Origin of the sequence: Mesorhizobium sp. M8A.F.Ca.ET.208.01.1.1 (assembly GCF_004791315.1) — a bacterium.
In the GTDB taxonomy this organism is placed as follows: domain Bacteria; phylum Pseudomonadota; class Alphaproteobacteria; order Rhizobiales; family Rhizobiaceae; genus Mesorhizobium.
The window spans coordinates 1-44,229 of record NZ_SRUT01000018.1; the positions used below are offsets into that span (position 1 = coordinate 1).

At 60.5% G+C, this 44,229-nt stretch carries 49 protein-coding genes and 2 pseudogenes; 19 read left to right on the forward strand and 32 right to left on the reverse strand.

What is annotated here, in order from left to right; translation table 11 throughout:
- A pseudogene (locus tag EN851_RS33650) lies at window positions 1-295 on the reverse strand (5-aminolevulinate synthase); the annotation flags it as partial.
- 136 nt (window positions 296-431) lie between these two features.
- On the reverse strand, window positions 432-1,256 hold the full coding sequence (locus EN851_RS33655) for a universal stress protein (RefSeq protein WP_127275550.1): 825 nt from the start codon (window positions 1,254-1,256) through the stop codon (window positions 432-434).
- 214 nt (window positions 1,257-1,470) lie between these two features.
- Between EN851_RS33655 and EN851_RS33660 the strand changes: the two genes are divergently transcribed.
- Window positions 1,471-1,854: a phasin family protein gene (locus EN851_RS33660; protein WP_127873514.1), complete on the forward strand. Its 384-nt coding sequence runs from the start codon at window positions 1,471-1,473 to the stop codon at window positions 1,852-1,854.
- Between the two features lie 76 nt (window positions 1,855-1,930).
- On the forward strand, window positions 1,931-2,221 hold the full coding sequence (locus tag EN851_RS33665) for a cytochrome c (protein WP_135931016.1): 291 nt from the start codon (window positions 1,931-1,933) through the stop codon (window positions 2,219-2,221).
- A 99-nt stretch (window positions 2,222-2,320) separates the two neighbouring features.
- On the opposite strand, the gene EN851_RS33670 is transcribed toward EN851_RS33665, so the two are convergent.
- Complete coding sequence (locus tag EN851_RS33670) at window positions 2,321-2,560, reverse strand: lipoyl domain-containing protein (protein ID WP_127873516.1); 240 nt, start codon at window positions 2,558-2,560, stop codon at window positions 2,321-2,323.
- A gap of 34 nt (window positions 2,561-2,594) precedes the next feature.
- Here EN851_RS33670 and EN851_RS33675 point away from each other — a divergent pair, with 34 nt between their 5' ends.
- Window positions 2,595-2,849: a hypothetical protein gene (locus EN851_RS33675; RefSeq protein ID WP_127275554.1), complete on the forward strand. Its 255-nt coding sequence runs from the start codon at window positions 2,595-2,597 to the stop codon at window positions 2,847-2,849.
- Window positions 2,850-2,853: 4 nt separating this feature from the next.
- The gene (locus EN851_RS33680; RefSeq protein WP_127275579.1) at window positions 2,854-3,078 is read left to right on the forward strand and encodes a hypothetical protein; all 225 of its coding nucleotides are present in this window, start codon (window positions 2,854-2,856) and stop codon (window positions 3,076-3,078) included.
- Here the strand turns inward: EN851_RS33680 and fixJ are convergent.
- Together fixJ and EN851_RS33690 are read right to left on the reverse strand one after the other, a co-directional pair.
- Window positions 3,075-3,689 carry a response regulator FixJ gene (fixJ, locus tag EN851_RS33685; RefSeq protein ID WP_135884075.1) on the reverse strand — a complete coding sequence of 205 codons (615 nt, stop codon included), beginning with the start codon at window positions 3,687-3,689 and terminating at the stop codon, window positions 3,075-3,077. The two genes, EN851_RS33680 and fixJ, sit on opposite strands and share 4 nt — an antisense overlap.
- Window positions 3,676-5,232, reverse strand: coding sequence for a PAS domain S-box protein (locus EN851_RS33690; protein WP_135930997.1), 1,557 nt, complete (start codon window positions 5,230-5,232; stop codon window positions 3,676-3,678). Before EN851_RS33690 ends, fixJ begins: the two co-directional genes overlap by 14 nt.
- Window positions 5,233-5,419: 187 nt before the next feature.
- Between EN851_RS33690 and EN851_RS33695 the strand changes: the two genes are divergently transcribed.
- From EN851_RS33695 to EN851_RS33710, 4 genes are all read left to right on the forward strand, one after another.
- The gene (locus EN851_RS33695; protein WP_189522001.1) at window positions 5,420-6,229 is read left to right on the forward strand and encodes a universal stress protein; all 810 of its coding nucleotides are present in this window, start codon (window positions 5,420-5,422) and stop codon (window positions 6,227-6,229) included.
- Complete coding sequence (gene mgtA, locus EN851_RS33700; protein WP_245520870.1) at window positions 6,229-8,847, forward strand: magnesium-translocating P-type ATPase; 2,619 nt, start codon at window positions 6,229-6,231, stop codon at window positions 8,845-8,847. Before EN851_RS33695 ends, mgtA begins: the two co-directional genes overlap by 1 nt.
- Window positions 8,848-8,960: 113 nt before the next feature.
- On the forward strand, window positions 8,961-9,230 hold the full coding sequence (locus tag EN851_RS33705; RefSeq protein ID WP_127275558.1) for a DUF6455 family protein: 270 nt from the start codon (window positions 8,961-8,963) through the stop codon (window positions 9,228-9,230).
- Between the two features lie 107 nt (window positions 9,231-9,337).
- Window positions 9,338-9,886, forward strand: a complete 549-nt coding sequence (locus tag EN851_RS33710; protein WP_135931000.1) for a hypothetical protein — start codon at window positions 9,338-9,340, stop codon at window positions 9,884-9,886.
- A 76-nt stretch (window positions 9,887-9,962) separates the two neighbouring features.
- Here EN851_RS33710 and EN851_RS33715 read toward each other — a convergent pair whose 3' ends face one another.
- The 3 genes from EN851_RS33715 to EN851_RS33725 form a co-directional block, all read right to left on the reverse strand.
- A complete protein-coding gene (locus EN851_RS33715) occupies window positions 9,963-10,661 on the reverse strand; it encodes a CBS domain-containing protein (protein WP_135861755.1) in 699 nt (232 codons plus the stop codon).
- 135 nt (window positions 10,662-10,796) lie between these two features.
- Window positions 10,797-11,336: a DUF2231 domain-containing protein gene (locus EN851_RS33720; protein WP_135931001.1), complete on the reverse strand. Its 540-nt coding sequence runs from the start codon at window positions 11,334-11,336 to the stop codon at window positions 10,797-10,799.
- 43 nt (window positions 11,337-11,379) lie between these two features.
- The gene (locus EN851_RS33725) at window positions 11,380-11,613 is read right to left on the reverse strand and encodes a hypothetical protein (protein ID WP_127275561.1); all 234 of its coding nucleotides are present in this window, start codon (window positions 11,611-11,613) and stop codon (window positions 11,380-11,382) included.
- Between the two features lie 185 nt (window positions 11,614-11,798).
- On the opposite strand from EN851_RS33725, the gene EN851_RS33730 reads away from it, so the two are divergent.
- Genes EN851_RS33730 through EN851_RS33740 form a run of 3 tightly spaced genes read left to right on the forward strand, consistent with a single transcriptional unit; the run spans window position 11,799 to window position 14,076 of the window.
- Complete coding sequence (locus EN851_RS33730) at window positions 11,799-12,068, forward strand: hypothetical protein (protein ID WP_245464237.1); 270 nt, start codon at window positions 11,799-11,801, stop codon at window positions 12,066-12,068.
- A complete protein-coding gene (locus tag EN851_RS33735) occupies window positions 12,068-12,733 on the forward strand; it encodes a response regulator transcription factor (RefSeq protein WP_127275563.1) in 666 nt (221 codons plus the stop codon). Before EN851_RS33730 ends, EN851_RS33735 begins: the two co-directional genes overlap by 1 nt.
- Complete coding sequence (locus EN851_RS33740; protein ID WP_135931002.1) at window positions 12,733-14,076, forward strand: HAMP domain-containing sensor histidine kinase; 1,344 nt, start codon at window positions 12,733-12,735, stop codon at window positions 14,074-14,076. The genes EN851_RS33735 and EN851_RS33740 overlap by 1 nt, the downstream gene beginning before the upstream one ends.
- A 7-nt stretch (window positions 14,077-14,083) precedes the next feature.
- On the opposite strand, the gene EN851_RS33745 is transcribed toward EN851_RS33740, so the two are convergent.
- From EN851_RS33745 to EN851_RS33755, 3 genes are read right to left on the reverse strand one after another with little or no spacing between them, the layout of a single operon-like run.
- Complete coding sequence (locus EN851_RS33745) at window positions 14,084-15,595, reverse strand: RnfABCDGE type electron transport complex subunit D (RefSeq protein ID WP_135931003.1); 1,512 nt, start codon at window positions 15,593-15,595, stop codon at window positions 14,084-14,086.
- On the reverse strand, window positions 15,592-16,314 hold the full coding sequence (locus EN851_RS33750) for an FAD:protein FMN transferase (RefSeq protein WP_245520871.1): 723 nt from the start codon (window positions 16,312-16,314) through the stop codon (window positions 15,592-15,594). The genes EN851_RS33745 and EN851_RS33750 overlap by 4 nt, the downstream gene beginning before the upstream one ends.
- 25 nt (window positions 16,315-16,339) lie before the next feature.
- Window positions 16,340-17,101, reverse strand: coding sequence for an FMN-binding protein (locus EN851_RS33755; protein WP_127275567.1), 762 nt, complete (start codon window positions 17,099-17,101; stop codon window positions 16,340-16,342).
- 379 nt (window positions 17,102-17,480) lie between these two features.
- Between EN851_RS33755 and EN851_RS33765 the strand changes: the two genes are divergently transcribed.
- Both EN851_RS33765 and EN851_RS33770 read left to right on the forward strand, forming a co-directional pair.
- Window positions 17,481-18,176: a VIT family protein gene (locus tag EN851_RS33765; RefSeq protein ID WP_127873525.1), complete on the forward strand. Its 696-nt coding sequence runs from the start codon at window positions 17,481-17,483 to the stop codon at window positions 18,174-18,176.
- A gap of 169 nt (window positions 18,177-18,345) precedes the next feature.
- On the forward strand, window positions 18,346-18,561 hold the full coding sequence (locus EN851_RS33770) for a DUF1858 domain-containing protein (RefSeq protein ID WP_135884085.1): 216 nt from the start codon (window positions 18,346-18,348) through the stop codon (window positions 18,559-18,561).
- A gap of 3 nt (window positions 18,562-18,564) precedes the next feature.
- On the opposite strand, the gene EN851_RS33775 is transcribed toward EN851_RS33770, so the two are convergent.
- The gene (locus EN851_RS33775) at window positions 18,565-19,266 is read right to left on the reverse strand and encodes a Crp/Fnr family transcriptional regulator (RefSeq protein ID WP_135931005.1); all 702 of its coding nucleotides are present in this window, start codon (window positions 19,264-19,266) and stop codon (window positions 18,565-18,567) included.
- Window positions 19,267-19,417: 151 nt separating this feature from the next.
- Here EN851_RS33775 and EN851_RS33780 point away from each other — a divergent pair, with 151 nt between their 5' ends.
- Window positions 19,418-19,855: a pseudoazurin gene (locus tag EN851_RS33780; protein ID WP_127275571.1), complete on the forward strand. Its 438-nt coding sequence runs from the start codon at window positions 19,418-19,420 to the stop codon at window positions 19,853-19,855.
- A gap of 99 nt (window positions 19,856-19,954) precedes the next feature.
- The gene (locus EN851_RS33785) at window positions 19,955-21,130 is read left to right on the forward strand and encodes an NnrS family protein (protein ID WP_135931006.1); all 1,176 of its coding nucleotides are present in this window, start codon (window positions 19,955-19,957) and stop codon (window positions 21,128-21,130) included.
- Window positions 21,131-21,187: 57 nt separating this feature from the next.
- Here EN851_RS33785 and EN851_RS33790 read toward each other — a convergent pair whose 3' ends face one another.
- From EN851_RS33790 to ccoN, 10 genes are all read right to left on the reverse strand, one after another.
- Window positions 21,188-22,057, reverse strand: a complete 870-nt coding sequence (locus EN851_RS33790) for an SUMF1/EgtB/PvdO family nonheme iron enzyme (protein WP_135931007.1) — start codon at window positions 22,055-22,057, stop codon at window positions 21,188-21,190.
- 53 nt (window positions 22,058-22,110) lie between these two features.
- A complete protein-coding gene (gene nirK, locus EN851_RS33795; RefSeq protein ID WP_127275574.1) occupies window positions 22,111-23,217 on the reverse strand; it encodes a copper-containing nitrite reductase in 1,107 nt (368 codons plus the stop codon).
- A gap of 206 nt (window positions 23,218-23,423) precedes the next feature.
- Entirely contained in the window at window positions 23,424-23,579 is a 156-nt protein-coding gene (ccoS, locus tag EN851_RS33800; protein ID WP_127275575.1) for a cbb3-type cytochrome oxidase assembly protein CcoS, read from the reverse strand.
- Window positions 23,576-25,864 (reverse strand): cation-translocating P-type ATPase, encoded by a 2,289-nt coding sequence (locus tag EN851_RS33805; protein ID WP_135884090.1) that lies wholly within the window; start codon window positions 25,862-25,864, stop codon window positions 23,576-23,578. The genes ccoS and EN851_RS33805 overlap by 4 nt, the downstream gene beginning before the upstream one ends.
- Window positions 25,861-26,358 carry a FixH family protein gene (locus EN851_RS33810; protein ID WP_127275577.1) on the reverse strand — a complete coding sequence of 166 codons (498 nt, stop codon included), beginning with the start codon at window positions 26,356-26,358 and terminating at the stop codon, window positions 25,861-25,863. The genes EN851_RS33805 and EN851_RS33810 overlap by 4 nt, the downstream gene beginning before the upstream one ends.
- Complete coding sequence (gene ccoG / locus EN851_RS33815) at window positions 26,355-27,914, reverse strand: cytochrome c oxidase accessory protein CcoG (RefSeq protein WP_135931008.1); 1,560 nt, start codon at window positions 27,912-27,914, stop codon at window positions 26,355-26,357. Before ccoG ends, EN851_RS33810 begins: the two co-directional genes overlap by 4 nt.
- 178 nt (window positions 27,915-28,092) lie before the next feature.
- Window positions 28,093-28,956, reverse strand: a complete 864-nt coding sequence (gene ccoP / locus EN851_RS33820; RefSeq protein WP_135931009.1) for a cytochrome-c oxidase, cbb3-type subunit III — start codon at window positions 28,954-28,956, stop codon at window positions 28,093-28,095.
- Between the two features lie 2 nt (window positions 28,957-28,958).
- Window positions 28,959-29,108, reverse strand: coding sequence for a cbb3-type cytochrome c oxidase subunit 3 (locus EN851_RS33825; protein WP_127275983.1), 150 nt, complete (start codon window positions 29,106-29,108; stop codon window positions 28,959-28,961).
- Window positions 29,109-29,120: 12 nt separating this feature from the next.
- Window positions 29,121-29,852 carry a cytochrome-c oxidase, cbb3-type subunit II gene (gene ccoO / locus EN851_RS33830; protein WP_135931010.1) on the reverse strand — a complete coding sequence of 244 codons (732 nt, stop codon included), beginning with the start codon at window positions 29,850-29,852 and terminating at the stop codon, window positions 29,121-29,123.
- Between the two features lie 11 nt (window positions 29,853-29,863).
- Complete coding sequence (gene ccoN, locus EN851_RS33835; RefSeq protein WP_127275981.1) at window positions 29,864-31,474, reverse strand: cytochrome-c oxidase, cbb3-type subunit I; 1,611 nt, start codon at window positions 31,472-31,474, stop codon at window positions 29,864-29,866.
- A gap of 249 nt (window positions 31,475-31,723) precedes the next feature.
- Here ccoN and EN851_RS33840 point away from each other — a divergent pair, with 249 nt between their 5' ends.
- Entirely contained in the window at window positions 31,724-32,134 is a 411-nt protein-coding gene (locus tag EN851_RS33840) for a hemerythrin domain-containing protein (protein WP_127275988.1), read from the forward strand.
- Between the two features lie 2 nt (window positions 32,135-32,136).
- On the opposite strand, the gene EN851_RS33845 is transcribed toward EN851_RS33840, so the two are convergent.
- Window positions 32,137-32,865 (reverse strand): Crp/Fnr family transcriptional regulator, encoded by a 729-nt coding sequence (locus EN851_RS33845; RefSeq protein ID WP_127275980.1) that lies wholly within the window; start codon window positions 32,863-32,865, stop codon window positions 32,137-32,139.
- A gap of 162 nt (window positions 32,866-33,027) precedes the next feature.
- On the opposite strand from EN851_RS33845, the gene hemN reads away from it, so the two are divergent.
- Entirely contained in the window at window positions 33,028-34,377 is a 1,350-nt protein-coding gene (gene hemN, locus EN851_RS33850; protein WP_127873535.1) for an oxygen-independent coproporphyrinogen III oxidase, read from the forward strand.
- Window positions 34,378-34,480: 103 nt separating this feature from the next.
- On the opposite strand, the gene EN851_RS33855 is transcribed toward hemN, so the two are convergent.
- From EN851_RS33855 to EN851_RS37480, 7 genes and pseudogenes are all read right to left on the reverse strand, one after another.
- Window positions 34,481-34,816 carry a DUF779 domain-containing protein gene (locus EN851_RS33855; protein WP_127275978.1) on the reverse strand — a complete coding sequence of 112 codons (336 nt, stop codon included), beginning with the start codon at window positions 34,814-34,816 and terminating at the stop codon, window positions 34,481-34,483.
- 62 nt (window positions 34,817-34,878) lie between these two features.
- Complete coding sequence (gene adh, locus EN851_RS33860) at window positions 34,879-36,396, reverse strand: aldehyde dehydrogenase (protein WP_127873536.1); 1,518 nt, start codon at window positions 36,394-36,396, stop codon at window positions 34,879-34,881.
- Window positions 36,397-36,540: 144 nt separating this feature from the next.
- Window positions 36,541-37,509, reverse strand: a complete 969-nt coding sequence (locus tag EN851_RS33865; RefSeq protein WP_127275976.1) for a helix-turn-helix domain-containing protein — start codon at window positions 37,507-37,509, stop codon at window positions 36,541-36,543.
- Window positions 37,510-37,717: 208 nt separating this feature from the next.
- Window positions 37,718-38,149: a potassium channel family protein gene (locus EN851_RS33870; protein WP_135931011.1), complete on the reverse strand. Its 432-nt coding sequence runs from the start codon at window positions 38,147-38,149 to the stop codon at window positions 37,718-37,720.
- Between the two features lie 128 nt (window positions 38,150-38,277).
- A pseudogene (locus tag EN851_RS33875) lies at window positions 38,278-40,361 on the reverse strand (mechanosensitive ion channel family protein); the annotation flags it as partial.
- 126 nt (window positions 40,362-40,487) lie between these two features.
- A complete protein-coding gene (locus tag EN851_RS37475) occupies window positions 40,488-40,955 on the reverse strand; it encodes a DUF1214 domain-containing protein (RefSeq protein WP_245464257.1) in 468 nt (155 codons plus the stop codon).
- The gene (locus EN851_RS37480) at window positions 40,865-41,257 is read right to left on the reverse strand and encodes a hypothetical protein (RefSeq protein WP_245520873.1); all 393 of its coding nucleotides are present in this window, start codon (window positions 41,255-41,257) and stop codon (window positions 40,865-40,867) included. Before EN851_RS37480 ends, EN851_RS37475 begins: the two co-directional genes overlap by 91 nt.
- Window positions 41,258-41,307: 50 nt before the next feature.
- Between EN851_RS37480 and EN851_RS33885 the strand changes: the two genes are divergently transcribed.
- Together EN851_RS33885 and EN851_RS37485 are read left to right on the forward strand one after the other, a co-directional pair.
- Window positions 41,308-41,934, forward strand: coding sequence for an alpha/beta hydrolase (locus EN851_RS33885; RefSeq protein ID WP_245520874.1), 627 nt, complete (start codon window positions 41,308-41,310; stop codon window positions 41,932-41,934).
- Between the two features lie 50 nt (window positions 41,935-41,984).
- On the forward strand, window positions 41,985-42,257 hold the full coding sequence (locus tag EN851_RS37485; RefSeq protein ID WP_245520875.1) for a hypothetical protein: 273 nt from the start codon (window positions 41,985-41,987) through the stop codon (window positions 42,255-42,257).
- Between the two features lie 328 nt (window positions 42,258-42,585).
- On the opposite strand, the gene EN851_RS33895 is transcribed toward EN851_RS37485, so the two are convergent.
- Together EN851_RS33895 and EN851_RS33900 are read right to left on the reverse strand one after the other, a co-directional pair.
- Window positions 42,586-42,795, reverse strand: coding sequence for a hypothetical protein (locus tag EN851_RS33895; protein ID WP_135931014.1), 210 nt, complete (start codon window positions 42,793-42,795; stop codon window positions 42,586-42,588).
- Window positions 42,796-42,841: 46 nt separating this feature from the next.
- Window positions 42,842-44,005: a porin gene (locus tag EN851_RS33900; protein WP_135931015.1), complete on the reverse strand. Its 1,164-nt coding sequence runs from the start codon at window positions 44,003-44,005 to the stop codon at window positions 42,842-42,844.
- Between the last annotated feature and the right edge of the window lie 224 nt (window positions 44,006-44,229).

Here is a 44,229-nt window from a genome sequence, read left to right on the forward strand (position 1 = left end):
GCTCATGCTCGAGTTCGACCAGCGGGTTGGACGTGCCGGAAATGTTGCGGGTGCCGCCGGCGCCAGAGCCCATCTTGCCGGCCGCGCTCTGGAACGCGGCGATGACGTCGGCGTGCTGGCCCATGCCGAGATAGTCGTTGGAGCACCAGACGGTGATTTCCTCGGCGCGGCCGTTGGAACGCCAGATGGCGCGCGGAAACTTGCCCGCGATGCGCTCGAGGTCGGCGAAGACGCGGTAGCGACGCTCGGCATGGAGCTGGTCGATCGCGTCCTCGAAGAACCGCTGGTAGTTCATGTCCGAATTTCCTTATTTGCTCGCGGTTGCGCTGCGGGCATCAGCTACACCGAACTTGGCAAGGTTAGACGTAACCGTTTGCGGGAGCGGAAGACCTTGATTTATGTCAAAACCACGATTTGGAGGTGTCACCTCCTCAGTTCGATATGAACCGATGCAATGATCCGCTGCGCAGCACAGAACGCGTCACGCCGCCAAAGGTCCTCTCCAGTACCCGGCTATGACCGTAGCCACCGAGAACGATGAGATCGGCCGCAATATCCTGTCCGATCTGGAGGAGGATTTCCGCCGGTTCGGAGCGGCACGCATCCAAGATTTCGGATCGCGCCTTCACACCGTGGCGCGTCAGAAAGAGTTCGACATCCGCTGCATTTTCCCTGGGTCCAGTATTCCCATTGTCCACGGTGGCGATCACGACATCCCTGGCGGTGATCAGGAAAGGCATAGCGTCGACGACGGCACGTCGCGCTTCCCGCGTGTCATTCCACGCAATCAGGATGCTTTCGGCTCTTATCGGCGCAAGGGGTTCCGATGCCACGAGTATCGGACGGCCCGCCGCAAGGATGAGACTTGCCGGATCAAGCACACGATGACGGTCGACCACCAGATCGGCCGTCGGCGGGCCAGCGAGGATCAAGTCGGCGGCACGCGCATTGAGTGCAAGTTGGCGCGTGGGATTGCCTACCTCTCCGCGCCACGAGGCACGATTGCTGCCGTTGACGATGCTCAGGAATTCCTCCCTCAGGCAGTCGAGGCGACCTTCTATCTCCTCTACCTGGCGCCACAACGCCTTGGTCGCGGCCTGGTCATCAGTGCTGGTTGGGAGGACAAAATGCGGCTCGGCGGCGCAGAAGCCGATCAGGTCGGCCTCGATCCGTTGAGCAAGATCCCACGCCATCGCGATGCGTGGCGCTGCGATTGCGTCCACGTCCAGTTGAACCATGATCGTCTTGAAAGCCATCGCGTCATTCCATCTGCGGTTGACGCGACTTGGCCATCAAATAGAGGCAAGCACCTTGATGCGGGTCAAACCGCAACGAGACCGGTTGGTGCCGGGGCGCTCGTACAGTCCGCAAGGTCAGAGGGTTGATCCTGATCAAGGACACGGCGACGAATGGCGTCAACGTTGCGCTGTGGAGATTATGTTCGCATGCCTCAGGATGGAGTAGTCGATAATGCACACTCAGCCCGAGCCATCCTCATTCGGCACACAATTGTTGCCGATTGCGGGAAATGGCCAGACGTTCTTCCTTGCTGCCGCGTCTCTTCAAGTCCACGCCTTCAAGGCGATGATGCGCTATAACGTCGAAACGCTGGCATTTCTGAAGCATCGTTGCGAACAGGACATCAAGCTGGCCGACGATCTCATCACCTGTCCGGAGTTCAATGACGCTTTCGACATCTTCTCTGCTTTTCTGCAGAATGCGACATCGCAATACGTCAGCGAAGCCGGCAAGGTCGCCGCACTGACCTCCAGGCTTGCTTCGGAAACGGCCAAACGGGTCCGCGAGGAAGCCAGAACCGCGATCGAGGACGCAGCGGCGAAGACAGTCGCGTAGATCGGCAATGCAGAGGTCGTCAGACATGAACAGCTTTTGTGGGCATCGTCGTCTGCCGGCTTCCGTCCTTGCACTGATGCTGCTCGGATATGTGCACCCAGCCCGTGCCGATAGCCTAACGGATCACGGGAAGGCGTTGGTGGAAGTCAATTGCGCCCGCTGCCACGCCATTGAAAAAACCGACAAGAGCAGTCATCCCGACGCCCCGGCGTTTCGCACCTTGTCAAAGCGCTATCCGATCACCGATCTCGAGGAAGCCCTCGCCGAGGGGATTTCGACGGGCCATCCGGACATGCCTGAGTGGATCGCCAGCCCCGACCAGATCGATGCAATAATCGCTTACATCAACACCTTGCAGAAACCGTGATCGGAGCTGCGGACGCAGCTGGCGACCAAGCCTGATGCTCTCCTTGAGGCTACAAGTGAGGAATGAGCGCAATCAACCCGGTGAGGCGTCCTCACCGGGCTAAGACTCCAGCGTTGCCAGAATCGAGCCTGGTTCGATGACGGTATTCGCGGTGGCGACAATCGTCGCGCGGCCGCCTGCCGGCGCTACAATCTCGTGCAGCGCGTCTTCAACGCGAACTTCGGCTATTCGCTCGCCGGCCTTGATTGTGTCGCCGCTCGTAATGAACCAGCGCTCCAGGATGCCTTCCGGCAACATGCTGGAGGCCCACAGGGCTTCATCGGCCTTGATATAGTGCATCCCAATTCTCCCTATACCGCCTGATGATATGCGCTTGCGCAGCACGGTCCTTGATCCCGATCAATCGGCGTCCAGCGTCGCGATGGGCGCCGGATCAGGTATCAGCGCTGCGTTGGCAATCAATTGGGCTGCCCGCGCCATGCATGTGATTGGCACCGATGACGATATGGCGTCTGCCGCAGCAGCTATTAGCCAGATCAGCTCGACGCCCGGCAACGCGCATGCCTATTCGGCGATTCCAGAAAATGATGCAGATCAATGCGCAACGCACCGTTTGCGAAGATTTTGATGCGATGTGGAAACCAATCCTAAGCGCTCCGTTTGGTCGCGATCTCGAACTCGCCGTCTTCGACGAAGACGGCGAGCACGCGCTTGTGTTTGCCTGCAGAAGGGTGACGGAGGGTTGGAAGAATGCTGCCAGCGGTGCCCGTGTCGACATCCGGCCGACCCACTGGCGCGATTGGGACTTGGAGCGGGCCCAGGTCGGAATTCGCAAACCTCTTGAAAACTCTTCCTAGGGTCGGGATTCCACGATCAGCGCCATGCGCACAAGATGTGACAAGCTGCTTGCGCCCATTTTGCTCATGACATTGGCGCGATGGATTTCGACCGTGCGCGGGCTGATGCCCAGATCGTAGGCGATCGTCTTGTTAGGCAGACCCGAAACAAGTCCATCCAGCACCTGCCGCTCGCGCTCTGACAAGGCCGACAGACGCGTGCGGATATCCGCAGACTGGGGATGCGTCGCGTTTGCTTGGTTCCGATTGGCCAGCGCGGAGCGAATCGCTTCGATCAGCATTTCGTCGTCGAACGGCTTCTCGATGAAATCGGCAGCGCCTTCCTTCATTGCCTGAACGGCAAGCGCCACATCGGCATGGCCCGTCATGACAATGACGGGAATTGTATGCCCGCCCGCCCTGAGTTGCCGCAGGAACTCAATACCGTCTATGCCCGGCATGCGTACGTCGGTGACAATGCAGCCCTCGAGGTTGCCTTTTGCCGTCGAAAGAAATGCCGTGGCCGATTCGTGCAGGCGTACCGCGAAGTCCGCTGTGGCCAGAAGAAAACCGAGCGACTTGCGGACGTCGACATCGTCGTCGACCACGTGCACCAGATCACTGTCGGCCATTTGTGACCTCTTCCTTCTCTACGATGCGCAAGGTGAACCGGAAAGCGGTTCCGCCGGCCGGCGTTACCTCGGCCCATATATGGCCACCGTGCGATTCAACGATGGTACGGCAAATGGAAAGGCCAACACCCATGCCTTGCTTCTTGGTCGTTACGAACGGCTGGAAGAGCTGGGCCGAGACCTCCGGCGCGAGACCCGGACCTGTATCGATTACGCTTACCTCGGCCATCCCATCATCCCGGGCAACGGTTGTGACTTTCAATTCGCGTCGCGTCGCGTCCTGCATAGCCTCCACCGCGTTGCGCATCAGGTTGAGCAGAACCTGCTGAATCTGGATGCGATCGGTCAAGACCAGTTCGGCGGCAGGGTCAAGCTTGTAGCTGACAAGGAGATTTATCTCCCTCGCGCCGACCAGGGCCAGGGACGCGGCTTCCTCGATGAGAACCGGCAGTCGTTCGACCTGGCGCTCGCTTTCGCCCCTGGCCACAAAATCCCTCAGATGACGGATGACGTCGCCTGCTCGCAATGCCTGCTCAGCTGCCTTTTCGACAGCATCCCGAAGCATAGGCGCATTCTGGTCCTGGCTTTTCTCGAGCAGTCGACGACTGCCTTTGAGGTAGTTCGTGATCGCCGTCAGTGGCTGGTTGATCTCATGAGCAAGCGTCGAAGCCATTTCGCCGAGTGCTGTAAACCGCGCCATGTGCAGCAGTTCCTGCTGCTGCTCCTGGATTCTTGCTTCTGCCCGGTGGCGTTCGGTGAGGTCGCGGCAGAAGCCGGTAAAGAAACGTCCGGTCCCCGGATGCATCTCGCCGACGGAAAGCTCCATTGGGAATGTCGTGCCATCCTTGCGCGCGCCGGTAACGGTGCGGCCGAGTCCGATGATCCGGTGCTCTCCCGTCGTCAGATAGCGAAGCAGATAGGCATCATGCTCGTCGCGGTAGGGCGAGGGCATCAGCATTCTCACGTTTTGACCAATGACGTCGCTTGACTGATAGCCGAACAGCGTTTCGGCAGCGGTGCTGAAGGACTGGATCCGGCCCTGTTCGTCAATGACGACCATTGCGTCCGGCACTGTTGCCAGGATGGATCGCAAATGGTCCTCGCGCAGCCGAAGTGCGGCGTTTGCAAAGGAGAGTTCGCTGACATCCGTGCCTTCAATGAAGATCGCGGTGATACGGCCATCGTCAGCCTTGATCGGCTGATAGACAAAATCAAGGATGCGCTCTTCGACCGGGCCGTCGGCTGTGTTGCGAAGGCCAACCTTCACCCCGTGGCCCCTATAGGGCTCGCCGGTCGTGTAGACTTGGTCCAGATGGTCGAAAAACTCATATCCTTCGAGCTCGGGAAAGGCATCCTGCACGGACTTTCCGATCACTTGCCTGTTGCCGATCAATTGCTGGTAGGCGGCATTGGTCAGTTCGAAAACGTGACCTGGCTCGCGCATGAGCGCTATAAATCCCGGAGCCTGATCGAACATTCGCGACAGCAGTGATTTGAGTGTCGTCCCGCCGGGCGACAAACTGAGCGCTTCGTCTTTGATCACCTGAGGTTCCTGAGTTCGAGACGGTGCTACCGGGGCTAATTATCACTTCTCGCCGCTCACGCAAAACGGATCGAGCCGACGTTTTCGTGCGCAGGCGCAGTTGGCGATCTTTGACGCGCGTCAAGGCATTGGACGCTGGCGAATGCAATTCATCACGCATTCCATAGTTCAGCGAAAGGCGTCCGCAATGTCTTACAAGTCAATCATCGTCAACCTCGCCATCGATGCGCCTCCTGCACCTATTGTAAAGGTGGGGGTCGAACTCGCGGAACGGTTCGGAGCCTGTCTTATCGGCTTGGCGGCAGCCGATGTTCCGCCCTTGGTCGCGACCGGCCAAGGCATGGTCTACGAAGGCGAGATCATGCAGATCCAGCGAACAGAAATCGAAAAGCGGCTTGCCGAACTGCGTGCCGAGTTCGAGAGGCTGGTTCCTGCTTCGATCTTTAGCGAATGGGGCCAAGCCGTTTGCAGCCCGACCCGGTTCCTCAGCGTTTCGGCCAGAGCAGCCGACCTTATCGTTACCGGCCAGGCAGGAGACAATGTGTTTCGCGCCGTGGATGTCGGCAGTCTGACACTGGGCGCCGGGCGTCCGGTTCTGGTCGCCGCAACCAACGTCGAGCACGTCCTTGCAAAAACTGTTCTCGTAGCGTGGAAGGACACTAGGGAGGCTCGGCGAGCGATGACTGACGCATTGCCTTTCCTGGCCAAAGCCAGCGAAGTCGTGATTGCCACGATCGACACCGAGCGCGACGAAAGCATTCGCGACAGCCTCGCCGATGTCGCGGTCTTTCTCGAGCACCATGGCATCAAGGCGCGAACCGAGCTGATCGCCGGTAAGGCTGATGGCGACCGGTTGCTGACATTCGCACGCTCGATCCATGCGGATCTCATCGTCTCGGGCGCCTATGGCCATAGCCGCTTGCGGGAATGGGCGTTCGGCGGCGTCACCCGCACGCTGATCGAAGAGAGCGGCATCAACCGCTTCATGTCGTATTGATGATAGGCGAAGCTGGCCAGCAATCCGTCTCGCCAGAGGACGGTGCCTATTGGTCGATCGAGACCAATGACCTCTTGTTAGGTCTTGAGACCTCAGTCTCGGGGCTTGCTTCGTCCGAAGCGGCATCGAGGCTCGCAAAATTCGGCCGAAACACACCCGCGTCGACGTCAGGCGCGTCGGCCCTGGCAGTGTTTGCCCGCCAGTTCCGCAGCCCGCTGGTCCTGATCCTCATTTTCGCGGCCTGCGTATCAGCCTTCGTCGGGGAGGGCCAGGAGGCTGCGATCATCGGCGCGATCGTGCTGGCAAGCTGCGTCCTGAGCTTCACCCAAGAGTACGGTGCGTCGCTGGCGACCGAAGCACTGAAACAGCGCATTTCGCGCAAGGCTATTGTGTTGCGCGACGGCGCCGAGTGCTCGGTCGCCGCCGAAGATATCGTGCCGGGCGACGTGATCCGGCTTTCGGCCGGAAACCTCATTCCCGCGGACGGTATCATTCTGGACGCGCGCGATTTCAATGTCAGCGAGGCTGTACTGACCGGCGAAACCTTTCCCGTCGTGAAGGCACCGGGGCGGTCGGCGCCCGAGGCCTCCATAGCACAGCGCAGCAATGCCGTTTTCACGGGCACGTCGGTCCGCAGCGGCACTGCAACCGTGCTTGCGGCAGCGACCGGCGCCAGCACTGAATTCGCATCGATCGCCGCCGCCCTGGAGCGACAAATCCCCGAAACAGGGTTTGCCCGGGGTATCAGGCTGTTTGGCTATCTGATGACCGAGATCATGCTGGCAATCGTCATCCTGGTGTTCTTCGCCAATCTGCTGCTGCATCGACCGCTGATTGAATCGCTGCTGTTTTCGCTGGCACTGGCGGTTGGTCTTACGCCCGAACTTCTCCCGGCCATCATCAGCGTGACGCTGGCTCGAGGGGCTCGCGCGATGGCAGCCAATGGCGTCATCGTGCGCCGTCTCGATGCCATCGAGAATCTGGGCAGCATGGATTTGCTGTGCACCGACAAGACGGGGACGCTGACGGAAGGCGTTATCCACCTGGATGGATGGCTCGATGTCGACGGCAATCCGTCAACCGATATCCTGCTCTGGGCACGTCTCAACGCGACCCTGCAGACCGGACTGAAGAACCCGCTGGACGAAGCAATCGCCGGTGCGCCGGGCGAAGGCGCATTATTGGCGGCCTTCACGAAAGTCGACGAAATCCCCTATGATTTCATTCGCAAGCGGCTATCCGTTGTGGTCCGGACCAAGGACGCCCAGAACCTTCTGATTACCAAAGGTGCCGTACAAAATGTCCTCGAAACCTGCAGCTTCGCCCGAACAGCCACCGGGCTGGAACCCCTCGATGAAACGCACCGTGCGGCAATCGACGAAAAATTCCGGCGCTGGAGCGCGGACGGCTACCGCGTTCTGGGCCTGGCAATCCGTCAGTTCGAGAGCCAGAAAACGTTCAGCAGGAAAGACGAGATCGATCTCGCCTTCGCTGGCTTCCTGCTTTTCCTCGACCCTCCAAAGAAGGGCGTCAAGGAGACGCTTGCCGAGTTCGCCCACCGCGGCATCGCGGTAAAGGTCATTTCTGGCGACAACCGTTACGTTGCCGCGCATCTCGCCCAGGCGATCGGCTTGCGCGCCGACAGGATCATGACCGGCGAGGAGCTTTCGAAATTGACGAAGAGCGCGCTCTTCGCGGGCGTGCAGCACACCGACCTCTTCGTCGAGATCGACCCCAACCAGAAGGAGCGCATCGTTCAGGCCTTGCGGAGCAGGAGCCATGTCGTTGGTTACCTTGGCGACGGCATCAATGATGCGCCTGCCCTTCATGAGGCAGACATAGGCATCTCGGTCGACACCGCTGTCGATGTCGCGCGCGAGGCGGCCGATATCATCCTTCTCAAGCAGGACCTCGGCGTATTGGTGCGCGGCGTCGACGATGGCCGCAAGACCTTCGCGAATACGATGAAGTACATTTCAATCACCACCAGCGCCAATTTCGGCAACATGATCAGCATGGCTGTCGCCTCGCTGTTCCTGCCTTTCCTTCCGCTTCTTGCCAAGCAGATCCTGCTCAACAATTTCCTCTCTGACGTTCCTTCACTCGCCATTGCAAGCGACAACGTCGATCCCGACCAACTGCGCCGGCCTCGCCACTGGGATATCCGTTTTGTGCGGCGGTTCATGATCAGCTTTGGCCTGGTCAGTTCGCTGTTCGACTTCGCGACCTTCGTTTTCCTTCTGTTTTTTGCGCACGCCACGGAGGCCGCATTCCAGACCGCCTGGTTTGTCGAGTCGTTGCTGACGGAGCTTGCCATCGTGCTCATCGTGCGCACGCACAGGGCTTTCTGGGCGAGCCGTCCAAGCCCGTTGCTTGCCTGGCTTACATTGGCCGTCGGGATTATGGCGATCATGATCCCCTATCTGCCGTTTGCAGCCTGGTTCGGCTTCGTGCCCTTGCCTCTGCCCGTACTTGTCGCGCTTGTCGCGATTACCGCACTCTACCTATGCGCCTCGGAGGCGACCAAGCGCTGGTTCTTCGGACAAGAGAGCCGGGCCCGCAAGAAGTTGCTTGCCGGTCAGCGGTCCTTTCTCGATCGCCTTGTGGCCAAGGTTTAGCGCCATGCTCCCTGTTTGGGGCTCAGGGATCGGCAACGATACCGCCTGTTGATCGAGATCAACGCCCCCTGCCGCCAACATGCCATGATGGCCAGCAGGCAGGAGTGATTACCATGACCTTTCTCGATTACCTGATTTCAGTTGATGCCAGAACCACCTTGATGGACCGCATGATGCGGAAGCTCGGCGTCGACAGACAGTTGAAAGTCGTAGCCGACCATGCCGCCGTCACCAGCAGGGCAGTGGATCGCTGCCGTTCCTGCGGACATCAGGATGAATGCTCGGTCTGGCTCGACGAACATCAGCAAGCCAATAACCCGCCAGACTATTGCCGCAACGGCGACCTGATCGCTCGACTGCAGCATGCGGCCGGCCAACGCTAGTCATTCGAGTACTCAGCCTGGACGATGTCGTGCTGCCCGTGTTTTGACAGAGTCAACGCAAACCGAGTCTTGCAGTTGACAGGTTTGCATTCCACGGGACCAGGCAGTTGGACACCCTATTTTTTCTGGAGGCATTCCTGCTCTTTGTCGCACCAGGGCCAACCAACGCTCTTTTGCTGACAGGGTCGGTCAAGCGGGAGAAAGCGGTCAAGCTCTTGGCCGCTCAGGCATGCGGATACGGGATCGCATCCGCGTGCTGGTTTTCACTGCGTCCCTTCGTGTCGCCTGACGCCATTCAAATACTCAGGCTGGTAGCGGCCGGGTGGCTCGTCATTCTTGGCCTGCGTCTTACGGCAAGCGCCCGGATCAACGCTGCCAAAAGCGGCGACGCCATTTCTGTTGCGGTGACCAGTGCTCTCAATCCGAAGGCCTTCATCTATTGCCTGGCTATCGTGCCGATGAACATCGAACCGCGCGAACTGGGGATCTTCTGGATTGCGCTTCTGGTGATGACAGCTGCCAGCGGATCGGTGTGGCTTTTGCTGGGGCGGCGCTTCTGCGGAGGCAAAACACTGGCAGAAAAAGTTGCGGGCGCCGCACTTCTTGCCTTTGCCCTGTTACTCCTTCGACCATTGATTCCCCTGGTCGCGCCCTAAGCGCGGCGAAGCCTTGGGCAAGGACCAGCAACACAGAGAGGCAATGGTGCCTCGCTGCGGACCAATGTCAGCTCCGCTACGAAACAAGGACGACCGACACGGGATCGGCGCAGAAGAGATTGTCCTTGACAGCATTGACGCCGGCGACGTTTTCGGCGGCGACTGTCGCTGCCTGGCGCTCGCGTTCGTCGAAGATGGCGCCGCTCAGTGTCACCACACCCTTGTCCACCGTCACGTTGATCAAATCGTTGCCGGCCCATCTCTGCCTCGCAAGCTCGGTAGCGATGTTCTGCCGAATCTGTTCGTCATCGATGACCGTAGCGGCTCCATCCGGAAGGACGCCGAGCAATGCCCGCAGAAGATCAGAGCGGGTGATGATGCCAACGACTTTCCCAGCTTCGACGACCGGAATGCGTTTGACATGGTGACGCGTCATGAGCTCGACGACTTTCGCGAGTGATGCTGCAGGGGATGCCGTCACGACATCTTGCGACATCACCTCTTCAACCCGTCGACCATTGGCGCGGACATATTCGTCGGCGGCCTTTCCGGGGCTGACGAGAAACTCCAGCCAGCGCGAGCGCTTGCGCTCCGTGCCCAGTTCCCCGCGTCGCAGGAAATCGCCCTCGCTGACGATCCCCACCAGCCTGCCGTCGTTTCGAATGACGGGGAGGCCGCTGACCTTTTTGGAGAGCATCAACCCGGCAGCCTCGGCGATCGATGCGGACGGGTCTATGCCGACGACTGGCCTGCTCATTATGGCTTCGGCTTGCATGGTCGTTCTCCGGAGTTTTTCCAACCTCCGGCTTCTTAGATTGCACATGCACGAAGCGCCTTGATCTGAATCATTTTTCGGTCGAGGCAAATGGTCATCCAAAATTGCAACCTTGAATGACTGGGCGCGAACCGGTCAACCAGCGACCGCGGTCTTGGCGACGTTGACACCAAGTTCGTAGACAAGCAGCCCACCATAGTAGGCTGTCGCAGTGACCAGGAATGCACCGCAAATTTCGATCAAAGGAATGGCGATCGTTACAGCCCGCATGTCACGGTTCCGCATCCAAAGCGCGAACCGCACAAGTCCCCAGACCAGGAAGGCAAAGGCAGTGATACCTCCCAGGCTTTCGTGGATCTCCGCGATATCGCTGCTGAAGCCGGCCGCTTCGGCATGATCCAGGGCAAGACCTCCAAAGAACCAGGTCCCAATGGCGAACACTCCGGCAGACAGGGCTACGAAAGTAGAGATCGTACCGGCGCCAGATCTCTTGGTAACGGCGCTGCCGCCAACCAGCGCCACAAGGTCGATAGCCACAAGCATGTAGATCAGAACAATAGGGAAATGAACAAGAATTGGGTGGATATGTTGAATAGGGATCACGAAAACTCTCCAGAAATTGGCAAGGAGCTTGGAAAATTTGCCGACTTTGCAGCGAGCCTTGGCCCACGACATTGGCAACCGTCATATGCGGTGGCGGCCACGCGCCGTGGGAGACCTAGTCGTTTTCGTCGGCCTCATCGCCTTGTTGGTCGTCACACGCATCGTCGCCACCCTTGATGGCTTTCGGGGTGGAGGCGTCCTGCATCGGGATGGCCTGCAGATCGATCGGACCGGATGGGACAACAGACGATGACGCCCCACATGATCCTTCGTCCGATTCAGCGGCCGCCGGCAGCGCGAAGATCGTGAGGCTTGCAAGTGCTGCAAGGACAAGCATGGAATTGCGCATGGTCTCGTATCCTTCTTGGCGCGGCCATGATTGGACGCGATGATGCCCTGATATGGTCCCCTTGCTTGCTGTGGGCTGAGGATAACTGACAGCAAATTGAAAGCTGCAACGTGCGACATGCCTTGCCGATGAAAAGACAATGGAAGCGTTTGGCGGTGCTGGTTCTCGCGGGACTTGTCTTGGCCATGCCTCTCGCTGCCCGTGCCGACGAGGACGATGACGGCGACCATGACCGGGCGCGGGATTTGTACGAACGCGGCGAAATCAAGGGCCTTGCCAATATACTGGACGTTGTCCGCACCAAAGCTCCCGGCGATGTTGTTGCGGTCGATCTCATCCGCAAGGCCGACAGATGGGTCTACCGTTTTCAGGTCGTGGGTGCCGATGGCCGGCGAAAGACCGTCGACGTCGACGCCGGTGCCGGTGTCATCATGCGCGATGGGGAGGGTGACTGATGAAGATCCTCCTGGCCGAAGACGAGCCCCGTATCGCTGCCGATATCGCGACCGCCCTCAAAGCATCGGGAATGGCGGTCGATATCGTAAAGGATGGTGAAGCTGCCTGGTTCGCAGGCGATGTCGAGAATTATGACGCCGCGATTCTGGATCTCGGCTTGCCCAAGCTCGATGGTCTTACGGTCTTGAAACGTTGGCGGGCGAATGCGCGCAGGTTCCCGGTTCTCATCCTGACCGCAAGAGGCATGTGGACCGAACGCGTCGACGGCATCAATTCCGGTGCCGACGACTATCTTCCCAAACCTTTTGAAATGGAAGAACTGCTCGCCCGGTTACGGGCAATCCTGCGTCGCTCGGCCGGGCAGGCGGCACCCGTGTTGAGGTCCGGGCCGTTGCTCTTGGACACACGCCAGATGCGCATTTCGCTTCGCGGCATTCCCGTTGCGCTGTCGCCGCTGGAATACCGGCTCCTGGCGTTTCTGATGCACCACGCCGGCCGGGTGGTGGCGCCGACCGAACTTGCCGAGCATTTGTACGATTCAGGCAACGACCGCGATCCGAACACGATCGAGGTGATCGTCGCGCGCCTGCGTCGCAAGCTCGGGAGCGACGTCATCGAAACGAGGCGCGGATTCGGGTATCTGATGCCCGACGATTCCCGCTGATGGGCAACTCGATCCGGTTCAGGCTCTGGTTGGCGGCAACGATCTCGATCCTGGTTGCTCTTGCCATCGCCGGCGTTGGATTGCGCTATCTGTTCGAACTTAACGTCGAGCGGCGCGTTGTCAGCGAGCTGACAGTCGACCTGAACGATCTTATTGGCGCGACCAATTTTGCCGCCGATGGCCGTCTTTCGGTCCAGGCGACCTTGGCCGACCCACGTTTCTCCATTCCCTTTTCCGGCCACTACTGGCAGGTGCAGGATGCCGGATCCGGCAACCTTGTCCGCTCGCGTTCACTATGGGACGCGACGCTTGCCTTGCCTGATCGCGCAACCAACGGCGAATTCAGGGAGATCAAGGAATTCAAGGGGCCACAAGGGGAGCTCACCATCGCCGTCGAGCGCACGATCATCGACGCCAGTGGGCGATCGTTTCGCGCCGTCGTGGCGGAAGACCATCAAACGGTGAAGGAATCCGTCGATGGGTATGTCCGCGACCTTGCGCCAGCCCTTGTTCTGCTCGCCATTGCCCTCATGGCCGCCTTCTTCATCCAGATCACCGTCGGTCTTGCGCCTCTGGAGACCTTGCGGGTTTCGGTCAGAAACGTGATTGCGCAGCGATCAGCACGGCTCGATGTGGTGGCGCCGAGCGAGGTGCAGCCGCTCGCGGACGAAATCAATCGTCTTCTCGATGCCCAGGAGAAGGCGCTTGCGCGAGCCCGCTCGCGCGCCACCGATTTGGCGCATGGCCTCAAGACACCGCTGCAAGTGCTGTCGGCCGACATCCGGGCCTTGCGCAAGAAAGGCGAGACGGTTCTGGCTGACGAGATTGAAAAGAGCGCCGGAGCGATCCGGCGCCATGTCGAGCGGGAGCTCGCGCGAGCGCGCCTCGCCCCCGGCGTTTCCGGCAAGGCATCCTGCCTTGTGTCGGACGTCGCGGCTGGCGTCATTGCCGTCGTCAAACGGACACCAAGCGGCAAGCAGCTTTCTTTCAAGCTGGATATCGCGGAAGATTTGACGGCCCCAATCGACGAAGGCGACTTGTCAGAAGTTCTCGGCAATCTGGTCGAGAATGCCGCGCGCTATGCAAAATCCTCAGTCCGTGTCGGTGCATCCACTGCCTGGGACGAGGTGACCGTCAGTGTTGCTGATGATGGCCCAGGTATACCGGATGCCGATCGGGAGTCCGCGATGTCACGTGGTGTCCAGCTCGACAGCAAAGGAGGCAGCAGCGGTCTTGGCCTGGCCATCGTTTCCGACATCGTCGAAGCCTATGGCGGACGCCTTGCCATGGCTAACGCCGATCCGGGCCTTGTGGTGACCATTTCCTTGCCGCGACACAGTTGAGCCTGCTTCAGGCAAAACCCGGGAAATAGTCGACCTTTATCTTCGAGCGGCGAACGCCCATGGCCAGCAGTTTCTGGCGCAGCGCCTTGACCATCGCTTGCGGGCCGGAAATGTAGAAAGTGCGCTCGAGGTAGTCGGGTATGGCCAGACGGATCAGGCGCTCGTCGATATATCCGGGATATTGCCCGCGCTCGCCACCGTGCGCCACAGCGTGGATCGTCTTGATGCCAAGCTCCTGCCTGGCCGCGCCAAGCACGTCGCGATAAGCGATGTCCTGCTGTCTCTCTGTTGCGTAGAGGATGACGATCGGTCGCCACTCCTTGCGGTCGATGAGATATTGCAGCATCGAGCGGAACGGCGTGATGCCGATGCCTCCGGCCAGGAACGCGATCTTGGTTTCACGCCGGGCGGGCAGCGTGAAATTGCCGGCCAGTTGCGCGGCATGGATCGTGCTGCCTGGCTTCATGGTCATCAGCTCGCGCTTGAAGGCACTTGATTGCGGATAGAACTTGACGCCGAGGCGGACTGTTTCCTCCGTCGGCGCCGAGGCGACTGTGAAATAGCGGCGGTTGCCGCGATTGTCGGCACGATCGAGGCCAAGCGTCCATTCGAGGTACTGGCCGGCCTCGAATGCGAGCTTCCGTGGCGACCGGAAGACGAAGTCAAAACTGTCGACGGCCGATTGCTCAATGCGTTCCAAGGTCAGCACGAAGCGTGCCTTGGGGCCAGCCGCATAGGCAAACACGTTGCCGGCAAGCAGCGCCAGTTCCGGCGTGAAATAGAACGAGCCGATATGGATGTTGGGAGCAAACAGAAAGCCGACAATGGCGGCAAAGGCGATACGCGGCCAACGCATCGTCGGCGCGGTCAGCGGCTCGGTCAGCATCACGAAGGCAAAGAACAGCAACGGCGATGAACCCAGTGTCTCTGCAAGCGCGGTCCAGTATTGCGATGGGTCCGTGGTTGCCAGAATGGTCGCCAGCGCCACGACAACGAAGGTCGAGACAAGGTCAAGCCGGCGCAGTTTCCGGACAATGAGCATGCCGCCGACGAGCACGATCGGAAGCAATGGCAGATTGCCGCCCACCCACCAGGTGGCTGGCTGGTCGAGCAGCAGCGCGGACAGCGCCACGCCCAGCGCAGCCGGGTTGAAAAGGTGCTTCCGGCCGATGGCGAGAATGAATTTGGATGAAATCGCCCAGACGGATGTGAATACCACTGCCGCAATCCCCTTGATGTCCGTGACCGCAACCGGATCGAGGATAAGCGTCAGGATGAGTGCGGTGATGTAGACGGACTCGTTGTTGGCCGGAACTGCGAAGACATGCGCAAAAACCTTGTTGGTGATCCAGCAGGCGGCCAGCGCAAGCGTTGTGGTGAAGGCAAGCGCAATCGGATCGTGTGGCACCAGCTTGACGAAGCCGAGCACGAACGCTGCGCCGACCAGCGTCATCAGATAGTAGAGGACCAGCCTGTACATGGTCAGGTGATCGAGAAATCGGTCGATGGTCTTGATCATGGCAGGCAAAGGGCTCCGAACCCGGTTGTCGGCGTGGCGCGGCCATTGGCGTCGACGAGATAGCCTTCCAGGCCAGGCGTCTGCTCGATGAAGACAATGCCGTCACGTCCCATGGCGAAGGCCGCGGTGGCGAAACGATCGGCTTCGAGCACATCGGCGCCGATCACGGTCAGGCTGACGATGTCCTGTATCTGACTGCCAATTCCATGCGGATTGTAGATGTGTTGACCGCGGACATAGGTGCCGGAGGTTGCGACGCCGCGACCGCGGGGATAGACGATCTTTATGATCTCGTCCGCATTGAAGGGATTGCGGATGCCGACGCTCCAGTCATGGCCCGATGCATTCTTGCCGCAGGACTGGATATCGCCTCCCGCCTCGATGAAGAAATCGCTGATGCCGGCTCGCTGAACAATCTCCGCTGCATTGCGAATGGCCCAGCCCTTCACGATGCCGGAAGGATCGAGCGACCCGTCGGGCTTGCGAATATCGAAGTATCCGTCCGTCTCGTCTTTCGTCTGTCGGGCGAGAGCGAACACTTCCATCATCTCGCCGCTCCAGTCGACGACCGGAACGTCGCCTCGGTTGATGGCCGTGATTTCACTGTCGGCCCGGTAGGTGCTGAAGCGCCGGTCGATGTGCTCGAAATAGCCGAAGACGGCTTCGATCAGTTCAGCATTCGACGCGCCGCCGAGGTCGACGGTAATGGGCATGCCCATCAGAATTCGCGTGTCGCGCATGGACCTACGACGACGCTTTCTTCAGCGCGCCGCGCAGCGACTGGATGAAAGCCCTGCTGGTTAGCGTCGCGCCCGAAATAATATCGACATCGGCGCTCTGGGCGCTGATCGCTTCGTCGCGCAGCATGGGGAGCGCCTGCCTGTTGATGTTGACGGAGGTGCGGCGGTCGGAGGGATATTTCAGCACTTTCAGCGCCGTCAGTTGCCCGCCCTGTACGAGGGCCTGAATCTGGATGATGCCGTAATAGGCATCGGCCGTCGGGCCGGTGTAGACGCCGTCGGCATAGCTCTTTGCGGCGAGCTTCATGCCCACCCGGACGACCCGTGCTGGTGCATCCGGATATGCCGGCCTCGGCTGCGGGACTGGTATGTAGACGGCGGGCGTAACGGCGAAGGAAGGCGCTGACGAGGCAGGATCGGCGACAGACGGCGCCACTGGCGTTGGGGACGGTTGTGGCGCCACCGGAACCACTGTCGGCTTGACTGGATCATTGGGGCGTTCGGCAGGCGTTCCTATGCCAGCTGTCGTTTCCCCGGAAATCGGGAACCTTGTTCTAAACCGGAGATCGAGGGGCGCCGGCGAGGTGCGAAGCAGCTGCAAAGCCGCAGCGGATGCGGGTTCTTTTGGCTGCACGGAAGGCGCTTCGGCTGCGTCGGCCGGCAGCGCCTCGCCGAGCATATCGTTTGCCGAATCCTTGCCGGCCTGATCCCAGACATAAACGCCCGAGGCGGCGATCACCAAAAGTGACAGGGCAATCTCTTTCATCGGAAGTGCTTCCACATTGAACCTTGCAAACGCGACCCGTCTGGTCCGCTTCGGAGGCAATATCCCACAACCAAGCTGACAACTGGCTGTCAGCCGAGGTCGAACTGCGAGGGGACAGTGAAAGCTTGTCTTATGACTTTCGTTGCCGAAGGGTCGAGAATGGACCGCCGGGAGAGGGTGTCAGCCGGTAGATTGGCTTGTCCTAGATCAAGATTGCCGCATGAGCGGCGATGTAGGAAGGTTCTCTCAAACCAGGTAAACTGCCTATGATTGTTGCCAACAAGCCAGCCGGATACACCGGAACCCAGATATTGCTGCATTGGACAATTGCGGCGCTGGTCAGGATGCTGCGACCTGAACGGCGGGGCGCCGTGATATCATGAGCCGGCTGCACAATGAAAACCATCTTGTATCCCGCGTCGGCTGGTTGCGCGCTGCCGTGCTCGGCGCCAATGACGGCATCGTGTCGACGGCAAGCCTGATCGTTGGCGTGGCGGCAGCCGATGCCGCGGCCTCCAATGTTCTGGTGGCCGGCGTCGCCGGACTGGTCGCCGGTGCGATGTCGATGGCGGCAGGCGAGTATGTCTCGGTCAGTTCGCAGTCCGACACCGAACGAGCCGACCTTGCGCGTGAGAGAGAGGAACTGGCGACACAACCAGATTTCGAGCGGCAGGAACTTGCAGAGATCTATGTCAGACGAGGCGTCGAGCCGACCCTTGCCTCGCAGGTCGCCGACCAATTGATGGCGAAGGATGGGCTCGGCGCCCACGCTCGCGACGAACTCGGCATCTCCGAAGTCACCACGGCCAGACCAATCCAGGCCGCGCTGACCTCGGCGGCAGCATTTTCGGTTGGCGCGGCCATGCCTTTGGCGATGGTGCTTGTTTCGCCGGCCGCTTGGCTTGCCGCAACGGTGTCTGTTGCCTCACTCCTGTTCCTGGCGGTCCTGGGCGCCATCGGAGCCAAAGCCGGCGGAGCCAATGTGCTGAAAGCAACGGTTCGCGTCACCTTTTGGGGCGCGGCGGCAATGGCGCTGACCGCAGGTATCGGCGCGCTCGTCGGTACTGCCATATGACGGCGCGGCAGCCATATCCGCTCCGATGGCTGCGAGTACTTTTTCGTCACGCAAGATAGTATTGCCTCAAGACGTTTCAGCGCTGGTTCCATGAAGTTGCGAAAGCGCAACGAAGCCGTCCCCTGAGCGAACTATGACGAGGGCTTCGCAAATCGCGGAGGACTGCGTCGTGAAGAAACCCAGGTCTATCACTCCCAATACGGTGGTTGACGAGATGATGAGGAAATGGCCGGCAAGCGTGGCCGTGCTGCTCAGCTACAGGATGCTTTGTGTCGGCTGTCCGATCGGCACGTTCCACACCGTGGCCGAGGCGTGCCATGAGCACTGCGTGGATGAGGCGCGTTTCCTGGCCGATCTGGACGCGACTATCCGGGGCGAACGGTGATCGTCAGTGTTTGCCCGGGTTCTCGGCGAGAACCACAAGGCGATGGGCATCCTTGACCGTGACTTTCTGGCGGCCGCTGGCGATTATTCCGATGTCTTCCCACCTGCTGAGCATCCGGCTGACGGTGTGCAGCGTCGTGCCTGTCATCTCGGCGATGTCCTGTCTCGAAATCGGGAAGTCGATTTCGATACCGCTTTCGGTCTTTCGGCCGGTCTGGTTTGCCAGCCGCAACAAGGCATGCGCGATCCTTTGCTCGACCTGTTCGGTCGACATCTCCACCACCCGCGTCTGGGTCTCCTGCAGCCGGGTACCGACGGTTCTGTAGGTGGTTGCCCCAAATGCCGGGAATCGTCGCGCCATCTCCGCCCACAGAGCGTTGGGCCACGTCAGTACCACGCAGTCGACGGCCGCGAGGGCGCTGGCGGGATAGGTCGTTCGGCCGAGCGCCGCGGCGACACCAAAGATTTCGCCTTCACTGATGTATCTGGCAATGACCTGTTGTCCGTCCGGCGTAGTGCGAACGACGCGGATATGGCCAGAAATCAGCACAAAAAACGAATGAGCCTCTGTCTCCTGCTCGAAGATCGTGGATTCCTTGGCATAGCGTGACGACCGTGCGCTTCGCAGGATTTCGCTTTGTTCTTCCGCAGTCATCCCCTGGAAGAGCGGCAGCTGCGATATCAGAGATCGGTCCAGAGCAGCCAAACGTATCTCCTCACGACCCCAAGACACCGCGCCAGCACAGTGCCAACCATTCTTATCGCGAGTTTGCGCCAGCGCAAATTGTTCGCGGGGGCATCAGGCTAAATGAGAGGGAACGGCGCAACGCCGCGAACATGAGACAAAGGACAATTCGATGAAACGCACTATCTTCGCCGCCGCAATCTCCCTTCTCGCGCTCGCTGGCGGCGCAAGCGCCGAAGAGCACGTCGTGCAGATGCTCAACAAGGGCGAAAAGGGCGCAATGGTTTTCCAGCCGGCTTTCGTCAAGGCCGCACCCGGCGACACCGTCAAGTTCGTGCCGACCGACAAGAGCCACGACGCCGAGTCGATCAAGGGCATGATCCCGGATGGCGCCGAGCCTTTCAAGGGCAAGCCCAGTGAGGAAATCACCGTCACGCTGACCAAGGAGGGTGTCTATGGCGTCAAATGCGCGCCCCACTACGGCATGGGCATGGTCGCGATGATCGTCGTCGGCAAGCCGGTCAATCTCGATACCGCGAAAGCGGTCAAACATCCTGGCAAGGCAAAGACGGTGTTCGCGGATCTGTTCACCCAGATTCCCGCCAACTGATCGGCATGAGATAGCCTGCCTGCCACAAACGGGCGGGCATGGGCCGGACGGACCGAGGGCGGCGGTTCATCCGGCCCTGTTCATTTCAGGATGTAGGTCATGGCAATTCCACGTCTGCGGGACTATTCCGGTCCGGCTTTTCTCTCCTATGGGTTCAGACCCTTCTTCTTTCTCGGGTCGCTTTATGCGGGGCTCTCCATTCTGCTCTGGCTGCCGATGTATGCGGGCGGCCTCGAAGCCCATAGTGTGTTTGTTCCGGTCGACTGGCATGTCCACGAGATGCTGTTCGGCTATCTGCCGGCGATCGTGACCGGGTTTCTGCTGACAGCCATCCCCAACTGGACCGGCCGGCTTCCCGTGCAAGGACTGCCGCTGCTGGCGCTGGTCGTCCTATGGCTTGCCGGCCGCGCCGCTGTCTTCTTCTCGGCAGACATTGGCTGGGAAGCAGCAGCTATGGTCGATGGCTCATTTCTGCTTGCGGTGGCTGCCGCGGCAGCCCGCGAAATCGTCGCGGGACGCAACTGGCGAAACCTCAAGGTGCTGCTGCCGCTCGTCGTGCTGGCGTCCGCGAACGGCGCGTTCCACATCGAGGCCCATGTTGAGGGCGTGTCGGACATCAGCCGAAGACTCGGCATGGCTGCCGCGATCCTGCTCATCTCGCTGATCGGCGGGCGAATTATTCCGAGCTTCACACGCAACTGGCTCGTGCGCGAAAATCCCGGCAGGCTGCCGGCGCCATTTGACCGATTCGACATCGCTTCGATAACCATCTCGGCCATCGCATTGGCAACATGGACGTTCGCCCCCGACAGCGCCACCTCAGGAACGCTCATGGCCATTGCCGCAACCTGCCAGGCGTGGCGTTTGTCGCGCTGGGCTGGCGAGCGCACCTTGCCGGATCCGCTGGTGCTCATGCTCCATCTTGCATACGCCTTTGTGCCGATCGGTCTCGCCTTGGTTTCGGCGGCGATTTTCTTTCCTGTTATCGTGCCGGCCGCTGCAGGGCTCCACGCGCTTGGAGCTGGTGCGGTCGGCGCCATGACGCTTGCTGTCATGACCCGCGCGACGCTCGGGCACACCGGCCGAGAGCTGAAGGCTGGAAAAGGCGCCTTGTTTATCTTCGTAGCCATCCTTCTCGCGGGATTATTGAGAATTCTGGCCGCCTTCGTCCCCTATGGCGCGGTAATCGACATGGCGGGCGTCGCATGGGTCGCGGCATTTGCCGGCTTCATCCTGGTCTGCGGGATGGCATTGATGACGCCCAAGGCGCGGTGAGGCGGCAGAGCAGGCGACCCCCAAGACGAGAACGGAGCGGAGCTATTCCTGATTTTGTCAGCCGAAGCTGAGGTGGGCGAGGATACGGCCCACCCACCCCCGATGGTCCAAGACCAACCTGAACCCCAGATTGTCGGGAGGCAAACCAACGGCGCAACCTCCGCTTTTCCCGTCGCTGACGAAATTCGACATATAGGCTCTGTGCAGGCCTTCCAGGACGTGAACCCCGCAATTGTTGACCGAGCTCGCAACATCGCTGCCGTCTTCGGCGAGCGTCGTGCGGACATAGCAGGTTGAAGTCCACTCCCAGACGTTGCCGGAAAAGTCGGCAAGACCGCGCGAATTCAGTCCGAAAGAGCCGCGGCTCCTGGGCAACGGGTCGGGTTTGCGATTGAGTTCGACCTCCGCCTGATAGCTGGCCAGCCAACGCCTGGCGGGGTTGTTGGCATCGTTTTCGACACCCTCGAATTCGCCAGCGAACCGCTCGGCTGCCGCAAGGGCCCATTCTTCGTCGGATGGCAACCGCCACTGACTGCCGGTTGCTTCAGTATACCACCGGGCGTAGGCAACGGCGTCGAGGTAACTCACGCCGGTTGCGGGTGCGTCACGCGGGACTGAGCGGGTTTCCTCCGCCGGCCGACAGGCGCCGGCCGACACACAAGCTGCGTAATCGGCCGCGCTGACTTGGTACGCCATGACCTCCAGGGGGCCTTCCAGGTGCCGCTCAACCTTGGGATTGGCCTGAGGGCGTCCGTCCTTAAGATACTCGCCCGGCATCGGATAGACGATCGAATGGGGATCAATGCTGACCGTCCTGGCAACGGCGTCGGGCGGCCGATGACCGCCGGCTGCCTGCATCGAGAGCCCAACCGGCAAGGCTAAGGCTGCCACAGCGATCGGAACGAGCTTCATTATGAGAGGCGACATGTGTTTTCTCCATGCCCGGAGAGCGTCTCTGTCCGGGCATATCGGAGTGCCATTCAATTGGTGGCGATGGGTTTGGGCGCTTCGACCTGCGTCATCAGGTCGTCATCCCACTCGCCCTCGACCTTGAAATGAGCGGTGGCTCCAAGTTCGACGGCCTCGATCAGGTTGTGGTTGACGTAGGCGTAGACGCCCGGTTGCAGGAAGGTGTAGAGCGCCGAGCCGGCAGAACCGCCACGGATGAACCATGTCTCGAGATCCTTGGACGGCGGGTTGGCGAATTTGCCCTGTTCCCAGACGTAATCGCCGTGGCCGCCGATCAGGTGCGGCCGCGTATCGCGGTTGGCCTGTGAATGGACGATAAGCACCGTTTCGCCGACCTTCGACTTCATGGCGTTGTCGCCGGTCAGGGATCCGACCTTGCCGTTGAACACCACATGCGTCGGAACGAGACCGCGCATGACCTTGACGGTGTCGTCGTAGCCGTCGCCGGCGGATTCGTAGCTCTTGAAATTGCCCTTCTCGTCGCGCGGAATATAGAAATCACTCTCGCCGATGTAGAAGATCTTGTCGTACTTGACCGGTTCGCCCTTGTCGTTCCTGAGCCCGTCACGCGGCAGCACCATGATGGCGCCGTTCATGCCGGAAACGACATGCCATGGGATCATCGCGCCCCCAGGTGCGCAGTGATAGACAAACGTTCCCGTCCGCGTCGCCTTGAAGCGAAGGGTCACCTGTTCACCGGGATTGATCAAGGTCAAGCCGCCGCCACCCAGCGCGCCGGTAGCCGCGTGGAAATCGATATTGTGGGCTAGCGAGTTGGTATCGGGATTGATGAGCGTCAGCTCGATATAGTCGTCCTGATGCACGACCATCAGTGGGCCAGGGATCGAGCCGTTGTAGGTCATCGCATTGAGCTTCGTGCCTTCGGCATCGATGACGACAGGCTTTTCCTCGATCGTCATGGTAAATTCGACGATCTTCGGACCGCCCTTGGCGATCTGATCATGCGGATGCACGAACGGTGGTGCTACGAGCGTGATCTTCTCGCGGGGCAGCCCGCGAATCTCTGCCTTTGTAACCGTGGCCGACAATGCGGGCAGTGCTGCAACAGCAACAGCGCCAAGCGCGGCTCCAAAGAGGGCTTCGCGTCGCGTAATCATGTCAATCTCCTGTCTCTCGACCGTTGCGGATGAGCAGAAGGTACATGACCTGACGCTAGCCCTCTTTGCGCTGGCTCAAACTGTGTTGTTAATCGCAGGAACAACAGCTCGGGATACAGAGGTCTTGTGGGTCACGATTTGACATGTGAAAGTCCGGTGTCGCGGTTTTCAGTAACGGTGCGCTGCCACCAGCGTCTTTCTGAATATCAGTCGCCGCTTTTGTCTTCCAGATCAATCAGGATTCGCTCGGCGGCTCCGTCGAGATCTTCGTATTGGCCACTCTTCAATGCCCACAGGAATCCCCCCAAGCCAAGCGCACCAAGAAAGAGAGCGACGGGTATGAGGTAGGTGAGAGTGGTCATGACGATCGGACCAGGTTGTTGAAGTTGGACACCCTGTTGCGGCGAACATCCTTGGCCGTTGAGAACGGTTGCGACGATCGCAGGCGTAGAGCATTGCCAATGACAAGCAGCGATGAGGCGGACATGGCGATCGCCGCGATCAGGGGCGTAACGTGCCCGAGGATCGCTATCGGTACTGCGACCGCATTGTAGACGATCGCGATGACGATGTTCTGCCGGATCAGGCGTCCTGCCTGGCGCGAGACGTCCAACGCCAGCGGGACGGCCATAAGGCTCTCGCGCAGGAAGACGAAGTCCGCAGCGTTGCGGCCAATATCAGCGGCGGTCGCCGGTGCAATCGATACATGCGCAGCGCTTAGTGCCGGCGTGTCGTTGAGACCGTCGCCAACCATCAGAACCCTGTGTCCGTCTTTCGCCAAGGTCTCGATGCGTTCGACCTTGCCGGATGGCAGCAGGCAGGGGACAAAGTCTTCGACACCAAGCACCTTCGCAACGTCGGCGCAGGCTGCCGCTGTATCCCCTGACAGCATTTCGACAGATACCCCGGCGTCGTGTAACCGATCGATGGCTGGTGTGGCATCGGCGCGAAGCACATCGTCGAAAATGAAGGATGCGACAATCATCCCATTCTTTGTCAGGACCGTTCCACCGTATCCGTGTTTGCCTTCGCCGCCAGTTCGAGCCTTCCAGCCGGCCCATCCGCGTCGGCCCAGGCGCCATGTGCTCCCGGCTGCAGTGGCCTCGATTCCGAACCCAGGATGCTCGGTGACGGCCTCGAATTTGAACCGGCCGCCCAGAGTGGCAAAGCCGGCTATGGCCTTTGAGAATGGATGGCGCGAATGCGTGGCCAGGTCGGCCGCCAGGGCCAGCATATCTGGGCTGACCGATGGCGCGTTGACGAGTCGGGGCTGGCCGAGCGTCAGCGTGCCGGTCTTGTCGAACACAGCCGTGTCGATTGTTGCCAGGCGCTCCATGGCCGAGCCGTCCCTGACCATGATGCCGTTCTCGAACAGGCGCCGCGCGGCGACCACCTGAACGATCGGCACTGCCAGGCCAAGCGCGCAGGGGCACGTGATGATGAGAACAGCGATAGCGATCGTCATGGCCCGGTGCCAGTCGCCGGTCGCCGCCACCCAGCCAAGGAATGTCAAGAAGGCGGTGAGATGCACTACAGGGGCGTAGAGCGCCGAGACGCGGTCGGCGATGCGGCGATAGTGCGCGCGGCCGCCCTCCGCGGCCTCCATCAGCCGCACCATCTCCGCCAGGAACGAATCCCTTGCGGCGGCAGTGGCTTCGATGGTCAGCGGGCCGGTGATATTGAGCACGCCGGCCTGCACGGCTTCACCGGGCCCTACGTTTTTTGGCGTGCTTTCGCCTGAAGCCAGCGAGCAGTCGAGATCCGACGCTCCCTGGATGATCTTGCCGTCGACGGGGATTCTTTCGCCAGCTGCGATCAACAACCGCATGCCCGGTTCGATCTCGCCGACTGGTAGATAGTCGCGCGCACCATCGCCGCGAACCACCATGGCGCCACGCGAGGCCAGCTGCGACAGGCCTTTCACCGCGGTGCGGGCACGTTCCCGCATTACGTGATCCAGCGTGCGGCCGATCAACAGGAAAAACAGCAGCGATACCGAAGCATCGAAATAGGCGTGCTCGCCATGGTTGATCGTCTCATAGAGGCTCATCGCGTAGGCAAGTGAAACACCGACCGCGATCGGAACGTCCATGTTCATGCGGCCATGGCGCAGCGCATTCCAGGCCGATCGGAAAAAGATACCGCCGGCGAAGGCGAGCGCCGGAATGGCGATCAGCGCGGAGACCCAGTGAAACAGGTCGCGGGTGGCCCCTTCGGCGCCTGACCAGACCGAGACCGACAACAGCATGATGTTTCCGGCCGCGAAGCCGGCAACGGCGACGGCGCGGATCAGTTCGGCAAGCGTTCTGTCTCTCCTATCAGCGTCGGCTTCGAACAGGTGCGCCTCGTAGCCTAGCCTGCCAAGCGCGGCGACGAAGGGTGGCACCTCGTCCCCACGCCACCGTATCGCGACGCGTTTCGTCGAAAGGTTGACACGCGAGCCTTCGACATTGCCGAGCTTTCCCAGCGCCGTCTCGATCGTCTGGATGCAGGCGGCGCAATGAACCGTCGGCACTGAAAGATCGGTCTGCCGAAGATTGTCGCCAAGCGAGCGGCTGGCGAGCCGGATCTCCTGGCTGGATGGCAGCGTCGATGCGGAGCTGCCCAGGTCCAGCGCCATTTCGGCGCCCGGTGCACAACAACTCATTGCAGCGTTCCATGGGAAATCATGATTCGACGGACGTCTCGGTACGGCCTGTCCAGGCCGGCATCGGCGTCGACCTCGACGATCCAGACGCCGTCCTTTGGCATATGCTGCGCCGCGAATTCCTGGCCTGAAGCAAGGGCCAGCGTGACCGACTTGTCCTCCTTCTCGTATGCGGGATGACGAAACAGCATCTTCACGCCGTGCAGAGGAACTGGCTTGCCGGCTGCGTCGGCGATGCTGTAGCGGACTTCGCCCCATGCGATGGTTAGCTTGCCTGTCCAGCCGAGTGCCGCTTGCGCGCGGCCCTCCTGCGCCTGCTTGTTGAATTGCTGGCTCGCAACATAGGTATTTTCGACGACGAGGCCGGTCCAACTGGTGTTGGCAAGCGTTGCCATGGTCAGGTTGACCGCGATCACCACCCCGAAAAAGGCGAGGACAATGACCAGCATGTGCCGGCCCGTGAATTCCCGAGGCTTCTGGGCATTGGCGGTCATCTGGCGGCCTCTGGAGCGTTGAAAGTGGCGGTGTATTCGTTGGACTCGAAGCTGGCCTTGTCCTCGACGCGGAATTTGAAGGTCTGCGCCGGGGCGCGGATCTGGTCCGCCGGCTGGCGGACGAAGACCTTCAGCATTTTCAGGCGGTCGGGTTCGACCGGAATGGCGAAGGAGCGGCCTGCCGGGATGTCTTCGCCGACCACGCTCATGTCAGCTCCATACAAGCCTTGAATCGTGACGACGATCGTCCTCGGCTCGGGGATCATGTTGAGCAGTTTGACGGTATAGCCATTGCGGATAGACCCGTCGGAAAGCGTGACGAACTGAGGATTGCGATCATGCAGCACGTTTAGTTCGAGCCGATCGCGCGTCAGCAGGGAATAGAGCAGGCCAAGGCCGATCAGCGACCACAAGCCCATGTAGACATAGGTGCGCGGCCGAAAGATCTTGCGAATGTGAAAATGCGCTACCTTGTCGGAGAAACCGCCGCCAGCGGTCCTGACGAGCGATGGATTGACTGGGCTGGAGCCGCCTGCTGTCGCCAGCATCATATTGGCGTTGTAGTCGGACAGCGTCGCATAAGCGATCAGCCCATGCTCCCTGCCGAGCTTGTCCATGACACCGTCGCAGGCGTCGATGCAAAGCGCGCAGGTGATGCATTCGAGCTGCTGGCCATCGCGAATGTCGATCCCCATCGGGCAGACCGCGACACAGGCGTTGCAGTCGACACAGTCACCTGCGGGCTGGCCAACCGCCAGCACTTTCTTGGCGTGACGCGAACGCGGTTCGCCGCGCCAGTCGTTGTAGGTGACGGTGAGAGAATTTTCGTCAAGCATGGCCGCCTGAATGCGCGGCCATGGGCACATATAGGTGCAGACCTGTTCACGCATCAGGCCGCCGAACGTGTAGGTGGTTGCCGTCAGCACGGCGATGGTGATGTAGGCCACGGGTGCGGCGCTGCCGGTCCAGAGCTGGCCGAGCAGTGTCGGTGCGTCAGCAAAGTAAAAAATCCAGGCGCCTCCAGTCGCCGCGCCGATGACCAGCCAGATCGCATGCTTTGATACGCGCAGCACCAGTTTGCGGGCGGTCCAGGGACCCGTATCGAGCTTCATGCGGGCATTGCGGTCGCCTTCTATCGCGCGTTCGACGACGAGGAACAGATCGACCCACACCGTCTGAGGGCACGCATAGCCACACCAGGCACGGCCGACAGTCGAGGTGATCAGGAAAAGACCGACGCCGGCCATGACCAGGAGGCCCGCCACATAGAAGAATTCCTGCGGCCATATCTCGATGAAGAACAAGTAGAAGCGCCGATTGGCGACATCGAGCAGCACCGCCTGGTCGGGTGCAAACGGACCACGGTCCCAACGCAGCCACGGCGTCAGATAGTAGATGCCAAGCGTGATCGCCATCACCAGCCATTTGAAGCGGCGAAAGCTGCCTGAGGCGCGCTTTGGAAAGATCTTCTTGCGCGGCGCATAAAGAGGCTGACGGATCTTGGCGGAATTGACCGCCTCGGCTTCCAACCGCTCTACCTGCGTATTGTCCAGCAACGACTTTTCTCCGCTCTACACGCAGACGGCGATTTGAATGCGCCGGGCAACAATGCCGCCCGGTGGACCTGCCCGCGTTGATGCAAGTCAATCTTGGCGTTGCGGAAAAGAGTCGAGGCCCGGCTGGGCCGGGCCTCGTCGCCTGGAAGGTGAAGGGTCGAGAACAGGTCCCCGCTTCCTATTCCCCACCGCCAAGCGAATGGATGTAGACGGCCAGTTCCTTGACCTTGGTTTCGCCAAGACGCGCTCCCCAGGCTGGCATGACGCCCTGCTTGGGTGCGCGAACCTGGTCGGCGATTGCCGTCTCGCCTGAGCCATAGAGCCAGATCGCGTCGGTCAGGTCGGGGGCGCCGAGCTCCTTGTTGCCTTTCGCGTTGTCACCATGACAGGCAACGCAGTTTTCTGCGAAGACCTTGGCCCCGGGCTGGATCAGACTAGCATCGTGGACCTTGCCGGACAGGCTGGCGACGTAGGCGCTGACCTGTGCGATCTGGTCGGCGGTTATGATGTCGGCAAAGGCCGGCATTTCCGACAAGCGCGTGTCCGGATCGGACGCGAAGCGGATACCATGCGTGATCGTCTGCTGGATCTGCTCAGCCTTGCCGCCCCAAAGCCAGTCGTCGTCGTTGAGATTGGGAAAGCCCTTGGAGCCCTGGGCACCCGAGCCGTGACATTGCACGCAATTGACCTTGAATGCGGCGCCACCTGCAGCGACTGCGAATTCGCGCAAGGCATCGTCCGCGGCTATCTCCGAGACGCTCTTGGATTGCACCGCCGCGACATATTTGCCTTTGGCGGCTTCAGCCGTGGTCAGCTCGTTCTTGACCTCGCCGCGGCTGGAATAGCCGAGCACACCCTTCGTCGCCGAGTGCAGCAGTGGCCATGCCGGATAGGCGATCGTGTAGCCGATCGCCCAGACGATGGTGAGGTAGAAAGTCATGACCCACCAGCGCGGAAGCGGATTGTTCAGCTCCCTGATGCCGTCCCATTCGTGGCCCGTGGTTGAGACGCCAGAGATTTCGTCGATGTGCTCGTCGCTCATGATTACTCGTCCTCAAGGGGAATCCGGGCAGCCTCGTCGGCCAGCTTGCGACTGCCAGGGCGGAGGGAGAAGACAATTGCCCCGACAAAGAAAAGCGCCATGGCGACCAGGCCCCAACTGTCAGCAAACTCCCGCATCAAATTGTATTGCATGGATAACTCTCCTCAACGGTAGCCGGCGGCTTCGTCGTAATTCTTGAAATCGACCAATGTGCCGAGCATCTGCAGATACGCAACGAGGGCATCCATTTCGGTCACCTTTTGCGGATTGCCGTCGAAGTCGCCGACCTTGGCTTTGGGATATCTTTTCTGAAGGCCGGAGGTGTCGGCATTCGGGTCGGCCTGCGCCATCAGATCGGCGTTGGCGTTGGCGATCATGTCATCGCTATAGGGGACACCGACACGCCTGTTGGCGATCAGGTGCGTAGAGAAATCCTTCACCTCGATCTGCGCGTCCTTCAGGAAGGCATAGCTCGGCATGACCGATTCCGGCACCACCGAGCGTGGGTCGGCAAGGTGCGCGACGTGCCAGGCATTCGAATAACGGTCACCAACCCGGGCGAGATCTGGCCCGGTGCGTTTGGATCCCCACTGGAAGGGGTGGTCGTACATCGACTCCGCAGCCAGGCTGTAGTGGCCGTAACGCTCGACCTCGTCGCGAAACGGCCTGATCATCTGGCTGTGGCAGAGGTAGCAACCTTCGCGCACGTAGATGTTGCGCCCGACAAGTTCGAGCGGCGAATAGGGGCGCATGCCTTCCACCTTCTCGATCGTGTTGTCGAGGTAGAAGAGCGGCGCGATCTCGACGATGCCGCCGACGGTCACCACAAGAAGCGAGCCAACGAGAAGAAGCGTGGCGTTCTTCTCGATGAGTGCGTGTCTGTCCATCAGGCTCATTCTCTGGCTCCTTATTCGGCAGGCTGCAGGGAGGGTGCGGAGCCCGGCATCGGCTCTTCCGCGCGCTTGTATCCAAGGATGGTCATGGTGATGTTCCAGGCCATGATCAGGGCGCCGGAGAGGTACATGGCCCCGCCGATGGCACGCATGACATAGTATGGGTGCATGGCGGCGACGGTTTCAGCAAAGGAGTAGACCAGGAAACCCTGCTCGTCGTATTCACGCCACATCAGACCCTGCATGATGCCGGATACCCACATCACCGCCGCGTAGACAACGATGCCGAGCGTCGCCAGCCAGAAGTGCCAGGTGACCAGCCGCAGCGAATAAAGACGTTCACGGTTCCAGAGCTTCGGCACCATGTAGTAGATCGCGCCGAACGAGATCATGCCGACCCAGCCGAGCGCACCGGAATGGACGTGGCCGACGGTCCAGTCGGTATAGTGCGACAGTGAGTTGACCGTCTTGATCGACATCATCGGTCCCTCGAAGGTGGACATGCCGTAGAAGGCGATGGCCATCACCATCATGCGGATGATTGGATCGGTGCGGATCTTGTCCCAGGCGCCCGAGAGCGTCATCAGGCCGTTGATCATGCCGCCCCATGACGGCATCCAAAGCATGATCGAAAACACCATGCCCAATGTCTGCGCCCAGTCGGGCAGGGCCGTGTAGTGGAGGTGGTGCGGACCTGCCCAGATGTAGAGGAAGATCAGCGCCCAGAAGTGAATGATCGACAGCCGGTAGGAATAAATCGGCCGGTTCGCCTGCTTGGGAACGAAATAATACATCATGCCGAGGAAGCCGGCCGTGAGGAAGAAGCCGACGGCATTGTGGCCGTACCACCATTGCGTCAGGGCGTCCTGGACACCCGAGAACGCCGAGTAGCTCTTCGATCCAAGGAAAGAAGCCGGCATCGACAGATTGTTGACGACGTGCAGCATCGCGATGGTGACGATGAAGGACAGATAGAACCAGTTGGCGACATAGATATGCGGTTCCTTGCGCTTCAGGATCGTGCCAAGGAACAGGATGAGGTAGGCAACCCAGACGATTGTCAGCCAGATGTCGACATACCATTCGGGTTCGGCGTATTCGCGGCTTTCGGTGATACCGAGCAGGTAGCCGGTCGCGGCCATCACGATGAAGAGCTGGTAACCCCAGAACACGAACCAGGCGAGATCGCCCCCGAAGAGCCGGGCGCGACAGGTGCGTTGCACGACGTATAATGATGTGCACAGCAGCGCATTGCCGCCGAAGGCGAAGACGACGCCCGACGTGTGCAGCGGCCGCAGGCGGCCGAAATTGAACCAGGGCTGGATATTGAGATCAGGGTAGGCAAGCTGCAGCGCGATGACGACGCCGACCAGCATGCCGACCACCCCCCAGAACATTGTGGCGATGGCGCCGTAGCGGATGGGTCCGTCCATGTAAGCGGAGGGGTCGACCGGCGCGGCCACGTCGAATTTCGTGTTGCGGAGGAGGATGGCGACAAAACCGAGCAGCACGAAAAAAAGCACCCACATATGCTGTCGGAAAGGCTCATCTGCACCGAAGCCGGCGGCCACCAGAGCCGCAAATGTGAACAGGCCCAAAGCGAAGATTGGTGTGCCGAACTTCATGAGATGCCCCCGACCTTGGATACCGATGCGCGGACGCCAATCCGCGTGGACACCAATTCAGCAGTTGCGTTGTCGCCGCCTTGATCCATGTCAAAGCTCAGTGCTTTCGGATTGGGCAGCGTTGGTCTGCAAATGACTGGAGGGTCGCCGTTGAGCCGGAAGAAAGGGCCAGGATCGTCGCTGTTCGAAGTACGCGATGGAGATGCCGCACCAGTTGACCGATCCACAGAAGTGGTCCCGGCCGCGGTGATGAAGCGCGCGCACAGGGAAAAGTTGCAACTCTGCGATGCCTTGGAGAGAATCGCGGATGCATTGCCCAGCGTCGATCGTCTGAAGTGCCTCGGCACGGCCAACGCCATCGTCCCGCTGCTGCGCGACATCCATCGATATGAAGAGACAGTCATCTTCCCCGCCTACGAGGAGGCCGTGGTCGGCAGTAATGCGAACCTTGCTTCAACCCGGCGACTGCGGGCTGAACATGTGGAAGATGAGTGCTTTGCCGGTGAGGTGACCGAAATTCTGCTGGCCATCGGTCATGGCGAGACAGTCGAGAACCCCGAGGCCATCGGTTTCATGTTACGCGGCCTGTTCGAGAACTTGCGCCGGCACATAGCGTTTGAACGCGAGCACGTCCTCCCTATGATCGGGATCGTCGATTGATCCTAGGCGCCGGAGCGTCGCTGCAGCCGGTCCAAGCTATCCACGACAACATGCCGATTGTTCTCTATCCGGATTACGCTATCTGATCGCAGCCTGGTCAACTGGCGGCTGACGGTCTCGATGGTCAGACCAAGGAAATCGGCGATGTCGGCGCGGGTCAAAGGCAGATCGAAACTTGTCGACTGGGCGGCCGGGTCAAGCGTGGGGTCGATGTTTCTGGCGATCATGAGAAGAAAGCTCGCCACCTTTTCCGAAGCACTCTTGCGGCCCAGCGTCACCATCCAATCGCGGGCGTCATCGAGTTCATTCAGCGTCTGCTTGAAGAGACGGTGCTCCAGTTCCGGCGATTCCTTCATCATCCGTTCGATGGCGGCCTTCGGAAACGAGCACAGGGAGACTGCCGTTGCGGCTTCGGCGTTGATCGCGCTTTCCACCTTGAAGGGCCGGCCCAGAAAATCGGGAGCAAATTGAAGCCCGACAATCTGCTGGCGCCCGTCCGAAAGGCTCTTTGTAAGCTTGACCACGCCGGAAAGCACGTTCGAGTAACTGTCGACGGTTTCGGCGTCGCCAATCAATTCCACGCCCGGTTCAACGGTATGCTTCGACGAGGTCTTGGCGAGGCCGACCAATTGTTCGGGATCGAGCGCTCCGCAAACACCGTGGTGCCGCGCTTCGCATGATTGGCAAAGCACGGGAATGCCGGCGCTGTGTACATCCTGGCGCACTGTCATCGTGGTCGTCCGCGGAACCAAAGGTCCCGTCAGGATATAGCATCGGCCCAGCAAAAAGCCTTGCGGCAGTTTGTCCGCAGCCGATGGGCATTGACCGAGATCAAGGCGGTTGTCGCCCCTGGTGAGCAGTATCGCGCGACACAGCCCGGAGTTGATTGCGACATGCGGCCAGATCTAGTTGCCAGACTTGGTGAGAACGTGCCGCGCTATACCAGCTACCCAACGGCGCCGCATTTTCATCCGGGCGTCGATGCTGCCGCTTGTCGTGGCTGGCTGCAGGCGCTCAACGAGGGCGACGAGATCTCGCTCTATTTGCACATCCCCTATTGCGACAAGCTTTGCTGGTTCTGTGCCTGCCATACCAAGCAGACGCGCCACTACGAGCCCGTGACGGCCTATCTTCGCTCACTGCATGCCGAGATCTCTACCGTTGCCAGTCTTGTCGGAGGCAAGGGCCGCGTGCATGCCGTCCATTTCGGCGGCGGTTCGCCGACGATGCTCAAACCGCAGGACATAGTGGCGCTGGCAACAGTGCTGCGCAACAGCTTTGCATTCCTCCCCGGCGCCAAGATCAGCGTCGAAATCGAACCCAACGACATGGACGAAGCCCGCCTCGACGCGCTTGCCGAAATAGGCATGACGAGAGCGAGCCTCGGCGTCCAGGATTTCGACCCCAAGGTCCAGAAGGCCATCAATCGCGAGCAGACCTTTTTGCAGACCAAAGCCGTCGTCGACGGCGTTCGCTCGCGCGGTGTCGAATCGGTCAACCTGGACCTGCTCTACGGTTTGCCGCACCAGACCAGGGAGAGTGTCCTATCCACGGTCCAACAGGCGCTGTCGCTGGAGCCGGACCGGATCGCGCTTTTTGGCTATGCTCATGTGCCATGGTTCAAGAAACATCAGACAATGATCGACGACGCCTGGTTGCCAGGCCCGGAGGAGCGGTTCGCCCAATCGCAACTGGCAGCGCGCGCCATCCTCGACCAAGGATATGAAGCAATTGGGCTCGACCATTTCGCAAAACCAGGCGATGCGCTGGCGCTGGCCGCGCGCTCAGGGACGTTGCACCGCAACTTCCAGGGCTATACCGAGGATCGCTGCGAAACCTTGATCGGCCTCGGTCCGTCATCCATCAGCCAGTATCGGCAAGGCTATGCACAGAACATGCCTTCGACCACAGAGTATGGCCGCATGGTGGCTGACGGCGGGCTGGCGACCGTCAGAGGCATCGCGTTCTCCGTGGATGATCGCGTTCGCGGCTGGATCATCGAACGGCTGATGTGCGATTTCGCCTTTTCCGCGATCGACTTGGTTGAGCGCTTCGGCGAAGCCGGCCAAAAGCTTCTCAGCAAGGCAAGCTCGACCGCCCTGCTTGATCCAGCGCCGATGCTTGAATTGAACGGTGACCACTTCGTCGTGCCGGTGGAAAGCCGGCCCTTTGTCAGAAGCGTCGCCGCGAAGTTCGACAAGTATTTCGAAACCGGCAAGGCGAGACATTCGGTAGCGGTCTGAGCGGCGGCTTGGTCGCGAACCGAATGCGATGGGACCGAACGTTGTGTCAGGGCCGTCAAGCCTATGACGGCCGTGTCCATGACCCGATGGATGACCCACATCCTCATCTGACAGCGCAAATCGTCGACCGCGTCAGGAATCGCTTCTCGCGTCCATTGTCGAGCGAGAACATGCCGCCGCGACCAGCCACCACGTCGATAATGAGATCGGTGTGCTTCCAGGCTTCGAATTGCGAGGCCCCGATGTAGAATGGCGCCTCACCGATGTGGCCGAGTAACACATCCTGGTCACCGATGATGAAGCCAGCCACCGGATAGCACATTGGCGAAGAGCCGTCGCAGCAGCCACCGGACTGATGGAACAGCACCGGGCCATGATCGGTGACGATCTCCGTGATCAGTTCAAGGGCTGCCGGCGTCGCTGTGACTTTTGCATGCATGGTCTTATCCGGTTTCCAGTCATGCGCGCGGTCCCTTGGGGCCGCGCGCATGGGCGCAGCGATCAGAAGAAGCCGAGCTTCTTCGGGCTGTAGCTGACCAGCATGTTCTTGGTCTGCTGGTAGTGGTCGAGCATCATCTTGTGGGTCTCCCGGCCAATGCCGGACTGCTTGTAGCCGCCGAAGGCCGCATGCGCGGGGTAGGCATGGTAGCAATTGGTCCAGACGCGGCCAGCCTGGATTGCCCGGCCGAAGCGGTAGGCGCGGTTGGCATCGCGTGTCCAGACGCCTGCGCCCAGACCGTAGAGCGTATCGTTGGCAATGCTGAGGGCTTCGTCGTCGTCCTTGAAGGTAGTGACCGATACCACCGGCCCAAATATTTCCTCCTGGAAGATGCGCATCTTGTTGTGACCCTTGAACACCGTGGGCTGGACGTAGTAGCCGCCGGCGAGGTCGCCCGGCAGAAGATTGCGCGCCCCACCGGTCAGCAACTCCGCTCCTTCCTGGCGGCCGATGTCGATGTAGGACAGGATCTTTTCCATCTGCTCAGACGAGGCCTGAGCACCGATCATCGTCGCCGGATCGAGCGGGTCGCCCTGCACGATCGCCTCGACGCGCTTGAGGGCGCGTTCCATGAACCTGTCGTAGATTGATTCATGGATGAGCGCCCGGCTGGGGCAGGTGCAGACCTCGCCCTGGTTCAGCGCGAACATGACGAAGCCTTCGATAGCCTTGTCGAAGAAATCGTCGTCTTCGGCGACGACATCCTTGAAGAAGATGTTGGGTGACTTGCCTCCCAGTTCCAGCGTGACGGGAATGAGGTTCTGGCTGGCATATTGCATGATCAGCCGACCCGTCGTGGTCTCGCCGGTAAAGGCGATTTTGGCGATGCGCGGTGACGAAGCGAGCGGCTTGCCGGCCTCGAGGCCGAAACCGTTGACGATATTGAGCACGCCTGCCGGCAGCAGATCGCCGATAAGATCGGCCCAGAGCAGGATAGCGGCCGGGGTCTGCTCGGCTGGCTTCAGCACCACGCAGTTGCCGGCCGCAAGCGCGGGAGCAAGTTTCCAGCATGCCATCAGCAACGGGAAGTTCCACGGGATGATCTGACCGACCACGCCGAGCGGCTCATGGAAGTGATAGGCGACGGTGTCGTCGTCGATCTGCGAAAGGCTGCCTTCCTGGCCGCGCACGGCGCCGGCGAAATAGCGGAAATGGTCGATGGCCAGAGGCAGGTCGGCCGCGGTCGTTTCCCGGATCGGCTTGCCATTGTCCCAGGTTTCTGCACAGGCGAGGAGATCGAGGTTCTCCTCCATGCGGTCGGCGATGCGGTTGAGGATAAGCGACCGCTCGGCCACGCTGGTCCGTCCCCAGGCATCCTTGGCGGCATGGGCCGCGTCCAGGGCCGCATCGATGTCCTGGGCATCTGAGCGCGCCACCTCGCACAGCAGCTGCCCGTTTACCGGCGAGTGGTTCTCGAAGTAACGGCCGGACCGCGGTTCGGCCCATTTGCCGCCGATGAAATTGCCATAGCGCTTGTCGAAGGGCGCCTTGACCGAGCGTGAAAATTCAACCTTGTTCATGTGTCTTCCTCCCAAAGCTGACGTCGCGGGATGCGACGCTTCGGAAGAGACTTGCGATTTTCGCCCGTAGTTGTCACCGCACTGGTCACCGTGGTCGGACATGATGTGTCGCAGAATTGCGACAGTCATGGTCGCCAAGGGAGTTCAGTGAGACCGATGGACATCCAGGCGGTTGAGCTTGCGGTGGAGCGTCGCGCGGCTGATCCCTAGCGCCTGAGCTGCAGCCGAGACATTTCCGTCAGCGCGCGCGAGTGCACGCTGGAGAGCCCCGCGCTCTGCCTCAGCGAGAATTTTGGAGCCGCGCTCAGCCCAGCCGAACAAATCGGCGGCGGGCATCGGCTTGTCGAGACACTGCTGGGTAATGCCAAGCGCCAGGCGCGCCGAACGGGTCGCGCCGACCACGAGATCGTCCGCGTCAACGGCGATCAGCGCTCCGGAGCCTTTGTCAGTCACTGGGGCGAGCAGAATTCGCGCCTTTGGGAATGCCATCTTGAAGTTTTCACCTTCGATCCGACGCACCGCGTCGACCACAGCCATCGAGATGAGATTGGCGAAGGCTTCGGTCAGATCAGCCCGGCAGGAAGACACGTCAAGCGCGGCTACAAGATTCCCTTCATGATCGTGGATAGGAGCGGTGGTGCAACTGAGCAGCGTGTTGCGCGTATGGAAATGCTGGTCACGGTGAATTGTGAGAGCGCGCCGCTCGACCAGACAGGTGCCGATCCCGTTGGTGCCTTGGCTTTCCTCGTTCCAGACGGAGCCAGTCCACAAACCCCAGGAACGAAACGTCTCGTCATCGACGGGCGCACCGCGCCGTTCGACCGGCACCCCGTCACGATCGGCAAGCAGGACACAGCACCCGACGCCGCCAACCGCGAGATAGAGCCGGTCGAGACTCGATTGGGCAGCTTGGACGAGAGGTTCGATGCGTTGCCCGGCCTGTCCCAGTTCCGCCTCCGTCAGATAGCGTGGGGGGCTACAGTCGGCTGGATCGAGCCGATGCAAATTGGAAGACCGTCGCCAGGAAGCAACCAGTGCGGACTTCGCTGCAGCGTCCGAGGCAATCGCCGCCTGGATGCGGTCGGCATGATGGCCGTATAGATCCTCGCCCATGCTTAAATCCTCCCAACCTGATGTCTTTCCTCCCGATCTGACCGGTCTGCGGTTCCCGTAGCACATAGTCAATTCGTCGAAAGAAGCAGAAAGCGGATGTCTTCCTCTCGCCTGTCTCTGAGCAATTCGTGGTTACCATCGACAGAAAGCCTACCGACAGATTGACGCGCGTTCATTGATCGGGAGCAAATGGGAGCATCTGCTGCGGTCAAAAATGCTCGCCGGCCTTGAACGGCCCGATGCGGGTGCCTGCTGCTATCAGGTAGGCTGTCGACCAGCCGATTAGCAGGAACCCGTTCACGCCCTCGAGTGCCGCCAGGACGCGCCACGCATGGGCGGGCACGATGTCGCCGTAACCAACCGTCGAGAAAGTGATGGTGGAAAAGTACAAGGCAGTTTCGAAATCGGCGAAGATGTCGAGCATCCGGTATAGCCCAGCCCAAAGCCAGACCTCCGTGGTCATGACGGCAAAGAGACCCATCACCACGCTGATCATCGCGACGATGCGGCTGCGGCGCCCGTGCATGCGAAAGCGGGACACAAGGTATCCCATCGCATGTGTGACGGCGATAAGGCCAAAGGTATGAACCAGCACCGTCAGGCTTATGACGAATGTGCCGATGAGCAGATTTAGAACCATAGATAATCATACCGATCGAAATCACGACCCAATTTGTGCCAGATCAAATCTGCAGTGCAGGGGGTGTCCCGGCCTTTTTCGCCAAGTCTCGCAGTGGCGTTGTCACAAAGCGGGCCGGATTCGGAAGTGCCATCAGGCGCCGGGTTTGCCGCTAGCTCTTAGCCTGCTTCATCTTGAGTAGTTGCTGCGCGGCGGCCGCGTTGTCGCCGCCACCCTCCACATGCACGGTGGGAACGGCGAGCTTGATGCCGTTCTCGTCAAATGCCTTCTTGATCATCATGAACGCTCGCCGCTTGATGCCGAACTGACCTCCCGGCTTGGTCATCAGCTTCATCCTGATGTCGATCCCGGAATCGCCAAAACTGTCGACACCTTGCATTTTCAGCGGCTCGATCGTATCGGCCGCGAACTCAGGATCCGCGGCCAGCTCCTGACCGATCTTCTTGATGAGCCTGCGAGCGAGGTCTATGTCAGAATCGTAGGTGATGCTGAGAGCCATCTTGTCCATCACCCAGTCACGGCTCATGTTCTGGATGGCGCCGAGCTGGCCGAACGGCACGGTGAAAATTGGGCCGCGGTGATGCCGCAGCCTGACTGATCGCAGGCTGAACGATTCGACGGTGCCCTTATAGCTGCCGCTCTGGATATACTCACCGACACGGAAAGCGTCGTCGAGCATATAGAAAACGCCGCTCAGCACGTCCTTGACCAGTGTCTGCGAACCGAAGCCGATAGCGACGCCGAAAATGCCCGCGCCGGCGATCAAAGGTGCAATCTGCACGCCCAGTCCGGACAGGATTGTCAGCACTGCGACGGCCGCGATGAAGACAGCAAGCACGTTGCGGAATATCGGCAGCAGCGTACGCAGCCGGCCGCTGCGGGCAAGGTCGTCCGCGCTTGACCCGTCTTTTGACGCGAGCTCCATCCGATAAGCGATCAGCGCCTTCGCCAGCTGCCACAGCAGATCCGCTACCAGGAGGATGATGATGCTATTGAGCAGGCCCGAAATCACGATCGCGCCTGTTTCACTGCCGGCAAGGGCAGCTGCCCTGATGCGCCAGACATAGGCGAGCCAAGCGACCGCCGCGCCAATCATCGCTGCCCTGGCTCCCCTGACGATCAGCACGTTCAGCATGATGCCGAGGGCGCCGCTGCGCTGCGCTCTGCTGGCGAAGGCCTGTGCGACGTTGCCAACCCCACGCACCGCCACCGGCAATAGCAGCGCATAGAGGCCGAGCCACAGCACGCCGAGCAGTCCTGCCACCCAGGCCAGCCAAAGCGCGATCAGATAGAGCGTCAGCAGCGAATGCCTGGCAGCGGAAGCTGCGCTGCCCGGCCGCCGCCAGACGATTTCGATGGCGATGGCCAACATGCCCAGGCCACAAAGCAGGGCAACCACCCGCGCCACGTCGACCGAGAAACCGATGCTCGGCATGAGGCTGACCACGGCCCAGCCAAACAGCAGAAAGCCGGCGATGAGGCTCACGCGCCGAAGCCAGAAACGCTGCGCGGTCGAGTTTGCAACAGGAACTGTTGTCAGCGTCTCATCCGGCGTCCTGCTCTCCGCGCCGGCGAGTCCAAACAGCAACCTGACAATTGCGCGGACGACACGCACGGCGATGAAGGCGAGCAGCAAAGTCAGCACGATGCGGCGCAGCAAAGGCGGCCAGTCGAACGCGAGGAACGAGCCGATGGCTGCCAGAGCAAATGTCAGCAAGGCAGCGACCTCGGACAGGGCTGCCTGTCCGGGATCAATTGTTGGGTCAGAACCGCCAGGCGACAAAGCCCGGCGGACCAGCCACTCGGCGCCGAAGCCGACGACAGTCAGCACTGCCAGGATCAGGATCACCAGCCCGGGCCTACCTGAATTCACGTCGCGCGAGACGACGCCGGCGGCGTTAGCTGCCTCCTGCGGGATGCGAGGAATGGCATCGGTGAGCGCGACGAGACGTGCGCGAACGGCCAGCTCCCAGTTCGAGATTGCGTCGGCCAGCGATGCGGCAGACGGTTCCTCGGCGGCTACCGGTATCTTTCCTTCGAGCCATACCTTGACCTCCGGATCGGACAGCAGGTCGAGGAATTGCCGTGCCTTTTCGGGCGGCACGCCGTCTGGAGGCTGCTGGGCCCAGGAAGCTCCAAGGAGCACCCAAAGGAAAATCGGAATGACGGCCGACAGTAGAAGACCAATTCGAGTGGGCAGTGCATTGCTCATCGAGCGCTCCGGCAAGTTTCGATCGACAGTACGACCAGACGTTCCCGCAATCGAACGAACCATGCCGGATCGAACGCGGAACCCTGCTACTTGACCACCTCAAACTCGCCCGGCCGCCAGGTCTTGTCAAACCAGGGTTCGAGCGGGCCATAAAGCCGAAGAATCGGATACCATCCATCCCTTCCCGGCGACGGTCTGGACCCAGTTCGCCTCTTTACCTTCAGGGGCCTTCGGGCCGAAATAGAGATCGACCGAACCGTCGGAGTTCTCGGCGAGCTTGTCGCGCTTGTTGTTCTTGCTCGGGAAGGTCTGGCCCGTCTCAAGCTCCGAGCGCGTCTGCGGATCGCCGATCACCACGGACCAGAAATCCTTGACCGGCGGATTAGCGGGAATGTGGAGGCTGTACGTCTTGGCACCGTCCAGATAGTCGCCGTTCACGTCGGTTGAGGCATAGGCGTATTGGGAACCGACGCCGATCATTTTCTGCACCATGGCGGGCGTGTTCACCGTCGCCTGGTAGAAGAACATGGTCCTGGAGTCGAGATTGCGGCCGCCCTCGCCGCCGTCCCGGAGCCATTCATAGCTGCCGTCCACGAAGCCGCGTTCCAGGAGCTGTTTGGATAGAGTTGGGCGCCGTCGAGGCGAGGGCGGAAGGCCAGCGCGCGGGCGGTTGCGTTGCCGATAGCGAGCGCTTCGACCTGCAGCTTCTTCATCCGCTCGTCCGGCGCGAAGGGCTTGCCCTTCTGGATGCCGATGGAGGCAAACAGGCCCAGCATTTCCGGATCGAGCATCGAACTCGGCTCACGCTCGATGACCGTGTGAAGCTCTTCATAGAACTCGTAGTCGATGGCGTGGATGGTGTTCACCGGCTTCCGCGATCCGCTGATGAATTCCATCTTCGGCGGGTTATCGCGTTTGGGCCTCGCGGGGCAAGACGCTGGACTGCGTGTACGACAACAACAGCGCGACCATCGCTCGCGACGGATTGGAGCGGACGCTGCGCCTTTTGCTGGCCAGCGATGCCGATGAAATCAACGTCCTCGCGCATTCGATGGGCAACTGGGTAACCGTCGAGGCATTTCGGCAAATCGAGATATCGGGAAACCTCACTTCCGCCAGCAAGCTTGGTATGGTGATACTCGCCGCCCCCGACATCGACGAGGACGTATTCAAATCGGAAATGCAGCGAATTGGGAAACCAAAAAAGCCGTTTTTGATCATTGTCTCGCGCGACGACAAAGCATTGGGTCTGTCGAGGCTTATCGCTGGCGGCAAAGATCGGATTGGGGCGAGCAGCAACACGGCGGAACTCGCAGAACTCGGCGCGATAGTCGTTGACTTGTCTGATGTGAAAGCCAACGATGCGGCCAATCACGGCAAGTTCGCCCAAGTCGCGGAAATTGCGCCGGATCTTCGCAAGGCCCTGGCGCAGGGTATTCCAGATCAGGAAGAGGGCGGGCTGGCCGGCGCCACGACCCGCGTTCTTACTTTACCCGTCGCGGCGCCGATAAAGATCCTGACGGCCAATAGCGCTTGCCGCAGGTATTTGACTTATAGAGAGGATGAACGATGACAAGACTTAGCTTGAGATTGGCCGGTGGTGCGGCTGCGATCGCCGTCGCCATGATTTTTGGCGGACTGATCGACACAGTTGTTCCGCTCCCCTCTTTCGTCGGCGACGCGCAGGCGCGAGTTGGCCATCCGCTCACGCCCGGCAGCGTCGCTGGCGTTGCGAGGCGCACCACCCGCCGAACAATCCGTCGGACGAGTATCTACGTGAACAGCCTCCCGGCCGCATGCGTGAAAACCACCGTCTACGGCCCCGTACTGTGGCACTGTGGCGGCAGGTATTATCAGGCCTCCAGCGGGCGCTACGTCGTCGTCAACATACAGTGACTTTGGGTGGCTTCTGGCAATAGTGCTCCCGGACAGGCGCGATGCGCCTGTCCGTTGGGGCCGTGCCAGCCTTCTGCGGTCCCACCGTCCCAGTTTGCGCCGAAGGAGCCCCATTTGTTCCGGAGCGCAGCGCTGTTGCTGATCACGGGACGTTCACGCGCGCCTTTCGCTCCTGGGCGGGGATGCCGCCGAGGAGCTTCAGCCGGCGATCCGAAACGGCCACTAATTAGCACGATAGGTTTGTCGGGCTTCTTGCTCTCGTAGCGCGGAGAAAAGTCGAAGATCCCGCGAGGCAACAGCTTTGATGATCGTGTTTACATCGAACCGATCAAAATTCACGTGTAACCCACAGGAAGTCCGTCGTCCCTTTCAAATCGGCACCCGGAATAAGACCGACCGCGCCGTTGAGCGCGACATGTGTGCTAAGCGCATCCACTTCCGTGCCGATCGTCCACTTTTCCGCGGGCTGATAGATCAAATTTACGCCGTATCGCTTCGTTCTGATCGAGGGGTTGGTCGCGAACAGGTCGAGATTCACCGCGACATAGCTTACGAACGCGTTCGACTCCCATTTGTCCGACCATTCATGATGGTACGAAGCAACCCTGTATCGGGCCGACGGTGGGGAAGCGCGCGGCGAAAGCGGCGGCGTCGGCTTCGGTGCCAAGGAAAGCAGGCGCGTCTACCGAATAGGCAAGGCCGGCGCTAAAATTATCGTCTTCACCGGCAAATCTAACCGGCGCCGTAAGGCCGGCTGTCGCTGCCCAACCGAATCGGCTGCCGGCCGACAAATCGAGCAAGCGCGCGGCCGGCGTCTCTTGCCGACGAGCGGCCGCCGAAACCTGCATGATCCAGTCGTCTTTTTCGTAATGGAGCTGCGCCGTGAAATACGGCGGCGTCTTGGGGAATTCCCAGGTGGTTGCACCGCGGCTGGTCGGAGGACCGGCCTCAACCGCCGCAGAGGACGATAGATCGTCGGTGATCTCGTATTTGTAGGAAGCCAGATAACTGCTCAGCGACGGCGACGACGCGGTGAACTGGAAATCGCCCGACCAGGCGTTCATGAGGGATTCAGCGTAGCCAACTTTTACCCCCGCGTATTCGATTGTTGCTTCGGACAAGGTGGACGCTGCGTCGAAACCATCGTCGGAGTTATAGCTCCAGGAAGTACCGAAGACGAACTTGAACGGTCCTGATCCCGTCAGCCGCGCAGCCGCAAGGCGCAAATCCGCTTCGGAGCTGAAAGTCCGGGCGGTTCTTGAACCAGGTCCCAAATGCGGCTCCGGAGCATTGGTGTGTTGCAGGGTGCCCTGCAGGCTTCCGGATAGATCGTAGCAAACGCCGTTGACGAGGTAGCGATGCGACCCCGTGCCATCGGTTGCGCTGAGCGGTTTGCTTTCCGAGCCGGACCCGCCGACATCGATGTCGCACACGGCGCTATCTTCTTCGTCCTCGTCCTCGCCATCGTCCTGCGCGAAGGCCGGCGACAACAAGCGAAAGAGACACAAGCAGATCATGCAGAAGCGGCGAACGTGGCGCCCAAATACTACCTCGCCGGAGTTTTGGCGCAGTCCCATGGATCCCGACACACCGTCATGCGACTTGTTTGCGTCAACGGATGAGCCAGGCGCACGTAAGACGCCCAGCTTCCGCCGGCCCTCTTTGTCATCCTGCGGAAGGCTTGCAGCGTTCGAGAACGACCGTGCCACGGGCGCAACTGGCGGCGGGTTCCGCTTGCCAATCAGCATGCCGGGCTTGGCACACGCCAGAGCAGGAAGCGAACGGCCCGAACCATGCCAGCGTTCTCCTTCAATCGACGCGTCACTCGTATTCTAAAGCAAAAAGCGTCAGATGCCGCCGCCATTGTCATATTGCTCTTCGGCAATGTCACGCTCGTCCAGCCAGTGTTCCAGGGTATCTACCATCTCTTCGGCCGACTTGCCGAGCGTCTTGAGATGGATCTCCGGTTTCT

What these genes read in the sequence shown, in the direction of transcription:
- EN851_RS33755 (WP_127275567.1), bottom strand. Translation starts at nt 17,101, where the DNA reads ATGAAAGAGATTGCCCTGTCACTTTTGGTGATCGCCGCCTCGGGCGTT.
- EN851_RS33740 (WP_135931002.1), top strand. Translation starts at nt 12,733, where the DNA reads ATGGGCAACTCGATCCGGTTCAGGCTCTGGTTGGCGGCAACGATCTCG.
- EN851_RS33680 (WP_127275579.1), top strand. Translation starts at nt 2,854, where the DNA reads ATGTGGAAACCAATCCTAAGCGCTCCGTTTGGTCGCGATCTCGAACTC.
- EN851_RS33735 (WP_127275563.1), top strand. Translation starts at nt 12,068, where the DNA reads ATGAAGATCCTCCTGGCCGAAGACGAGCCCCGTATCGCTGCCGATATC.
- EN851_RS33865 (WP_127275976.1), bottom strand. Translation starts at nt 37,509, where the DNA reads ATGGGCGAGGATCTATACGGCCATCATGCCGACCGCATCCAGGCGGCG.
- EN851_RS33670 (WP_127873516.1), bottom strand. Translation starts at nt 2,560, where the DNA reads ATGCACTATATCAAGGCCGATGAAGCCCTGTGGGCCTCCAGCATGTTG.
- EN851_RS37485 (WP_245520875.1), top strand. Translation starts at nt 41,985, where the DNA reads ATGATTTTTGGCGGACTGATCGACACAGTTGTTCCGCTCCCCTCTTTC.
- EN851_RS33790 (WP_135931007.1), bottom strand. Translation starts at nt 22,057, where the DNA reads ATGTCGCCTCTCATAATGAAGCTCGTTCCGATCGCTGTGGCAGCCTTA.
- ccoP (WP_135931009.1), bottom strand. Translation starts at nt 28,956, where the DNA reads ATGAGCGACGAGCACATCGACGAAATCTCTGGCGTCTCAACCACGGGC.
- ccoO (WP_135931010.1), bottom strand. Translation starts at nt 29,852, where the DNA reads ATGAGCCTGATGGACAGACACGCACTCATCGAGAAGAACGCCACGCTT.
- hemN (WP_127873535.1), top strand. Translation starts at nt 33,028, where the DNA reads ATGCGGCCAGATCTAGTTGCCAGACTTGGTGAGAACGTGCCGCGCTAT.
- EN851_RS33730 (WP_245464237.1), top strand. Translation starts at nt 11,799, where the DNA reads ATGCCTCTCGCTGCCCGTGCCGACGAGGACGATGACGGCGACCATGAC.
- EN851_RS33745 (WP_135931003.1), bottom strand. Translation starts at nt 15,595, where the DNA reads ATGATCAAGACCATCGACCGATTTCTCGATCACCTGACCATGTACAGG.
- EN851_RS33785 (WP_135931006.1), top strand. Translation starts at nt 19,955, where the DNA reads ATGGCAATTCCACGTCTGCGGGACTATTCCGGTCCGGCTTTTCTCTCC.
- EN851_RS33660 (WP_127873514.1), top strand. Translation starts at nt 1,471, where the DNA reads ATGCACACTCAGCCCGAGCCATCCTCATTCGGCACACAATTGTTGCCG.
- EN851_RS33870 (WP_135931011.1), bottom strand. Translation starts at nt 38,149, where the DNA reads ATGGTTCTAAATCTGCTCATCGGCACATTCGTCATAAGCCTGACGGTG.
- fixJ (WP_135884075.1), bottom strand. Translation starts at nt 3,689, where the DNA reads ATGGCCGACAGTGATCTGGTGCACGTGGTCGACGACGATGTCGACGTC.
- EN851_RS33855 (WP_127275978.1), bottom strand. Translation starts at nt 34,816, where the DNA reads ATGCATGCAAAAGTCACAGCGACGCCGGCAGCCCTTGAACTGATCACG.
- EN851_RS37480 (WP_245520873.1), bottom strand. Translation starts at nt 41,257, where the DNA reads ATGGAATTCATCAGCGGATCGCGGAAGCCGGTGAACACCATCCACGCC.
- EN851_RS33780 (WP_127275571.1), top strand. Translation starts at nt 19,418, where the DNA reads ATGAAACGCACTATCTTCGCCGCCGCAATCTCCCTTCTCGCGCTCGCT.
- ccoS (WP_127275575.1), bottom strand. Translation starts at nt 23,579, where the DNA reads ATGACCACTCTCACCTACCTCATACCCGTCGCTCTCTTTCTTGGTGCG.
- EN851_RS33750 (WP_245520871.1), bottom strand. Translation starts at nt 16,314, where the DNA reads ATGGGCATGCCCATTACCGTCGACCTCGGCGGCGCGTCGAATGCTGAA.
- EN851_RS33705 (WP_127275558.1), top strand. Translation starts at nt 8,961, where the DNA reads ATGACCTTTCTCGATTACCTGATTTCAGTTGATGCCAGAACCACCTTG.
- EN851_RS33665 (WP_135931016.1), top strand. Translation starts at nt 1,931, where the DNA reads ATGCTGCTCGGATATGTGCACCCAGCCCGTGCCGATAGCCTAACGGAT.
- ccoN (WP_127275981.1), bottom strand. Translation starts at nt 31,474, where the DNA reads ATGAAGTTCGGCACACCAATCTTCGCTTTGGGCCTGTTCACATTTGCG.
- EN851_RS33720 (WP_135931001.1), bottom strand. Translation starts at nt 11,336, where the DNA reads ATGTCGTGGGCCAAGGCTCGCTGCAAAGTCGGCAAATTTTCCAAGCTC.
- nirK (WP_127275574.1), bottom strand. Translation starts at nt 23,217, where the DNA reads ATGATTACGCGACGCGAAGCCCTCTTTGGAGCCGCGCTTGGCGCTGTT.
- EN851_RS33840 (WP_127275988.1), top strand. Translation starts at nt 31,724, where the DNA reads ATGAAGCGCGCGCACAGGGAAAAGTTGCAACTCTGCGATGCCTTGGAG.
- EN851_RS33715 (WP_135861755.1), bottom strand. Translation starts at nt 10,661, where the DNA reads ATGCAAGCCGAAGCCATAATGAGCAGGCCAGTCGTCGGCATAGACCCG.
- EN851_RS33695 (WP_189522001.1), top strand. Translation starts at nt 5,420, where the DNA reads ATGTCTTACAAGTCAATCATCGTCAACCTCGCCATCGATGCGCCTCCT.
- EN851_RS33655 (WP_127275550.1), bottom strand. Translation starts at nt 1,256, where the DNA reads ATGGCTTTCAAGACGATCATGGTTCAACTGGACGTGGACGCAATCGCA.
- EN851_RS33810 (WP_127275577.1), bottom strand. Translation starts at nt 26,358, where the DNA reads ATGACCGCCAATGCCCAGAAGCCTCGGGAATTCACGGGCCGGCACATG.
- adh (WP_127873536.1), bottom strand. Translation starts at nt 36,396, where the DNA reads ATGAACAAGGTTGAATTTTCACGCTCGGTCAAGGCGCCCTTCGACAAG.
- EN851_RS33725 (WP_127275561.1), bottom strand. Translation starts at nt 11,613, where the DNA reads ATGCGCAATTCCATGCTTGTCCTTGCAGCACTTGCAAGCCTCACGATC.
- EN851_RS33765 (WP_127873525.1), top strand. Translation starts at nt 17,481, where the DNA reads ATGAGCCGGCTGCACAATGAAAACCATCTTGTATCCCGCGTCGGCTGG.
- EN851_RS33805 (WP_135884090.1), bottom strand. Translation starts at nt 25,864, where the DNA reads ATGAGTTGTTGTGCACCGGGCGCCGAAATGGCGCTGGACCTGGGCAGC.
- EN851_RS33825 (WP_127275983.1), bottom strand. Translation starts at nt 29,108, where the DNA reads ATGCAATACAATTTGATGCGGGAGTTTGCTGACAGTTGGGGCCTGGTC.
- mgtA (WP_245520870.1), top strand. Translation starts at nt 6,229, where the DNA reads ATGATAGGCGAAGCTGGCCAGCAATCCGTCTCGCCAGAGGACGGTGCC.
- EN851_RS33900 (WP_135931015.1), bottom strand. Translation starts at nt 44,005, where the DNA reads ATGCTGATTGGCAAGCGGAACCCGCCGCCAGTTGCGCCCGTGGCACGG.
- EN851_RS33845 (WP_127275980.1), bottom strand. Translation starts at nt 32,865, where the DNA reads ATGACAGTGCGCCAGGATGTACACAGCGCCGGCATTCCCGTGCTTTGC.